The sequence below is a fragment of the Acidovorax sp. 210-6 genome (assembly GCF_010020825.1).
GTDB classification, from domain to species: domain Bacteria; phylum Pseudomonadota; class Gammaproteobacteria; order Burkholderiales; family Burkholderiaceae_C; genus Simplicispira; species Simplicispira sedimenti.
On the sequence record NZ_JAACJE010000001.1, the window covers coordinates 2991833 to 3046890 of the forward strand.

The window sequence follows — 55058 nt, forward strand, 5'->3', positions numbered from 1 at the left end:
GCGCCCAGCGATTCGACCTGCTCCTTCACGCTCGGCCTCACGTCCGACGCCTCGATCACCGCGCCCAGGCGCTTGGCCGTGGCAATGGCCTGCAGACCTGCCACGCCCACGCCGAGGATGACCACGCGCGCGGCCTTCACGGTGCCGGCGGCCGTCATCAGCATGGGGAAGAAGCGCTGGTACTTGTCAGCCGCCATCATCACGGCCTTGTAGCCGGCGATGTTGGCCTGTGAGGACAGCACGTCCATGCTCTGCGCGCGCGTGGTTCGCGGCGCGGCCTCCAGTGCGTAGGCGGTGAGGCCCGCACCTGCGAGGCGTTGCAGGCCCTCTCCGTCCACGGGGTTGAGCATCCCCACCACGGTGGTACCGGGCTTCATCAGCGCAAGCTCGACCGCCGAAGGGGCGCACACCTTGAGCACCAACTCGCAGCCAAAGGCATCGGCCGCGTCGGTGATCTCCGCACCTACCGCCTCGTAGGCGGCATCCGGTGCGTTGGCGTACGCACCGGCCCCTGATTGCACCTTCACCACGTAGCCTTGAGATTTGAGCTTCTTGGCCGTCTCGGGCGTAACAGCTACCCGGGTTTCGCCCGCCGTCGTTTCGACGGGTACTCCTATCAGCATTTGAGATTCCTTGACGAATAGCGGCGTTTGCTAAAGGTGAAGCGGCGTGACTTCCTAAGGATCTTGTGCGCGCACAAGGCACCGCCAACGCCCTTGGTTCAGCCGAATTGACGAACGACAGGGACTTGTAGCTGACAAAGCGGAGATGGATTTTGCTTTGTCGTCACGCAGTTTACCCTAAAGATTTTTCACTTACTCTAAAGTAAAATTCATGTCGGAGAATTCGGGTTTTCCCGTGCCCGCGGCACAGATTGGCCTCAAATAGGGGCTCCAGGGCTGTCCCTGCAGCGCATGGATAGGCGCGGCGGACAAGCTCCGCCATCAGCGTCGTTCGTCAAAGTGGCAGCATCGGTGAGGCTGCGTCTGCGCATGACGTTCATGCTGCGGAGATCGCCATTGACCTTAGTCAGCGGAGCGCGCTGCATCACGGTAGCTCCGCATGTACAGCATCTGAGGTGGCAATCTGTGGTGGCATTCAGCGGATTCGGACGCGGATCGTCCAGTCGTCCACAACGATCACATTGCTACCTCCTCTCCGCTATCCAACGACGAACCTCCTCTGCACGCCATGCAGTGATTCCGGGTGAGATAGGAACAGGCGCAGGAAACAGGCCTGCATTGACTTGGCGCCAAAGAGTCGACTTGGAGAACGGGATAAAGTGAAGCAACAGTTTCTGTCGCACAAAGCCGCTGGTAGGCAGCACCAGCGATTCACCATGTTGCTCGGATGTAAGGCCGGGCGGTAAAGATGACGTGTCTTGCATGATCATTCCTTTCCTGGATAGACGTCCAAGAGGCGAGGGCATGACCAGCTCTGTCGCAGCGGATGTGGTCTGAAAGAAATCCGCTGCCGAGGAACGCAGAACTTCCTTTCCCTTCAGCCGGCGTTCCAATCGGCTAGAGGATGATGTGTACACCGACGTGCAGTCGCGCATCGAAGCGCCACGTCAGAATGGCAGGGTCACGTTGCCGCAACGGCCCAAAATCTGAGACCGAGTTCTATGCTAAGTGTTTCTAAATTGAACCAGCAGGCAGGTAACGACTGCGACGCGTACGGCAAGCCGGACAGAAGATGAGCGACGATGCGATCGCACACCCTTCAATGAAACTCTACTCCGCACTTGCCTGCTGTGCGTCTTGGGCCGAACGCCTCGCGAACAATCGACGGCGCAAGCGCGTGTTTTCGCGTGGAGATGCAGTAGTACTACACGGAACGTGCTGAGACGGCGTCATCCTCGGGCATCTCTACCGTCTGAGTGCCATCGGCGAAGCCCCTGCTTGCACTATCCTCAGCGCCGGGAACTGCCTTCGCGCTACCACCATCGACTTCGTTGCCGGAAAGTTGCGCCACATCCGCGGCAATAGACACGACCGCGCTCTTTCGAGCGTCCAGAGCGTTCATCTCCCGTCGCAACCGGCCAGCAAGGTTTCGCGCGCCGTTCGCTACGTCACGCACGCGGCGCTTGAGCGCAGCCCGCTCGATGTCGACTGCCTGCGTGGTGATGACCTCATGGATTTCCAGGGTCTGCAGCAAAGGCATCAGTTGATCAAGCTTGCCCAAGATCTCCAGATATCTGCGGCTACTCGAAGACAACACACCGACCTCCAACTCCAAGGCAATCGTGTCATATGTAGCGACACTGGTAATGCCGTTGGCCTTGAAGAGCGCCTCCGCGCCATCAATAGCCTGGTTCAGTTGCTCGGCAACTTTGTCCATCTGCTCGCGAATGAGCCCTTCTACTTTCGCGACATCTTCATGATTGAGCTTGGTTCGCGAGATCACCGAGATGAAATGGATGCCCAGCTGAAAGGTATTGAAGTACCGGATGAACAGGCGCTTCCCCTCGGCGCTCGCAAAGCTGGCCTTAATTTTCAGGCTCGCAGCCTCCACTCGCCGGAAGTCGGCTTTGGTTTCCCGGGCAAGGATGCGGGCATTGACACCCCCCTGGTCGTGCTTGACGAAATCGAGGTCAGCCATAGTCATCTTCTCCTGGTACAACGAGCTTCGGAGAAATGATCGGCAAGACCTTGGCGCATCGCCACGCGAAACGGCCACGAAGTCAGGCTGCTTTCGGCATCGGGGCAGACTGATGGCGCTTCGGGCATTGACGCATAAGGGTTCGGCCTCTACCGTGGGAGGCATGCAGTAGCTGGCCCTGCACCCCTGGCAAGCCCTGGAGTTCCGTCGGCACGGTCTGAGCGCGACATGCTCTGGATCGCTGTCTCTACCCAATGCTTCCCGTCGGCGGCTTTCGAGGCCAGCCTGGGGGCAGTCACGCCCTCGGCCTGGCGCCGAAAGCTTTCTCCCTGCCGGTCGCTGGCGCACCGGCCCCATGGCACATCGATCCGTGCCCAAGCCAGCCTTGAAATCCCCGATCCGCCACACGGATCCGTTCATCCATCCACCCCCTGGGGGCTAACAGCCCCCAGACAGGCGCGTTGGCTCCTGCCGCTATCCCAAGGAGCCAACCATGCTGAGCCACAGCATCTCATCCGAGATCCGTCCTTGCCCGCCGATCGGAATCATGTCCGAAAGCGAGCACGCCGAGCGACCGGTCTTCCAGGTCCTGCTCGAACGACTGCAGACGGGGAATGCACACATCGTCCCGGCTGCAACTGCTGCGGCGATGCTCGACGCCACAGACGACAGAGCTCCCGTCGAATGGAGCGAGGAGGACATCGTGCTGCTGCACTGGCGGTTGCTCAAGGAGATCGGTCGACTGGCCGATCCCGAGACACCGCTCGAAGAGAAGTTCGACACGCTGCGCTGGGTGTTCACCGAGCGCGAGAAGGATCGCAAGCCGTTCAGCTTCGTGTCCTGCCTTCGCGTGGTGGGCTGCAGCCCTTTGTCGCCCCTGCCGTACTGCGGCTTGGTCGACGTCGAAGAAGTCCGGGACGTCATCCGCTGCGCCATGCACAGCTGGCTACGCGAAACCCTGATGCGCTACCCAAGCTGGGTGCGCGAGGCCATCGTTGACCACCCCGAATGGGTCGAGTCCCGACTTGCCCGCAACCCTCAGTGGATCAACGAAGCGATAAGGCGCACCGCACTCGAGGGCGATCTGTTCGCCTGACTGCTCCGGCCTGACACCCCCAACCGAGGGAGCGCTCCCCGCCCCACTCTGCAACCTTGAAAGGAGTCCACCAATGACCGATTGGAGGGACGTTCTCTGCCTCCTGGCGATCTTCGTGGCCTACGGCTTGACCGGCCACCTGGACTACCAGGATGCCATCGCCATGGAAGAAGCCATGCGCGAGGAAACGCTACCGCCCTGCTTTGTGCCGCCCGGTACCACGGCAGAGCACGCGCCCCTGTTTTTCGTCGATCCGATGCCGGTGCGCCGTAGCGCACCGGCATCCATCTCTGCACCAGCCTGCGTGCCGGACCACGAATGAGGAGTCGAACCATGCAACACACCGCACATCAGCCGCGTCGCGTGGAGGCCCTGCTTCCGGTGCGCGATCTCGGCGACATCGAGTTCCTCGTGAAGGAAAGCGAAATCCTGACCGGCCGCGCCGGCCGGGGCTTCGTGATCGCCGGCGCCGACCGCCTGGTCTACCGGGTGCACTGGCACCTGCTGGGCTTCAAGGTCGAGCGCCTGGACGCGCGCGGCCAAGTCCTGGACTGTCGGCACTTGTTGCCCTGGGAGTTCGAGGAACACGGCCTCGCCCAGGCGCTGGCCTGCGGCCAGCTGTTCACAGCATCGGTGCCCCGCGACACGAGCGGACGCGCCTGATACCCACCACCCCGTCAGCGGGCCGCCCTCGTGGGAGGTTCACTGGCATTCAGGAGATCTCCATGAAGATCCAGGTTCACATCAACGAAGAAGGCGCACTACGCAACCAGCGCTACGCCTTCACCGACCGCTTCACGCTGGTCAGCGAGCTGCTGCAGAACGCCCGCCGTGCGGGCGCGCTGCACATCGTCATCGACCACCAGGTCGATAAGCAGATGTTGCGCGTGCAAGACGACGGGCTCGGCATCGAAGACTTCCAGAAGCTGCTGAGCTTCCATGAGTCCGGCTGGGACGGCGACACCATCGCCCAGGAACATCCCTTCGGGATCGGATTCACGAAGTGCCTGTACGCCGCGGCGCGCGTCGTGGTCCTTTCGGGCGACCGGTGCGTGGACATCGACACGGTCGCCGCGCTGCGGCGCGAAGCGTTCGAGGTCCAGACCGCGACACAGGCGATCAGCGGGACCGTCATCGAACTGCACGGCGTCGACATCGCCGACCTGGCGCAGCGTATGGAGGAGCTGTGCGAGGGCTTCCCCGTCGACGTGGTCTTCAATGGCCAGTCGCTGGAACGGCGCTACGCCGAGGATCGCCTGCCGTTCATGGCCACGCCGATCGGCGCCGTGCACGTCGCGGGCAACCGCAGCGGCAAGGCCGCGCGGAACTCGCTGGTATTCCTCCAGGGCTTCTGCGTCAAGCGGCCCACGTACTACAGCGCGGGCGAGATCAATGTCGTCCACCTGGATCCGCAGCAGTTCATGGCTCGCCTGCCCGACAGGGACACGCTGATTGACGCAGACCAGCAGTTGCGCCGGGTCGAGGCCCAGTTCAAGCAGTCCTGGCGGACGGTGCTGGAGGTGGCCCGCACGCAGTTGCCCGCCGTGGAGTTCGTCGACACCTACTTCGACGCGATGAAGCAGTGGGGGCACGTGGACTTGCTCAACGACCTGGACGTCCTGCCCGCAGCGCTCTTCGAGCGCATCGTCGGCTATCCCATCCAGGCGCGCCATGCCGAGCGTGACTACGTCGAACCGGTGGCCTCCGCCCCCAGTCGCGAAGACATCGAGGAAGGCCGGGTGACCGTCGTGTCGCTGGGCTGGCCTGACGGCGAGAACACGGGACACTGGATGCTCGCCAGGCACAAGCAGTGGCTGGCCGCAGAGGCCTATGTGCTCGATCCGGGCCACTGGCTGCAACCTCACGTCCGCTACATCGAAGACCAGGAGGCCCAGATCGAGGTGCGGTCGGAGACGGCGCGCGCCACACTCGAAGGCCGTTGGGTCAATCCCCTGGTGATTGTCTGTGAGTCCGTTCACATCCGTGTGGGCGTGCACAAGGTGGACGTCGGAAACGAAGGCGTCTGCCTGGACGGCGACATCCTAGTCCCTGCCGGAGAAAACTCCGGCGAGCCGGTGCGCCAGCTGTCGGACTTCGTCGATGGGAACGATCGCTATCGCGAAGACGAGATGGAAGCTGACCGCGACGCCCTGGCCGACCTCATCCGCCTGCTGCGCTCCACCGACCCGGTGGACACACTCAGCTCGCTGCTGGCGGACCTGCACCTCGGGAAGTACCCGCTGCTGCATGGCCGACAGTTCGAGGTCACGGTAGGCCAAGGTAGCATGCCAGGCTGCACGGTGGAGCTTCTCGGTTCCACCGAGGCGGTCGCCATGCCCGGGGGAGACGGCCATGCAGAACGCTGAATACGCGGCCCGCGTGGAAGCGGTCAAGCAGCGTGCGCACGGGCGCTGGACCGAGATCCTCGGTGCCCTGGGGCTGGACGAGCGGCTGCTCAAGCGCAAGTCCCTGCCCTGCCCGGTCTGCAAGGATGGGGTGGACCGCTTTCAGTACACCGACAAGTACGGTGAGGGGAACTACCACTGCCGCAAGTGCGGCCCGGGTGGCGGCTTCAAGCTGCTGCAGGCCTGCAAGGCCATGGACTTCCACACCGCCCTGTGCGCGGTCGAGAAGGTGCTGGGCATGCTGCCGCCGGCCAGGCCAGATTCGGCCAACGACGCGGCCGCACCGGAGCGCATGAAGAAGCTGGTGCAGCGCATCTGGAGCGAAGCGCGGGCGGTCACGATCGGCGACGAGGTCGACCGCTACCTGCGCGGCCGTGGGCTCGCTTTGGACAGCTATCCCGCCTCGCTTCGCTTTCACCCCACTCTGGGCTACTACCAGAAGGAAGGCGCGGCAAAGGCACACAAGGTGGCCACGTATCCCGCGATGCTGGCCAGCGTGCAGGACGCGCAAGGGGCGATCACCCTGCACCGCACCTATCTGCAGGCGGGCCGCAAGCTCGATGCACCGGATGCGAAGAAGGTGCTCAGCAGCGGCTTCGCAGGCGCTTGCGTGCGACTGGCCGAGGCGACCGACGAGCTCGCCGTGTGCGAAGGCATCGAGACCGGCATCGCGGTTTTCCTGGCGACTGGCAAGCCGGTGTGGTGCGCGCTGAGCGCGGGCAACCTGGAAAAGCTCTGGGTCCCGGACACGGTGCGCAGCGTGTGCGTCTACGGCGACAACGACGCCGACGGCGACTTCACCGGACAAGCTAGCGCCTACGCGCTCGCACGCCGGCTCAAGCGCGAAGAGGCCAAGGGTGGCCCTCGTACGGTCCGCGTCTTCCTGCCACGGCAGGCGGGCTCGGACTGGGCCGACGTGTGGCGCCAGCGGCAGGAAGCCGTGCTGCTGCGCGCCGCGTGATTCTGGTTTGGGGGATGGGCATCGCGCCCTCCCCCGCTTTTTCAGCGCGGGTTCGGCCAGCCGAGCCCGCACTGCAAAGGTTTCTCCCGCTGGTCGCTGCCAGACCAGGCCGCCACGACTTCGGTCGTGCGGCGAAGGCAGCCTTGGAGTTTCACGCGCGACCTCGGTCGCGCTCACAGTGGATCGGCACCTGCCGGTCCTTCATCAGCCCTTGCGGGGATGCGCATCCCCGTGGGGGAGAGCCGTCCCCGCTTTTCGCAATCGAAGGAGATTGTCATGAGAAGCGGACGTACCCTGGTGAGCTTGGCGCATGAACTGCAACGCCAGCTCGACACCAAAAAGGATCTGGTCGTTCCCTCGCCCCTGGTGCACCACAGCACCAGCGAAGGCGGTGGAACGACCCTCGTGGTCGAGGAGGCAAGCGGACCGGCGGCATATGGCGTGACCCCGCTCGCGCGCCGACAACTCGCCGACAAGCTGAACATCCCGTATGCCTATTTCGAACGCATGCGCGAAAGCCAGCCGGCGCTGCTGGACCGCAACGTCAACACCTGGCTGCAAAGCGAGGGCGACCGGCGTCTGCTGCGCACGCTCGATGGCAATGTGCGCGCCGTGCTGTCAGACCGCTACCGCCGGCTGGACAACTACGACCTGGCCGAGCATGTCCTGCCGATCCTGCAGGGCTTGTCCGGGCTCACGTTCGAGTCCGTGGAGTTGACCGAGACGCGCATGTACCTCAAGTGCGTCACGTCGAAGCTGCAGTACGAGATGGCGCCTGGAGACATCGTGCAGGCCGGCATCGCCATCTCGAACTCCGAGGTCGGGCAGGGCACCCTGTCGGTGCAGCCCCTGCTGTTCCGGCTCGTGTGCCGCAATGGTCTGATCGTGGCGGACCGCACCTTGCGCAAGACCCATGTGGGCCGCGCACTGGCGCTGGAAGATGAAGGTGTCACGGTCTACCAGGACGACACCCTGCTCGCCGACGACAAGGCGTTCTTCCTCAAGGTGCGCGATGTGGTCCAGGCAGCCGTGTCCGACGTGACCTTCCGGCAGGCCGCCGCCAAGATGCAGCGGACCATGGGCATCCAGATCGTTGGCAATCCTGTGCAGAGCGTGGAGGTGCTGGCCCAGCGCTACACGCTCAACGATGCGGAGCGCTCGGGCGTGCTGCGTCATCTGGTGGCAGGAGGTGACCTGTCGGGCTATGGCCTAGTCAACGCGGTGACCCACTACAGCCAGGAGGTCGAGGACTACGACCGAGCCACCGAGTTCGAGGTGCTGGGCGGCAAGCTCATCGAGTTGTCGGCATCCGAGTGGAAGCCACTGGCCGAAGCCGCCTGATAAACGTGTCGCGGCTGCAGGAGGGGCAATCCCTCCTGCAATCCGCCATTGATCTGAACGACTTTCCGTCAGAACAACTGCACGCTGATCCCGCCATGAACCTTGCCAAGCAGACTGACGCCCGAACGCTTGGCCGCAGCGGCCCCTGTCCATTCATGATCCCGGTAGGCCTTGTTGTCGCATTGGAGCACGATGCTCTTGTCAATCCGCTGGTCAACGCGGCGGATAAGAACTTCGTTGTCGCGGGTGAACGCGTATATCCCATTGCCTTCGATACGGGTGATGGCCGTGTTCACAAACACGATGTCCCCAGTCCGCAAGCGTGGTGCCATCTCGTCGCCAAGCACACGGATCGGAATTCCCAGTTCACCCCGCCACACCAGAGAATCGGTGATCGCGCGAATGCAGTTGGCCATTTGGACAATTGGAGTGCCGTGATCGGAATCGCGCACCTCGCGATGAAGGACACCGATGATCTCGTCCGCGCTGCACCCCAGGCCAACGCACAGTCGTGCAAAGGATTCGAGATCCGGCAACCCGGGCTCCTGGATGTCAAACCAACGACGCACGCTCTGCGCCGCCCGCTGCGTGATGCCGGCCACAAAGGAAACCTCCTTCGCGGCGGGTATGCCCATGGCCACTAGTCTGGCATGCAGGCGGTCGCGCACACCAGGAACCAGGTCGAGATCACCCTCCTCTTCGGCATTGCGGCCTGCATGCCCAGCCCTGGCACGTTGTCCACCTACAAGCCCGTTCCTTCGAGGGGGACGCACATGCCTTGCGGGGTAGCGCGCCGGAGTTTTTGTGGATGTCACGCTTGTCTCCTTGCCTATCGGAAACCGCGTGTTGTACTGCTACTTTTGTTACCGGATGTGCGCGATTGCGAAATCAGTCGCCATAGCCGTCATTTGTCCGTGGCGAGTTCAGCCAGTCGTCCGTTAGCAGCTTTTGATGTGGGGTTTTCCATAACCCGCAGCATATGCTGTACCCCAAAAAGCCCCATCAACCCGATCCGAGGACGTCGTGAAACATCGTTGAGCCACCCAACAGGGATATGAGGAACCGATCATGCGCCACCTGCATCTGTCCGATGTGCAATCCACCAACCTGCAATTGCTCCACGTGATCCTCGTGGGGGCGCAGCGAGACTTGGTGGAGACCTGCCGCAAATTCCATCTGCACACCACCCAGGCCGAGCGCCTGCGTACGATGCAGCCCTCCGAGATCTGGTCTCTCGTGCATGCGGTCGGCGACACCTCGCTGTTCGTGCCCAGGAACGACTTTCTCGCCTTGATCGACTCGCCGCCCGCATTGGCCGGCACGCTCGCAGCAGTGCGCCCGCCCTTCCCTCCTTCGCTGCATCCCATTCAGGTGCCCCGCTGAATGCCGGGAACCAAAGTCGGCCAGCGCCTGCGGATGCTGGCGCTGGCCCGAGACTGCGGATGCTGGCGCTGGCCCGAGACTGCGCCAGCCTAGGAGCGCGCATCCGGACCATTCATCACCTCACCGGCCTGCGTCCGCAGGAGCTGTTGCACCTGCTTTTCAGCGGGCAAGTACTTCCGCCACGCGGCCGGGCACCGGACTCCCGTGAGTGGTATCACGGCGCGAACCTGCTGCACCGGATCGAAGCGTCCGTCATCGTCGCCAACTTCCGTCGGCTGCGCCAACTGGGATGCCCTGCGGCCGAAGCCCTCGTGGAGGCGTACCGCTATTACCAGTCGATGCATCGGCAGCCGTTGCGAATCAGCTTCGATCGCGCCTTCGACCTTGCTGCCCATACTGAAGGGCTATGGATAGCAAAGGCGGCGAGCTTTCAGCTGGCATCGTGCCCCCGTTGCGGCAGCGAGTTCCTCGACACGCTTGGCGGCATGGATACGGCATCACGATCCTGCCCGTTCTGCCAGTTGCTGGACCGGTATGACCGGGATCCAAGATTGATCACGTCGTATGTCGTGCCACCCCCAATTTCCGCGGACATCATCGTTCACCTCGCCCCAATTCGTGGTGCATCCCCATCTCCCGATGGCGAAATCCCCGTCACTCCGGCCCCATTGCCACCGGCCAAGCCATAGCCATCCCTGAACAATGGATCTCCATCCGCCCGCACAGGCACGGAGATTCTTCGATGGCTCCAAGCCCTTCGCCACCAAGTACCGCAGCGCATTCGTTTTCATCCTCGGATCCCGGCTTCGAGGCACTACCATTGATCCAGGTCCTCGCGCTCCACCAGGGACTGCTGGCACGCATCAAGCTGTGCTTCGGTGCGGATCGCGCGACTTTCGAACGCGATCTGCTGCCGCTGATCCAAGGATACGCAGGCTTCGTGCACCTGCTCCCCGCGACGGCAGGCAACTACTTCCACACGCCAGGTGGCCTGCTGCAGCTCGGACTGGAGACTGCCTTCTTCAGCCTGCAGGGCACCGATGCCCACATCTTCTCAGGCCGCTCGACGATTTCCGAGCGCCGCGAGTTGGAGCCGCGCTGGCGCGTCGCAACCTTCATCGGCGGCCTGTGCTGCGAACTGCATCGGGTGCTGTCGCACCTGATCGTGACCACTGCCGATGGCGAGGAATGGCCTGCATTCCTGGGAGGACTGGCACCGTGGCTCAAGTCCCAAAGTGCGGACCGCTACTTCGTACGCTGGCGCGCCAACGCACGCGAGTCGCGTGGTCTGGGGCTCTTTGCGCTGCCGCATGTCGTTCCGGCCATGGTGCTGCAGATGCTGGGCAGCGGGAACGCCGTCATCGTGCCGCAGCTCATGGCCAGCATCGGCGGTGTCCCGCAGCACCGCGAGCACAACGTACTCGACGAACTCGTGCGCCGTTCGCTGGCACTGGTGATCGACCGCAACCTGCTGGCCAGCGCCGACCGCTACGGCAAGCCCCAATACGGCTCGCACCTCGAGCGCTACCTGGTGGATGCGCTGCGCCGCCTCGCGGCCGGCCATTCGGCCTGGGCGGTCAACCGCGACAAAAGCCGCGTCTGGTTGGGGCCGGAAGGACTCTTTCTGGTCTGGCCCGGTGCGGCCGAAGACGTGCTGGCTCTTCTAGAGAATGACCAGTTGGTCGGCATCCCAAAGTCTCCGCAGACCTTGCTAGAGCTGCTACTGGAGGCTGGCGTACTGGTGGCGGCAGAAGCAGCGCGGCAAACCTGGGCGATCCAGCCGCCAGGCGCCAAGGCACCCATGGAAGCCGTCAAGCTCACCAGCGCCGCCATCCTGCTGGCGGGCCTTGAACCACCACCCTGCGCGTTGGAGGCCAGCCTTCTTCCTCCATCATCTGACTCGAAAGCGCAGCGCCCCGCACCTCCGGCGGCAACGCCCACACCTGCGGCCCCGGCCGCACCCAAGGTTGCACCATCCTCTGCACCAGGCGCTTCGGGAATCCAGTTGTTGCTGATTGATCCGCCCGCCGAAAACACGGCACATGATCCCGCCCCATTGAACGCGGCAAGTCCGAATGAAGCCGGGACATCGACAGCGCCACTCCAACCCACTCCGACACGGCCCGCTGTCAAGTTGCAGGCACCGCTCAGGCTGAACCCCGCCGTTCGCACAGCGCTGGGCGACATCGTGGCAGGTCTCGGCGATGGCACCGAAGCGTCGGACATCTCCACCGTGGCCGAGGGCATCTTCATTCCCCTGACCGAATTCGAGCGCCGCGGGATCCAGCCTGGCATCGCGATCCGCGCACTCGACGATGCCCGGATGATTCTTCGGCCTCCCTCAGGTGGACTATCCACGGTATGCCGTCAAATCCGCGATACCACGGTGCTTGGCATCGTGCTCATGTCCACGCACGTCGAAGGCATCGACCAACACACCTTCGCCCTTGCCAACGCATCGGAGTCCACGGGCCCGTCTGGCCCACGCACGGGACACGGGAGTCAATGACATGCTCGTCCGCCGCTACGAAATGCCATGGCGCCCCGCTTTCGAGGCACACGCCGGCCTATCCTGGCTGGCCACGGCCTGCTACTTCACTGGCGTGGCCGCCACGGGAGCGCTGCCACTACTTCCATCGCTGGCGCTCGCGGGTGCCTGCGCGACCATGGCGCTGCGCCGCTTCGGCCAGGCCGCGCACGTGCTGCGCCTGCGCGGTTCACTGAGCGGTCGGCGTATCCAGGTCATTAGCACGCGCCAGCTCGCGCGCCTGAACGAAGATCCTGCCCAGGTATTCCTCGGCTTCGGCTTCGAATGGCAACCGGTTCATGCGCAGCGCCTGTACGAACTCTCGAAGGTGGACTACCGTGAGTTCGCCGTCCCGCATTGGCTGCAGCGCCTGCTCGGTCAGGGGCAGGCCGCCCAGCCCGACGCCGAGATCGGTCTTCCGTACATCCACGGAGTGGAGCCCGTCGAACACCCGCTGCATCGGCCACTGCAGAACTTCGAAGGCGGGACCTTGCTGGTGGGGACCACGCAATCCGGCAAAGGCGTGGCGCTGGCCAACCTGATCACCCAGGCCGTGCGCCGGGGCGACGTCGTGATCGTGATTGACCCGAAGAACAGCCGACGGCTCAAGCGCATCGTCGAACGCGCCTGCACGGACTACCGCGAGCCGGACACCTTCATGGAATTTCACCCCGCCTTCCCCGACCGAGGCGTACGGCTGGACTTCACGTTCAACTGGCAGAAGCCGACCGAGATCGCGTCGCGCATCCAGTCGATCATGCCGCCGGACACCGCCGGCGCATTCTCGGCCTTCGGGTGGGATGCGGTGAATGTCGTAGTACAGGGTCTCGTCGAGCTCGAAGAGCGCCCCAACCTCATCAAGCTCACCAAGTACATCGAAGGCGGCATCGAGCCAGTCCTCGAAGCCTCGCTGCGGCGCTTCTACGAGCAACTGCTCGGCAACGGCTGGCGCGACCAGCCCGAGATGCGCAAGCTGCTGCACGACGCGCACAAGGGCAACATGCGCCGCCCCTCGGAGGCGGCCAGCGCCGACCTGATGGCCTTCGTCGCCTACTACGAGCACCACGTGGCCCAGAACCAGCGCAACAAGACGCTCGACGCCCAGGTCCGAACGTTTCGCCACAACAGGGAACACTACCAAAAGATCACGGCCAACCTGTTGCCGGTCCTGTCGATGCTCACCTCCGGCGATCTGGGCCGCAGCCTGTCGCCGGATCCGTTCGATGCGGACGACGAACGCCCGATCATGAACTTCGAGAAGATCGAGCGCGGCGGCCACGTCCTCTACATGTGCCTGGATTCGCTGCCGGACCCTTCGGTGGCCTCCGCCATCGGGGCGCTGGCCCTGGCCGACCAGGCCGCCCGCGCGGGCATGCGCTACAACCTCGGCACCTACCAGCGCATCTCGCTGTTCGTGGACGAAGTCTCGAACGTCATCAACCCGCCGCTGATCGAGATCCTCAACAAGGGTGCCGAGGGCGGCATCTTCACGACCTGCGCGATGCAGACCCTGGCCGACCTGGCCAAGCGCCTGGGCAGCGAGGACGCGGCGCGCATGGCGGTCGGGAACCTGAACAACCTGATCGCCCTGCGCACCAAAGACCGGCCGACGCAGGACTTCGTCACGGAGACCTTCGGCAAGACTGCCATCCATACGCTGCGCGTCGGCCTGAGCCACGGCGCCGACGCGCACCTGGGAGATTTCTCGTCGAGCTACTCGACCCAGCTCACCGAGAGCTTCGAGGAGGTGGTGCCCGCCGAAGTGCTGGGCAAGCTGCCCAACCTGCAGTATTTCGCATCGGTGTCTGGCGGACGCATCATCAAGGGCCGCTTTCCGATCATCGACCCCGATGCCGATGACCGCGTCGAAGAGGTTGCCGCATGATCAGGGCGGTCGCGGTGGTCTCCCTGGTACTGCTGCTCGTGCTGGTGCTCTACGTGCCTGCGGCGCATCCGCCCGAGCGATTCCTGGGTCAGTTGCGCAGCGAGCACGAGGCAGCCGTCGCGTTCTGGGGCCCGGAGCCTGCCTACCGCATGCTGGACCGGGCGATGCGCCTGCAGTCCGGTGCGGCCGAGGCCAGCCCGCTACCAGCGGCGAGAGACATGCCTCGAACACCCGGCATCAATGGCGCGGTGGCGATCGAGATGGCCTCTGTCAACCAGCGCCTGTTCAACAATGCGTATTTCCGCTCGGTGGACGCCCTGCTCATGCTCGCAAGCTACCGCCTGTCGAGCCTGCTCGAATGGCTGCCGTGGCTTCTTCCCCTGGTGCTGGTCGCGGGCACCGACGGCGCGCTGGTGCGCGTCATCCGGGCCAAGGAATTCCTGCAGCACGACCCCGAGATGTTCGCCGTGTGGTGCTCGCTGCTGATCATCACCGCCTGCACCACCGTCGTCGCCTTCGTCTTGCCGGTACAACTGCATCCGGCATCGCTGGCGGGGCTTCCCATCGCGATGGCCGTGCTGCTGGGCCGCGCCATCACCCACTTCCACCAGCGCGCCTGAGCGGAGCGGCGCCCGCTACAACTCCGCCTCTGCCATCAGTTCGGTGACCGTCATGTCCATCGCGCGCGCAATGCGCACGATGGAGACGAGGCCGGCATTCTGGACTCCGCGCTCGATGCTGCTCATGTAGGAACGGTCCACGGCGCTGATGTGCGCGAGATCCTCCTGGGAGATGCCTCGCGCGCGCCGACTTCGGCGAATGGCATCGCCCAGTGCGGTGAGCACAGGGTCGCGGGCGTGCCGTGGCGAGGAAATAGGCATTTCCGCATAGTGGATTTATGATGGCAATCACACCACGGACGATCACCCACAGGATTTTTGGCAAATCTTCCTGGCGCATGGGTTTCATCCCCGAATCACACCACCCTTGCGAAGGCCCAAGCATGAACACTGCCGGCATCGGCCGCCTGCGGGAACTGGCCGAGACCATTGCCGTCCTCTCGTTGTCGCATCTGCAGCCTGACACGCGCGCGAAGCTGCAGGCCAATGCCCTGTCCGTGAATGCCTATCCCACCGAATTCGGCGGACTGGTCCATGTGGGAACGACGCCGCACCGCGTGCCGGTCGAGCACGACCTGGCAGTGATCGGCGAGCTGGCGGCGCAGGCTGGAATCGAATGGCTGCTCTTCGACGCGGAGGCCCCGACCCTCGACGAGCTGCCGCTGTTCGGGTCGCAACCGCCCGAAGCCTGACCCGCGCGACGCTGCACGCGCCAAGAGGGCCCTCCGTCTTCACGCACCGGCCAGTCCGGGTGTCGTGGAACGCTGATCGCGAAACACCCCTCAGAAGAGCGGCATTGCGAGGCGACGTCCGCGCCATCCGCTCCTACCCTACGTCCATGCGCCCATGAGCGTGTTCATTGCACTCCGGGACACAAGGACCGACGCCATGCTGAATGCCATGCCGAACATTCACCTTCCAGACCTGCCATCCGCGGGCGGGATTGACGCCACCGACGTGGTCGAAACCCGCCTGTGGACGGAAGAACACAACTGGCTGTATGCGCTGCTGCGCAGCGGCGACAACGTATCGCCCACTTTCCGCATCCCGGATCTGCTCAGTGCCTGCGTGGCCATCGTCTTCACCCGCGACGACGCCGTCGAACGCATTTTCGGCTTTCTCGGAACGGATCTGGTCATGCGCTCGCCGACCACACCGCGCCGGCGCGAATCGCTATGGCGGCCCCAGTACGAGTTGCTGCACGACCTGCAGTGTTCGCCGGTGAACAAGCATCCGAACCCCAAGTTCGGACTCGACCAGATCACCACCGCCTGCGTGGCCCTGTGTCAGCAGGATGATCCATCCGGCGCAGCAGTACTTGGCCAGGCGCGCCGCAACATGGTGGAGCGCCATCTGGTTCAACGCGCGCCGCAACACCGGCGCTGACCCTGCGGCGCCACGCCGCCCACCCGCACCGACCCCGCCGGGCTGAGGCTCCCGCCAGCCGCCTCCCCCGCCCCACCCGCACATGACCCTGACCGGCCCCGCCGGTCCTCACCCCGTGCCCGCCCTGCGCTCGTCCAGTGGTGGGTTGGTCCTGAACACCCAGGGGGTCTTCGATGCGTCAGGTTCTCGTTTTCGTGGGGGCGATCGCGTGTGCCATGCCGGTACTGGCGACACCGTGCTGGGACACCGCGGCCCAGCGCTACGGCGTGGCGCCGGAGTTGCTCTACGCCGTTGCCCGTACCGAGTCGAACCTTAACCCGAAGGCGGTGAACCGCGGCCACGAGCAGCGCACTGGCAGCTACGACATCGGCCTGATGCAGATCAACAGCCGGCATCTGCCCAAGCTGGCCGGCTTCGGTATCCGCGAGGCCGATCTCTACGACCCCTGCATCAACCTGCAGGTGGGCGCATGGCTGATGGCCGACAGCTTCGCCCGCCACGGCGTCACCTGGAATGCCGTGGGCGCCTACAACGCAGCTTGCAGCCAGCTCAAGGGCGACGCCTGCACCAAGGCGCGCGCCACGTACGCCTGGAAGGTGTATCGGCACCTGCCAGCGGCGCGTCAGAGCGGCACGCCGCTGCCTGTCCGGTCGGCTACGGCCCCGTCGCAGCACCGCGGCCTGCATGTGAGGGTCGCGCCATGAAGCGCAGGACGCACATGCCATGGTGGCGCCCGAGCGGGGCCGCATCGTGCCTGGCCATCGCGGCGTGCGCGGCGACACCGCCCGCGTCAATCGACCCGCCCGCGCCGACAACGACCATCGCACAGGCACGGCTGGCGCAGCGCGGGCATGGCGTCGAGGCGGCATTCGCACTGTGCCATGGCGACGCCTGTCCGCAACGCACGCCCAAGACCCTGGCGTCGGTCGCTGCGCAGCCCACGGCCGTGGCCGCGCCGACAGTGCCTCCCTTGCCGGGGAACGCCGTCGTAGAGCTCGACGCCCCGCCGCTCATCGCATCGGCATCCTCAAGGGCACCAGAAGCGCCGGTCTTCGAGCAGGTCTCCGTGCACTTCCCGTTCGCCAGCGCGCAGCTGGGACCGAGCGCCCGCGCGGCGTTGCGCGAGGTAGCGCCGCAGCTGGCCCTGGCGAGCGAGATCACGCTCAGCGGCCGCACCGACAGCACCGGCCCGGCAGCAGCGAACGACGGGCTCGCCAAAGCCCGCGCCCAGGCGGTGCTGCGCGAACTCGCGGCCCTGTCGCCGGCCATCGCACCGCGCGTGAGCGTCGACGCGCAGGGCGCGTGCTGCTACGCCGAACCCAACAACAGCCCGGCAGGCCGGGCAAACAACCGCCGCGTCGAGATCCGCTACCGCATCGACGGCGACGACCCGCCCTGAGCGGCCGACAGCCTTTACCAGCAGTGGACCCCGGTCCACCACCCCGCCCACGCGCCGACCCGTACCGACACCCGATCCCACCCGTCGTCTCGTCCTTTTTGCTGGAGCCCTTTCCATGAGCACTGCCATCCTGTCCACTCCCTCCCCGGCCGTCCTGCGCTCGCCCGCAAGAAAACTCGCCGGCTTCTTCTGCCTGATGGTCATCGCCCTCGTCGGCCTGGCCATCGCATTCCCGAGCCACGCGCTGGATCTCGTGGCCTTCACGGGCATCACTGGTCCGTTGACCAGCGCACTGACGCAGATCGCCGAACTCGGTCCGGGCATCAAGGCGCTCGTCGGGTTCGTCGGCTTCGTCGTCGCGCTGATCTCGCTCTCCGCGCTGCGCAATTTCGGGCCCGTGCTTTTTTATGTCGGCCTGGCCATTTTTGCGGCGGTGGGCTTGGTGATCGCCGGCGCGATCATGGGCGCGGTCGTCTGAGCCCCGGCACGTCGATATCCCGGAGGCCCACATGCAAGCGGACACCTATATCCCGCGGCGCCTGGACGATCAATGGAAGATCGGCTTCTGGGATGTCGACGTCGCCGCGCCCATCGTCCTGGCGTTCTTCATCGGCTACCTGTCGTCGAGCAAGACGGCGTTCGCCGCCTGCATGGCCGCAGGCATCGCCGTCTCGCGCTGGATCTCGCGCCTGAAAGCGGACAAGCACCCCGCCTTCGCGCTGCACTGGCTCTACTGGCATTTGCCGACGAATCCCGCGACGTCGATGCGCGCGACGCCGCCGTCGCACATCCGCCGCATGGTCGGCTGAGCCGGAGTACCACCATGGACTTCGACCGACTCTCCGGTGATCTCAAGGATCTGCGCCGTCGCAACCGGGGCCTCGCCTTGGCCGTCGGGGCACTGGCCACGGGCGTGGTGCTCGCGCTCGTCGTCATCATCAACCTGTTGGGCACGGTGCGCACGGTGGTCGTGCCGCCATCGCTCAACAAAACCTTCTGGGTCAGCGGCGACAAGGCATCGAGCGAGTACCTGGACCAGATGGGCAGCTTTGTCGCCTGGCTGATCCTGGATGTCACTCCCAGCACCATCGATTGGAAGAAGGACATCCTGCTCGGCTACGTCGATCCCGCGCAATACGGCGCGCTCAAGACGCGGCAGGAGGTGGAGGCAGAGCGCCTCAAGCGGATCAACGCCTCCACGGCCTTCGCGCCACAACAACTCGTGTCCAGCGAGGACACCCAGTCGCTGGTCGTGCGCGGACGCCTGCGCACCCTCGTCAACGGCTACGAGACCGCGAACGACCTCAAGGCCTACCGCATCGACTTCGGCCACGCCGGAGCACGCATGCACGTCATCGGATTCAAGGAGGTGCCCTATGCGGTCAAGTGACATCGCATTCACGCCGCCGCGCCTGGTCGGCCCCGCGCCCGCCGGACTCCGGCCCGCCCAGTCCAGGCTCGCCGCCGCAAAACCATCGCCCCTGCGCGGCGCGCCGCCGCGTCGGCACTGGGATGGTCTGTCCCCGGCGGCGCGGCGCATCCTCGCCGTCACGGCCCTGTCCTTCGGACTGCAGGCGCATGCGCTGCAGGTCGTGGAGGCCAGTGACGGCGTGGCCGTCGAGGCTATTGTTTCCCTGAAGGAACCCACACGCATCCGCATCGAGGGCACGCCGATCACGGACGTGTTCGGCAACATCCATTCGAGCCATTGCGGCGGCTCGCCCTTGCCGACCGCCACGGCTTCCCCTGGGGTGCCCTCCACCACGCCCGGCCTGGCCGCGCCGACCGCCCTGATGCCCTCCACGGTCAACCCGTCCGGCGACGTCATCGTCGAATGCGACCGCGACAAGGGCGAGGTCTACATCCGCCCGGTCGGCGATGCGACGCGGCCGATCAACCTCTTCGTGTCCTCGGCCGCGGCCACCTACACGCTGCTGCTGCGGCGTTCGGACACGCCCGCCGACACCATCGTCATCCGCGACAAGACGCCCCGAGCCCTGCGCCCGGCCACGCCCGACGCGGCGCCGTCCGGCCCGGCCCCCAGCCACGTGCGCGCGATGAAGGCGCTGCTGGTGGCTATGGCTTCGGACCGCGTGCCGCCGGACGTCCGGGTCGAGGAGACCTACCGCCCCATCCAGCTCTGGGCCGACGCGCGCTTCACGCTGCTGCGCCAGTACGAGGGCCGCGGCCTGACCGGCGAGAAGTACACGCTGCAGAACACCAGCACGGTGCCGATGGTGCTGGCCGAGCAGGAGTTCGACCGCCCGGACAGCCGCGCCGGCGGCGAGATCGTCGGCATCGGCATCGAGTACCACAACCTGCGGCCGGGCGAGACCACCAGCGTCTACGTGATCCGGCGGGGAGGCACGCGATGAGCACGCCTTCCATGCCACCGGGCGGGCGCCCGCCCGGCTATGCCGTGCGCGGGCTGCTGGATCACCTCTCACCGCGCCAGCGGCAGTACGCCCTGCTGGCCGCCATCCTGGGCGGCGGCATCGGCCTGCTGTGGCTGATCTTCAGTTTCTCAGCAACGAACCACCAGCCGCACGGCCGCGCCGCCCAAACGCAGCCCAGCGACGTCACCAACATCGGCGTGCTGCCGCCCGGCGGCCAGGTGAATCCGGTGGACCAGTGGGTCGGCACTGCGGGCCGCAAGCTGGCCCAGTACGAAACCGAGCGCGAAGAACAAAGCCGCCTCAACAAGGAGCGGCAGGCCTTCGAAGGCCGGACGATGCAGCGCTTCGCCGAATTAGAGCAGCGCCTGACCGCGAGCCAGCAGGCAGCCGCGCCGAAGCCCGCCGCACTATCGCCACCGACGCCCGCGGCTCCGGAACCCAGCCCCACGGCCATGCCGCCCGCGGCCAGCCTGCCGCCCGCGCCGCCTCCTGGTGCCGCCAGCGTGGGCGCAATGCCGGCCGGACCGCCCAGCCTGCAGCCCCCTTCGCCGCCCGCGCCACCCGTGCCCGTGATCTCGCGGGTGACGCTGGCGGACCGATCCCCCCCGGCAGGCACCGGAGGTAGCGGCAGAGATGGCACGCCCGCCGCGTCGTCCAGCGCGCCCAGGACCGTCGCCACCTTCCTGCCTGTCAGCTTCACGCGAGGCATCCTGCTCGGCGGCCTGGACGCCCCCACGGGCGGGCAGTCGCAATCGAATCCGCACCCGGTGCTGATCCGGCTCTCCGACAACAGCGTGCTGCCCAACCAATTCCGCGGCGAGTACCGCGAGTGCTTCGTCATCGCGGCCGGCTACGGCGACATCAGCTCGGAACGCGCCTACCTGCGCACCGAGAACCTGTCGTGCGTGCGCGCGGACGGCGCGACGCTCGAAGTGCGCATCCAGGGCAGCGTCTACGGCGAGGACGGCAAGGTCGGGATGCGCGGCAGACTGGTGACCAAACAGGGGCAGATGCTGGCGAATGCGCTCCTGGCCGGGGTGGTCAGCGGCATCGGCCAGGGCCTATCCACCGCCAACACCACCTACAGCACCTCGGCACTCGGGACCATCGCGAGCGCGGACGGCAATGCCGATGCGTACCGCGCGGGCCTCGGGCAAGGCGTGGGCAAGGCCTTGGACCGCCTTGCCCAGTACTACATCAAGCTGGCCGAGAACACCTTCCCCGTCATCGAAGTGGACGCCGGCCGCCAGATCGACGTCGTGATCACCAAGGGCGTGCGCATCGACGTGCCGATGACCGCCATGGCCGAACAGGCCACCCGCCGAACCACTTCTCCCGAAACCCGCTACCTGGAGGTCACCGATGATGGCAACTACTGAACCGGTGCGCGCGCAGCACTCCCGTTTCGCCGCAAGGCATCTCCCGGCGGCGCTGTGCGCGGTGTTGCTGGCCGTCGGCATCCCCGGCCAAGCCGCGACGTCCGACGAATCCCGGCTGCTCTCCGTGCTACGCAAGGCCCATCCCGGTACCCAGTTCACGGAAGTGGCGCGCACGGAGGTCGAGGGCCTCTACGAGGTCTGGATGAACGGCAACGTGGCCTACGTCACGGCCGCCAACCCGCGCTTCTTCGTGTTCGGCCGCCTCTTCGACACGGCCAGCATGCGCGACATCACGGGCCCCAGGATCGCACAGCGCAGCGCTGCCCAAGGTGCTCAACTCCAGTCGGAGTCGACGTCGGCAGCACCCGTCTCGATCGACCAGTTGCCGCTGAACGACGCGATCAAGACCGTGCGCGGCAATGGCCAGCGCAAGGTCGCGGTCTTCAGCGATCCGAACTGCATCTACTGCAAGCAGCTCGAACCAGAGCTCGCCGGCATCGACAACGTCACCGTCTATACCTTCCTCGTGCCCTTCCAGGGAGAGGCCCGTCCGGTTGCGATCTGGTGCGCCGCCGACCGCGAGCGCGCCTGGCGGTATTGGATGCTGCAGGCGGACGCAAGCATGCTGCAGTCGGCAGCGAACTGCGAGCATCCGATCGCGCGCAACCTCGAGTTGGCCCGCAGGCTCGGCGTGCAAGGAACACCCACGTTGATCTGGGCCGACGGCGCGCGCACCAATGGCTACGTCGGCCGCCAGGTTCTGGAAGCCAGGCTCGCGGAAGCCGCCAAGGTCGCATCGCAATCGGCCGCCTCGGGGAAACGGCCATGAGCACAACAACACTGCGCCTCTGCGCCATGGCCCTGCTCTTGCCGCTGGCCGCCTGCGTCAACATGTCCGGGCTCAGCGGCGGGTCCAAATACGCCTGCACGGCACCCGAGGGCGTGGCCTGCGACTCGGTGTCGGGCACCTACGCCAACGCGCTGCACGAGAACCTGCCCAGTCAGCGGACGTTGGGCACCGCCGCGGCCAATTCGGCAGCGCCCCCGTCGAGGGGCGCTGCGCCGGCCGCATCGGCTCCGGGTCGGATGCCGTTCGCGGCTCCCGCGACAGGGAGCGCGCTGGTCGGCATCGGGGACGCGCCCGCCCTGGAACTGCGCTCCCAGGCACGTGTCCTGCGGCTGTGGACCAAGCCCTGGGAGGACGCCGACGGCGACCTGTGGGACCAGGGCTACGTCTACGTCCAGGTGGACACCGGGCGCTGGCAGATCGACCACGTCCGCCAGCGCATCCGCGACCAGTACGCGCCGCTGCGCCCACCGCCCGCGGCCCCCTCCCCCGCCCCATCCTCGTCCGGCCAGGTACCCACCGAGACCGACGCGCCCGCCCCCTCCGAGGGCGCGGTGCAGCGGCCCACGTCCCTCAATCCCTTCCCTTCGCTCAGTCGGCCCCCGGCGGGCCTGGGCACCCATCCGCAGTGAGGCCACCATGCGCATACCCTCCACCGAAGCCCCGTCCGGCGAGTTCCGCGCGGCGCCGCTGTTCCCCTTCGCACTGCCAGCGGACACACCGGCAGAACAGTTCGCCGGCTGGCTGCCCTACTCGGCCTACCTCGCCGAAGAGAAGCTCTTCGTGAACCGCGAAGGCATGGGCTTCCTTCTGGAAGTGATGCCGCAGTCGGGCGCCGACGAGCGCATGGCCGAAGTGCTGGTCTCGCTCTACGCCAACTGCCCGCCGGACACGGGCCTGCAGTTCCACCTGTTCGCCTCGCCGCACATCCGCCACCAGCTGCGCCAGTACACCAACCTGCGCGTGGAGGACGAGGACCAGGCCGAGAAGGCCCGCCCCTTCGGGCGGCCCGTGCCCAACGAGAACCTGTTCCGGAAGCTCGCGCGCCAGCGCGTGCAGCATCTGCTGCGCGGCACGCAGACCTCGCTCACCGCAGGCTTCCACTACACCTTGCGGGACTTCCGGCTGATGCTGAGCGTGTCCTTCCCCGGCGATGCAGGGGACCTGAACAGCCGCGAGGCGCTGCTGACGCTGCGCGACTCGATGGCCGCCACGCTGCGCGCAGCCATGCTACCCAGCCGCGTGTGCGACGCGGCCGACCTCATCAACTGGTGCGCCCTCTTCACGAACCCCGACCGCATCGCGCATTCGGACGCCGAAGACCTGCAGTTCGATGACGATCGGTGGCTGCACTACGACGACGGCCGGGAGATCCGCGACCAGATCGTGGACTTCGACACCATCCAAGACCCGCATCCTTCGGGCATCACGCTCTGGAAGGAAACCAGCGCCGAGGTGCTGGAAGCACGCTTCTATTCGATCAAGAGCTTCCCGGAGCGATTCGCGCTATGGCAGATGGGCTCGCTGATCGGCGACCTCATGCAGCCGGCGCTGCAGTACAGCGCGCCCTTCCTCATCACGCTGGGCGTGCACATCCTGGACCCCAACGCCACCAAGTCCATCGTCACCGCGAACCACGTGCGCGCGACGCAGAACGCCAAAAGCAAGATGGCGGACGTGATGCCGGATGTGAGGAAAAAGCTCGACGACTGGTCCGCTGCGGCCAACGCCATCGACACCGGAGGCAGCCTCGTGAGCCTGTACCACCAGCTCGCGATCTTCACCCACCCGGACAAGTCCGCCTCGGCGCACGAGGCTGCCAACGCGATCTGGCGCGCGCGGGGTTTTCAACTCAATTCCGACGCCTACATGCACAGGCAGGCCTTGCTCGCGAGCCTGCCCATGACGCTGACGCCTAGGATGCACAAGGACCTCGGCAAGATGCGCCGCGTCACGCGCAAGACCATGTCGAACGCGATCCACATGGCGCCGCTCATCGCGGAATGGCGCGGCACGCGCACACCGGCGCTGGTCTTCGGCGGCCGCCGCGGCCAGGTCATGACGCTCGACCTCTACGACAACGATCTCGGGAACTACAACTTCGCCATCATCGGCGCCCCCGGCAGCGGCAAGTCGGTGCTGATGAACGAGCTGGCCTGGTCCTACCGCGCGATCGGCGCGAAGGTCTGGATGCTGGACCTGGGCCGCAGTTTCGAGAAGCTCTGCAGAAAGGCGCAGGGCACCTACATCGAGTTCCGCGCGGATTCCAACATCTGCCTGAACCCGTTCACGATCGTGCACGACATAAACGAGGACATCGACATGCTCGTGCCGGGCATCGCCAAGATGTGCTCGATGCAGCACACGCTGGAGGAGGTGCAGTACAAGGCGATCTCCGCGATGGTTCTCAAGCTCTGGCGCGAACACGGCCAGGACCTCACGATCACCGGCCTGCGCGACGCCTTCAAGACCGGGACCATCGAGGAGCTCGGCGTCAACGGCGACCAGCGCATCCGGGACCTGGCGATCATGCTCAACCCCTACGCCAAGGGCGGGCAGTACGAGCGCTTCTTCGAGGGCCGTTCCAACGTCGATTTCAGCAACGATTTCATCGTCATCGAGAATGAGGAACTCAAGCGCCGCCCCGATCTTCATGCGGTAGTCAACATCCTCCTGCTGCACCAGATCACCGGGGAGATGTACCTCACGCGCAACCGGCGCAAGGTGCTTTTCATCGACGAGCTGAAACAGCAGTTGGGGGACATCGGCGCCGACGATCCCGTCAAGGCGGCCGTGGTGGAGGAGGCAGCACGCCGTGCGCGCAAGTACGGGGGCGCGCTCGGCACTGCAACCCAAAGCGCCGACGACTACTACGGCAGCGCCCAGATGGAAGCGGCGTTCAACTGTTCCGACTGGGTGTTCCTGCTGCGGCAGAAGCCCGAATCCATCGAGATGCTCGATCGCAAGGGGCGCCTGTCGATGGACGAGCCCAAGAAGCGCTTGCTGAATTCCCTGCGCACGGAAGCCGGGGCATATTCCGAGCTGTACATTTCCTCGCCCGTCGGCGAAGGCGTCGCCCGCAACATCCTCGACCCGGCAACCCATCTGCTGTTCTCCAACAAGCTGGAGGACAACGCCCCGATTGACGAACTGCGCGCCCAGGGCCTGTCGATCGACGAGGCCATCACCGAACTGCTGCGGCAGCGGGGGTACGCGCTATGAGGGCGCTCCTGCTGCATGCGCTCGTCGCCGCGCTACTCGCCGCTGCCGGCATCGCCGCCTACGACCGCTGGGTGCTGCGGCCCACACTCGTCGTCGGCGTGGTGGACCTGTCGGAGGTCTACCGCGCCAAGGAAGCCGAGTTCACGCAGATGCTCACGAGCACCGGCACCGAGGCCGAACGCGAACAGGCGCTCGCACTGGCTCGCCGCTTCTCGCAGCGCCTGCCCGCAGCGCTGGAGGAATTGCCGCGCGAGTGCGGCTGCCTGGTGGTGATCAAGAGCGCGATCGCCGGTGCGCCCAACAGCCGCGACCTCACGCCGGTGCTACGCAGAAAGGTAGACCAGCCATGACCGAACCCGTCTCCACCAATGCGGCCATCCAGACGTCTGGCTGGTGGCATCTCCACGTCCGATCCTTCGCCGAGTTCCTGCGCCACATACGGCGGCGCTGGTATCTCTACCTGCCGGTATTCGCGATCTGGGGCTTCGCCTACGTGCGCCTGTTCGTCGACCCAACGCCGCGCGTGCCGCTGCTCGTGAACTGGACACCAAGCCTGCCGTACCACGTGGCGCTGATGCAGTTCCAGCAGCGGCCCGTGCGACGCGGCGACCTGATCGTCTTCGCCTTTGCTGGCGAGGCACAGGCGCACTACCGCGGCCTGCGTGGCCAGCCTTTCTTCAAGCGGGTGCGCGGCGTGCCTGGCGACGTGGTCACGGTTTCGGATCGCACCGTCTTCGTCAACGGCGAGGCCGTGGGCCGGGCCAAGACCCACGCCTACGACGGCCATCCGCTCGCGCCCATCGCCCCGGTGGTGATCCCGCCGGGCCACTACTACGTCCAGGGCATCGGGCTCCACAGCTTCGATTCGCGCTATGCCGAGAGCGGACTGGTACGCGATGGGCAGGTGCTGGGCATCGTCCAGCCGATCTTCTGAGGAGTCGGACATGCCCCGCAAATCCAGCATCGCCCCCCGTGTCGGCGCCAGCCTCGGCCTCCTGCTGGCTATTCTGGCGGCGGCCTCGAATCCCGGGCGGGCCCAGACCAGCCCGGCCTTCGGTCCGGTGAGCACGCCTTCCACGGCCGCGCCTGCCGATGACATGCCGCTGGCCGACTACCTCGGCCTGCTGCGGCAGATCGCCCCGGCCGCCGAGCAGGGAGCCCGCACCTACCTCGCCGCCGCGCAACTGCGCTGCGGCCGCGCGCCGACCACGGCCGAGCTGCGGCAGGCCCTGTCCGAGGGTGACGGCCACCCGGCGCTGATGGGGCTGATTCGCGCCGCCCACCAGCAGGACAAGGCGGCGCGGGACCGGTGGATCGCACAGATCCCGTGCCCGCGGGGAGCTGCGCGATGAAGCGCACCGCCTCTTTCGCCATCGCCCTGCTGGCCGGAACCGGCCTGCCCACGCTCGCCACCGACCTCGGCACCCTGGGGCCGACCTACGAGATCGCCGAGTCCCACCTTCTTCGCATGATCGAGGAGCGCCTTCGGGACAAGGAACGCTCGGGCGAACTGGCCCGCATCGAGCAGGAGGCGCGCGCCCGCGGCACCGACATCGTCAGGAATCCCGTGCCGGTAGCCGGCGTGCGAACCACCGCCGCGCCGCGCACCTTCTACTTCAATCCCACGTACACGCTCGACCGCAACCTCCTGGGCGCCCAGGGCGAGCTGCTGTTCGCCGCTGGCACGAAGGCCAATCCGCTGGACATCGTGTCCCTCTCGCGCCACCTGCTGTTCTTCGACGCACGCGACAGCCGCCAAGTCCGCCGCGCACGCGAGCTGATGGCGCACTACCAGGGCAAGGTGAAGCCAATCCTGACCGGCGGCTCCTACCTGGATCTCATGAAGTCCTGGCGCGTCCCCGTCTACTACGACCAGCAGGGGATGCTCACGCGGCGCCTGGGCATCACACAGGTGCCCGCCCTCGTCTCGCAGGAGGGCAAGCGGCTGCGCATCGACGAAATGGAGGTAACGCAATGAAGCACCCCTGGTTCACCTCCTTGCTCCGATGGCTCGCCGGGCTGGCCCTGGCTGCAGGCGGCGCTGCCGCAGGCGCGACCACCTGCACCGGCAAGTTCCCCAACCCCATCACGGACATCTGCTGGAGCTGCATCCTGCCGCTGAGCATCGGCAGCGCCCGCATCGGCGACTTCGGTTCACAGGAAGACATCGAAAACCCCGGCAGCCCGCTTTGCACCTGCGGCGTCAACCCAGTGATCGGCCTGTCGGTCGGCTTCTGGGAGCCGGCCCGGCATGTAGAGGCGGTGCGCAAGCCCTTCTGCCTGACCTCGCTCGGCGGCATCGACCTCAATCCCGGCATCCCGGCACCGGAGGCCGCGCGGTTCACACGATCCGAGGGCGATGGCGACGGTGGCAGTTTCTACCAGGCCCATTTCTACGTAAACCCCGTCCTCTACTACCTGGAGGTGGTTACCGATTTCCCCTGCCTGGAAAAGGGCAGCTTCGACCTGGCCTACCTCACGGAGGTCGACCCGCTCTGGGCCGACGACGAACTCACGCTGATCATCAACCCGGACGCCGTGCTGTTCGCCAACCCGGTGGCCATCGCGGCCTGCGCCGCGGACTGCGTGGCGGCCTCGCTGGGCTTCGGGATCCGGGAGATGTTCTGGTGCGCCGGCTGCCAGGGCGGCCTTTATCCCATGAACGGCCATGTTCCGTACCACTTGGGCGGCGTGCGCACCGCCGCGCTGATGGCACAGCGGCTGACGGCCAAGATGCACCGCGAGCTGATCGCCTGGGGCTGGCACGGCACGCCGGGCCTGTGCGGCCCGTACTTCCTACCCGTCATGGACAAGGCCGCCTACAAGACCCAGCTCACCCACCCGATCCCGTCCACGTCGAAGGAAGCCGGCAAGTGCTGCCAGCCCTTCGGCCGCCAGACCGTCACCTGGGGCGCCGGCAAGGAGTACCCGGTACGAGGCGAGGACTTCAGCTTCATCTTGTTCAGAAAGAGGAACTGCTGTGTGGGCTACTGACCTTCTCTCGCGACACCCGACCGCCCCGGCCTTGGCGCTGGCGCTGGCGCTGGCGCTGGCGCTGCACGCGACGGCGGCAACGGCCGCCGGACCCGACATCACCGAGGCCGACCTCGAGCGCGTGCGCCGCGAGCAGCCCACCGTCACCGAGCAGGACATCGAGCAGGCGCGGCGCAGGCATCGCGCGCCGGGCGAGGCCGAGCTGAAAGCGGCACCCGTGCCGTCGGTGCCGGCCATCGAGGCCCTGCCCCAGCCGGCGATGCGCACGCCGATAGACCTCGAAGCGCTGGCGCGGGGCTACGCCTCGCAGGTCGACGCGATGCAGGCCGCCGAAGGGCTGGCGCGCGGGCCGGGCCTGTTCGTCTTCGTGAGCCTGTCGATGCCACGGCCCGCCCTGCAGCGCCTGATCGACCAGGCCGCGCGTGCCCGCGCCTCGGTCATCCTGCGCGGCCTCGTCAAGGGATCGCTGCGCGAGACCGTGGCGCAACTGCAGCCGCTCATCGGTACGCGCCAGGTGGCGGTGCAGATCGACCCCCCGGCATTCGACCGTTTTTCCATCGTGCGCGTGCCCAGCTTCGTGCTCGTGCGCGACGGCACGCGGCCGGTGTCCTGCGCCAGCGGCACCTGCGCGCCACCCGAGGCCTTCCTGCGCACGGCGGGCGACGTGAGCCTAGACTACGCGCTGGAGCACATGGTGCGCACTGCCCCGGCGTTCCAGGGCGATGCCGCGGGTTTCCTGCAACGGCTGAAGGAGTAGGAGCCCGCCATGCGCCCCGCCCTCGTCCTCCTCCTGCGCCGTGCCGTGGTCTGGCTCACGCTGGCCTGCTTCGTCACGACGCAGACGGTCGCGCAAACCGGTCCGCATGCCGAGGGCACAGCCGCGGGCCAGGCCGCCAACCCGGTGATCCGCGGCACGATCAACGCCCCCGACGCATCGGCGGTGGTGCCGGGCTACACCACGACGCCGCCCGAGCGCGGCTACTACGGCCAGCCCAACCTCTCGGGCCAGACCAGCGCCCGGCTCGCGGCCTGCGCGATCACCCCGAACGATCCTGTGTGCCAGGCGCTGCTGGGCGCGCGGGCCTCGGCCAACACACCGCGCGAGCCCGTCTCGCCCTACGACCCGGCTGTCCTCGACGCGCGCCGCGTGGCGGCCAACCCCTCGACGGCCCTGGAGGACATCGCGAGCTACTACAGTGGTTGCCAAGTGGACACCGTGGCCACGCCCGCGACGGAGACCCGCGTGTGCCGGCAGTACAGCGGCGCGACCACCCAGTCGTGCGCCCGCACGCTGTCTGTGTCGATCTCGCGCACCAGCAGTTGTCCGCCGGGCGAGTGGTTCGCCCAGGCTGCCTCCGGCAGCGTCGCACTGGCCGTGCAGTGCAAGCCGGACCAGCCGGCCTCGGGGCAGCGCTTCCGGGTGACCAGTGCCGGTGTGCCGGTGGCCTTCTTCGACGTCGATGTGGGCTCGGGACTGGTGTTCCCTCAGATGGTGGCCCCCCTGCCCAACCCCGCGTGGCCGCCGGGCGGTCAGAACGGGGTCTGGGTCGTCAACAACCGCTGTGAAGGCGATGCCTGCCGACTGACCGGCTTCATCGCGCAGGAGTACCGCCAGGTATGCACGGGCGGCGGCGGCGATGCGGGCGACATGAGCTGCACCAACGAACGCCCGTTCCTGGAGGTGTATGGCACCTGCCCAGCGAGCACACAGAGCGGCGATCGGATCGCCCACACGACCGGCTCGGGCGGTGATGCCGGGGACATCCAGACCACCTACCTCGACGAGGGCCGCTGCTATGCCCCCAGCACCGATCCGAACGACGCGCCGGGCCAGGACGTCACGGACACCTACTCAGCCTCTTACTGGCGGTTTAGCAGCAACCGCCCCATCGTGGGCTTCCGGCTGAACACGTTGTACGGCCCGATCCCGCAGATGACGCTGAGCTTCGAGCGGCCCCGCACCACGGTGACCGAGTCGGACCAATGGGATGACCAGTGCCCCGCACTCGACAGCGACGGCCGCTGCGCCGTCACCAGCGCGGCGCGCTGCGTCGACGGGCCGGCCACCAAGGTGATCGACGGGGCTTCGGTCACGCGCGCGTGCTGGCGCTACGAGACCTCGCTCTCCTGCCAGAACGGGACGCCCACCGACGAGTGCGCGCCACTGGCCGCGGCAGGCTGCACGCCATCGGGAACCGTCTGCCGCCAGATGAACCCGGCCACGGGCACCTGCGAAATCGCGGAGAACACCTACAGCTGCCCGGTGGCCCCGGGCTCGGCGGTGACGGCGCGCAACTGCCCGACCGACGTCTTCTGCATCGCGGGCAGCTGCTTCAACACCACGTACACCAACGACGCCGACTTCGCGAGGGCCATGTCCTTCCTGGAAGCGGGACGCGAGGCGGGGGTCTACCTCGATACGGACAACCTCCAGGTGTTCCGGGGCGAAGCCAACCGCTGTCGCGACCGCCTGCTCAACAACTGCTGCATGTCGGACGCCTCGGGCCGGGGCATGAGCAACCAGAGCCTGTTCGGGGTGGGTTCGCGACTGGTTTTCGATGTGTTGATGAATTCCGGCAACCGCGACTTCCTCTACCACGGAATGCAGGCGCTGCTGATGAGCGGCGGATTCTCAGGCAGCTTTACCACCTATGGCGTCACGGTGGCTATCAATGGCACGGCCCTGCCTGCCGGCTCGTCGGTGCTCTATGCCGGAGAGAGCGTGGTGGTGGCCTTCGACCCATGGAGCCTGGTCATCGCGATCGTCATCTACGTGGTGATGTCTGCGATCTCCTGCGACGAAGAGGAAGGCAAGCTGGCGATGAAGGAAGGCGCACGGCTGTGCCATACGGTCGGCACCTACTGCTCATCCTGCATCCGCATCCTAGGCAAATGCGTCTCCTGCATCACGCACACCACGACCAAGTGCTGCTTCAACTCGGTCCTGGCCAGGATCATCAATGAGCAGGGTCGGCTGCAGGTCGCGAAGTGGTGGGGCACGGCCGAAGCGCCGGACTGTTCGGGCTTCACGATCGCGCAGCTGCAGAGCCTGAACTTCGCGCAGATGGATCTCACCGAGTTCTACGCGTCGATCGTGCCAAACCTGCCTAGCGCAGGAGCGATGCAAGGCGGCGCCGTCGGTCGCGCGAGCAACTGCTACTACGGCGAAGGAAGATGCCAATGAAGAATACCGCCACCCGCGCCAGATCCCGCTTCGCAGGTATCGTCCTGGTCCTCCTTCTCGCCACACGAGCGCATGCCGAGCCGATCCGCACGCCCGTGACCGATGCACGGCCCGTCCTGCTGGCGGCCTTGCAGTCCACGGACGGGACAGCCCACGGCGTACTCATCGGCAAAGTGGCGGATGCGATCACCCGGCATTTCCAGGCCACCTCACCGATCTACATCGATGTGTCCACCGCGAAGCGCTACCGGGAGACGGGCTGCAGCCGGCTCAAGGTGCTCTTCTGGCAGGAGGACGTAAAGCTGCCCGACGTTGCGGTGCCGCGCAAGCAGACCATCGAATTCGGTATCAACTACTGCCTCGACGGCCTGCCGCCGAAGTCGCTGCTGTGAGGACGCCATGATGAGCTGCCCCACTTACGCGCACCTGCGGTTGTTGCCGATCCTGGCACTGGCAATGGCGCTGGTCACGGCCGCGGCCCAGGAAGCCGCCCCTGCCGCTGGGCAGGTCGAGCCCCGCCCCTACTGGTCCGACCGCTGGCGCGGCTGGCACTTCTACGAAGCCCCTCCGCTGGAGGAGCCCGCGCCGCCACGCGCGCAGGCCGTCCCGGCAAGGCCAACCAAACCGGCAGATCCGCCCCGCCCGCCCGAGCTGGTGGAATTCGAGCGGCTGCAAAAGTCCCTCGAAGACCTGCGCAACATCGCGATCATGCGACCGACCGAGTCCAACGTGCGGCGCTACATGGAGCTGGAGATGCAGGTGGTGAACCGCGCCTCCTACTTCGCCGACGTGGCGCAGCGCGTGGCCTGGGCCACGCCCGAGCTCGATCCGACATTGCAGGGTCGGCCCGTCAACGCCCAAGCGCTGGAGGTCTTCGAGCGCCAGCAGCGGACCGACCGCTCCGCCTCGGTCGCCGCGCTGGGCCGCGACCACGTGCTCATCTTCTTCTACCGCAGCGACTGCCCCTACTGCCACGCCTTCGCGCCCACCCTGCAGGCATTCGAGGCGCGCCACGGCATCCAGGTCATACCCGTGAGCGTGGACGGCGGCCCGATGCCGGGCTTCCCGCGCGCCCGCCCCAACAACGGCATCGCCACGGCTCTGCAGGTGACCCAGGTGCCGGCCGTGTTCCTGGCCCAGCCTGCCACCGGAAAGATCACCCCGATCGGATCCGGCGTGCTCTCCGAGTCGCAGTTGCTCGAGCGCATCGCCATCGTCTCCTCGCCCACCGGCGAGGCCATGCTGCCCGGCGCGACCCAGCACCTGGCCCTGCCCTAGGAGGTTTCCATGTCCCGTCCCTCCCGCCCTGTCCGTGCTCGCAAGGCCGTCGCGCTGGCCGCGGCCCTGGTCGTGCTATCCGCCACGCTGCCCGCCCGCGCCGACCTCAACAGCGAGGTCAATGACATGTTCAACAACCTGGGCGCCATCGGCAACTACACCGCACCGGGAGCATTTCGCGGGCAGACCTACAACACCTACACCGGCGGCTCGCTCATGATGCGATCGCCCAACAAGGTCTATCAGCTCGCGGCGATCCAGTTTCCGAGCGTGAAGGCGGGCTGCGGCGGGATCGACGTGTTCGGCGGCTCGTTCTCGCACATCTCCGCACAGGAGTTCAAAAACCTCTTGCGCAACATCACGGCCGCGCTGCCCGGCATTGCGTTCCAGCTCGCGCTTGAGGCCGTGTCCCCACTCCTCGGGGGCCTGACCAAGTGGGCGAAGGGGCTGGAGACCTGGATCAACAATGCCCGCATCAATTCTTGCGAGACCGCGAAGGCGATCGTCAGCAGCGCTGCCGAGGCTGTGGGCTACAGCTCGCAGGAAACCTGCTCGGACCTGGCGATGGAGATGGGCCTGGAGAGCGACCGGGACGCTGCCCGCCGCCGCTGCTCGACCGACCGGCCCAGCATCCTGTCTTCCGCCCGCTCCTCGGGCGATGCCAATGTGCGCAACAAGGCGCCTTTCGTGGGCAACCTGACCTGGAAGGCGCTGCAGTACACCGGCTCCTCCCTCGACGACGCGGGGCGTGAATTGATCATGAGCATGGTCGGCACCGTCATCTATTACCCCGAGGAATCGGGACGCGACCCGGAGCCGATCGCCCCGACCCTGACGTCGATCAGCCAGTTGCTCTACGGCCAGGCCGCCGGATCGGGCAACAACGTCATCCAGCACCTGCTGCGCTGCAATGACTATTCGGCCTGCGACGTCGTCTCGACCAACACCGCCTACGACCACGTGCCCTTCACGGCGCGCGTGGAGACCATGATGCGCTCGATCGCCGACCGCATCGCCACCCGCACGGCCATCCCCAACAACTCCGCCGAGGTCGGTTTCGTCAACCAGACCACCGAGCCGGTCTACAAGATGCTCTCGGTGGGCACCAGCATCCCGGGCTCGGGCCTGGCCGATAGTCTGATCGGCCAGTACCGCGACGTGATCGCGGCGGACTATGCCTATGTCTTTCTCGAAAGGAACCTGCGCCTGGGCATGGCGGCCCTGGCGAAGGACTACACGCTGCAGCAGACGCAGCGCGACCAAGCCAACCAGATCCGCCAGCGGGCCCAGGCCATCCTGCTGCTGATCTCCCAGGAAAAAAACCTCTTGTACGCGAAGGTCGGCTCCTACCGCGCTGTCGCCAGCCATCTGGAGCAGTTGGAGCGCCAATTGCGCTCGAGCATGCCCCAGCATGTGATGGACATGCTGGGCCAGCAGGCGGCCCACCTGTCGCGTTGACGCCGATGGTAGGGCACGGCCATGTGGGAGATCTACGCCTACCAGAACGCGGACAGCCTGTTCGGGGTATTCAACGCGTCCGCCGCGATTCACGCCTCCGGCGACTACGCCTCAGCCGTCGCGGCGGTGGCCTTCTGCGGCTTCGTCGCCGCGCTCATCGCCTACGCGTTTGCCCCTGAAAAGCTCCAAGGCTGGAAGTGGCTCGCCTCCGTGGTGCTGGTCTTCGGCATCCTGATCGTGCCCAAGGTCACCGTGGGCATCGTCGACAAGACCGGCGGCTCGCCGGTCAAGGTCGTGGACAACGTGCCCTTCGGGGTGGCGCTGCTGGGCAGCCTGACCAGCACCATCGGACACACCCTCACCGGGCTATTCGAGACCGCCTTCCAGGTGATCCCTGGAGCGGGGGCCTTGCCGTCGGAGCTCTCATACCAGCAGAACGGTTTGATGTTCGGCAACCGCCTCGTCAGGGAGACCGGCAACGTGGTGTTCCAGGATCCCGCCTTCCGCACGGACCTCGTGAACTTCATTCACAACTGCGCGATGTACGACCTGATCGACGGCTCGCTCGATCCGGCCACCTTCTCCGCCTCCGACGATGTCTGGCCGCTGATGGCCTCACCCAACCCTGCGCGGTTCAGCACGCTCACGGGCGCAGACGGAGCCGTGGGCGTGGACACCTGCCCGAACGTGTACCAGAGCCTCAATGGCCGGCTGCCGGCACAGTTGCAGCGCATCCAGGGGCGCCTGGCCTTCCAGCTCAACCCGACGCTGCCCGGCACCGCGGCGGCGGCCGCGATCGCAGGCCAGATCCAGCAGGCCTACCTCAAGAACAGCATCGCCAACGCATCGGCCACCGCCGCGGACATCATCCGGCAAAACGCCATGCTCAACGCGCTGGAGGACACCGGCAAGATCGTCGGGCAGAAGGTCAACGACCCGGCCTCCATGGTGCTGGCCGTGGGGCGGGCCCAGGCCGTAGCCCAGATGAACGCTTCATGGCTGAACTACGGCAAGGTGGCCGAGCAGGCGCTGCCCGTCTTCCGCAACGTGATCGAAGCGGTGACCTACGCAATGTTCCCGCTGTTCGTGCTCCTGCTGCTGCTCACCAGCGGCCGCGAGACGATGATGGCGTTCAAGGGATATGCGTCGATCCTGATCTGGATCCAGCTCTGGCCGCCGCTGTATGCCATCCTCAACTACATGGCCTCGATCTACGCGGCCTACGACCTGGCAGCCGCGGCGGACCTGGGTACCGGCGCGAAAGCGCTGGCGCTGCAGACGGCCTCGGTGATTTACTCACGTGCGCTGTCGGGAGAGGCCATCGTCGGGTACCTGGCGATCAGCATCCCGTTCGTGGCCTGGGCCGCCTTGAAGAGGATGGAGAACTTCGGCACGGCGCTGGTGGGCGGGCTGTCGGGGCTGCAGGCCACGCTGTCGGGTTCGACCTCGGCAGCTACGGTGGGCAACACGTCGCTCGGCAACGTCTCCATGGACCAGATGCAGCTCGCGCCCAACCGCACCTCGGCCTTCATGGGCAGTTGGCAACACGACCTGAGCGGCAACACCTTCTCGTCGAACGCTCTCACGGGCAAAACGGCAGTTAGCCTGCTGCGCAACCAGGGCTACGCCTCGCGGGTCGTGTCGATGCGGGTGTCCGAACAGGACGTGCAGGACGCCAGCCGGCAGGTGGATGCCGCTCGCAGCGAGGCTGTGGCAGCCAGCAGCGAGCGCTCGTCCGTGCTGGCGGAGGCATTCACGAAAGGCGTGGCCAAACTGCGGTCGTCGCGCAATAGCAGCGGCTCCACGACGAGCAGCTTCGAGCAGTTCGGCGAGACGCTCAACCGGCTCGACCAGATCAGCAAGAGCGTGGCGGATACCACCGGCCTCACGCAATCGCAGGTTGCGCGGATTGCTCTTGGCGCATCGGGCCGCCTGGGCGTCAACACCCCCATTGCCAGCCTCAACGGCACAGCCTCAGCCGACAAGAACTACGTCTCGGGTCTATCAGCAGCCGAACAAAAAGTCCTCTCGTCAATGAACAGCGAGCAACTCGCCGAGTTCAAGCAGTTCGGCGACCGAGCCTCCCAGGACAGGAGCTTCATGAACGTCATCGCCAGCGATGCACGCGAAGCGCATGATCTTTCCGCCCGCCTTTCCTCGACCGCAGCACGGTCGGAGCGTGCAGACGCCAGCTTCGCGGAGCGAAGCGCTTTCGCGGAGCGCGTTTCGACCGCCTACGAGCGGGGCGAGACTATCGCCATCGACATCGCCCAGGATCCGCACAACCTCGCTATGTTCACCCGCTACGCCGAGCAGTACGGCGGCAACAGCGCCTCGGCGCGCGTGCTTATGGAAGCGGAACTGGCCCGGCAGTCCCTGCGCCCCCATAGCGTGTTCTCGGACGGCACTGCGGTGCCCACGGCCTTTGGGGACCTCCAGGCCCAGCACTTGCGGAACTCCGGCGATCCGGCATTGGCACCCGACCTCGCAGGGCGCCACCAATCGAATCAGGGTGACGTGCGCCGGTTCGGTGGCGGTGCCACGCCACCCGCGCCGACGGCGGGTTCGCCTTCATCGATGCGCAGCACGGTTCGGGAGGAAGGCGAACGTATCCGGGCAACCACTTCGGCCGATCAGGGAGCATTCGACCGCAAGGCACAGATCACGAGGACGCCCGACGGCACCCTGGCGTCCGAGCGCTCCCTGATGATGCAAACGGGTAAGCAGGTCAAGGAGGATGCCGCGCCGCTGATCGACGACGCGAAGGAAGCTGTCAAGAATGCCCTCAGAAAGTAGTTGGTCAGAGGTTCTTGTCCGCGTCGAGCATGTGGTTCCCATACTCGGGCCGAGGCGGCTTCATGAATTGTGGATGGCCTTCATCGCGCCAGTAGTTGGCTGCGAGATCTCGACCTGACATGCCCACGCCCGGAATCGACTCAATTTCCTCCTCGGTGTCGAGCAAGTGACGAGGCTGCTGCTTGCCAATCCGCGACAGACCGCCACCGATCGCCCCACCGAACAGTGCGCCCACGGCCATCATGACGATGCGCAGGCCCCAGTCGTCGTTGCGTGCAGGCAAGTACCCGGCACCGACGCCCAGCAGCAGGAAGAAGACAAAGATGGCTTTTCGCATAGCGCCTCCACGACTACACCCTACCAGCGATACCTCCGCCGTCAAGTCCGTCTGAAGGCCGTCATCGTCGTCGACATTCATTGCTGATGACACACGTTCTAGCATGCGCCCTCTGCGAGGATGCAATTGAGCCCAGAACCCTAGCGAGCAGTACGTCCTTCATGCGACGCAAAGGACTCCATGACTGCCCAACCTCAGGCGAGTCGATAGAGCACTGCGCCGTCTTCGTCCTCTGTCGACACGATTTCCCCACGTTGGTTGAGATAGTTCAGGTGGGCGAGCGTCTCTCCGGTCGCAAGGTTGAGGTGCATCTGCTCTGCAACAACGGACGAGCGGTACAGGGCGCGAACCAGGTCGATGACCCTCGTAGGCTGTACGAGTTGCTGCCTGACGCGGTCGGTGCCTCTCACGGTGCTCGCGCGCAGTTGCTCCAACCGTGTGTGCAGACCAGTGAAAGGTTCGTTGTGGGCAGGCAGGACCAGAGCACTCTCCGGCACGCGCTGCATCAGCCGGTCGATGGAATCGAGCCAGCCCTGCAGAGGATTCGCGTGTGGCTCGGTGGGGTACACGGAGGTATTGGAGCTGATCCTGGGAAGCACCTGATCCCCTGATATCAGCAAATTCAGTTCGTGCGAATAGAAGCACGCGTGCTCGGGAGAATGTCCCGTGCCAACGATGACTTCCCATTCCTGGTCCCCGATCCGCAGCATCTGGCCATCCGTGAGCCGAACGAAGCTGTCAGGCAGAGGATGGATCATCTTGCCGAAGTCACCGAACCGTGTGCGGTACTCATCCACCTCGATATCGCTCCATCCGGCCCTGCGATAGAAGCGAACACCATCGACCGGTGCTTCCCGCCCCGTATCGGCAAGCATCACCCGGCAGCTCAAATACTCGTCCCGTGTCATCCACAGCGCGCATTCGAAGCGACGCGTCAACCAGCCCGCCATGCCCACATGGTCGGGATGCATATGCGTCACCATCACGCGGGAGATGGGACAGCCGGCAAGTGGCCCCTGCGGCGCGAGCAACGCGAGCCAAGCGTTCCTGATATCCACACTGCGCATGCCCGTGTCCACGATCGTCCAGGCAGAACCATCTCTCAATGCCCAGAGGTTGATGTGATCCAGGGAAAACGGCAGCGGCATGCGAAGCCACAGCACACCTGGCTTGATTTCCGTGGCCTGGCCGGGGAGCGGAAGATCTGGGAACGGATACGACAGTGCTGGGGCTGCGTCAGTCATGATGCTCAATTTACACCGCGTTGGTTGTCCTTCCGGTATTTTCCTTCACGAGCCTTCGCAGCACCTTGCCGACATACGACAGGGGCATTTCCTGCACGATGGCCCCAGTCTTCGGCGCCTTGTAGCCCAGGTTCTGTTTGCTGAAGGTCATGAACCATCTTGTCAATGCCCTTCCATGAGTCCCCGCCGCTTTGACGGGAGTGTCAGCTCCAACGGCAATAGTCAACGAGAGTTGCCTACGGCTACGACCTGGCCCCCACCGCAGATCTGAGGAGTGGCGCGAAGGCACCGGCACCGCATACGGCCTCGGTGATCTATTCCTGCGCACTATCGAGTGAGACGATAGTGAGGTACCTCGCAATCAGCATTCCCTCCGTGGCCTGGGCCGCCTTGAATAGGATGGAGAACTTCGGCACGGCGCTGGTGGGCAGGCTGTCGGGCTCGACAGCAGGCTCCACCAGCGGTGATCATGATGTCCTTTTCACGCGTTGAGCAGAGTTGCCTGGCCCAGACACTCACAGAACTGGCCCCAGACGCACGAAAGCTCTCTCTACGCCGAACAACGCACCACCGACACCTGCTACCCATACATGTTTTCAGTAAAATCGATGCGCTTGATCTAGCCACAGATGGGATGACGCTCCACCCAGCTTCAACCGAGCGCAATCAATCGCATGCTTGGTGATGGGTTCATAGGTGGGTTCGCGTCGGGGCCACGTCCATGAGATCGTTGAGAATCAACCATTTAGATGCTCTTGTCGAGCTTCAGGTTCAGAACATCGAATAACGCTTTTAATTTGATAGCGCCTGGCGCTTGTCTGTTATGGAATATCCGGGAAATCTATTTGTTGTTGCTGCCCCCAGCGGGGCTGGAAAATCCAGCCTCGTGAAGGCCTTGATGGAACTCGATTCCCAGGTACGCGCCTCGGTTTCACACACCACGCGCCCCCCCCGAGGGCAGGAAAAGCACGGCCGCGAGTACTACTTCGCCTCCGACGCCGAATTCGACGCCATGGTTGCCTCCGACGCCTTTGTGGAATGGGCCCATGTGCACGGTCGGCGCTATGGCACGTCCAAAAAGGCCATCGAAGAGCGCATTGCCCAGGGCAACGACGTGATCCTGGAAATCGACTACCAGGGCGCACTCCAGGTCAAGCAGACCTTTGCCAATGCCGTGCTGATCTTCATCCTGCCGCCCAGTTGGGAAGAACTGCGCTCGCGCCTGGAGCGCCGCGGAGAGGACTCTGCCGAAGTCATCGAACTGCGCCTCAAGAATGCCGCCGAGGAAATGGCCCAGGTGCACAAATTCGACTTCGTTATAATCAACGAGCTATTTGAGCGCGCGCTTTTCGACATGAAAGCCATCGTCCACGCACAACGCCTCAAGTACGCGGCCCAGCGCCGCGCCCGTGCCCAGACCTTCGAATCGCTCAACATTTCCTGATTTTCCGGAGTACCCCATGGCCCGCATCACCGTCGAAGACTGCCTGGAGCAGATTCCCAACCGTTTTCAGCTCGTTCTGGCTGCGACCTACCGCGCCCGCATGCTGAGCCATGGCCACGCACCGCGTATCGAGAGCCGCAACAAGCCTGGCGTGACCGCACTGCGCGAAATCGCGGCAGGCAAGGTCGGGCTGGAAATGCTCAAAAAAGTGCCGGGCTGATCTCCCCCTGGCACCTGCCAAGCACCGCAATGCGGTGCTTTTTTTTATGGATCAGGGCCATAGAAGCATTTGCGCGCAGGGTTGCAAGCAACCGCGCTACATTAAAGGAATGGAAATGCAGGCCAGTCCCTCTGTCAATGCCATGCCAGCCGGCGCCCCGCCCAGGGCCGCAGCGAATGCCGCAGCGGCCAGCTTTGCTGCGCTCACGGACAGCCTGGACTACCTGGACAACGCCAGCATCGAGCAGGTGCGCCAGGCCTACCGCTTCGCTGACGAGGCCCACCTGGGCCAACTGCGCAAGAACGGCGAGCCTTACATCACCCATCCCATCGCCGTGGCTGCGCAGTGTGCCACCTGGAAACTCGATGCCCAGGCCCTGATGGCCGCCTTGCTGCACGACGCCATGGAAGACTGTGGCGTCACCAAGATGGATCTGATCGAGCGCTTTGGCGCCCCGGTGGCAGAACTGGTCGATGGCCTCACCAAGCTCGACAAGCTGGAATTCGACACACGCGAGGAAAACCAGGCCGAATCCTTCCGCAAGATGCTCCTGGCCATGGCGCGCGATGTGCGTGTCATCCTCATCAAACTGGCCGACCGCTCGCACAACATGCGAACGCTGTCGGACATGCCGCGCAGCAAATGGCGACGCATTTCCTCGGAAACCCTGGAGATCTACGCCCCGATTGCCCACCGCCTGGGCCTGAACCAAACCTACCGTGAGCTGCAGGACCTGTCCTTCCGCCACCTGCACCCCTGGCGCTACGCCACCCTGGCCAAGGCCGTGGGCAAGGCGCGCAACCGCAGGCGTGACCTGGTGCAGAAAGTGCAGACCGATGTCGATGCTGCCTTCTCACGCCTGGGCATGCCGGTGCGCCTGGCCGGGCGCGAAAAGACCCTTTACGCCATCTACCAGAAGATGGTGCTCAAGCACCTGAGCTTTGCCCAGGTGACCGACATCTACGGCTTCCGGGTGATCGTACCCTCGGTGACCGACTGCTACACCGCCCTGGGCGTGCTGCACCAGATGTACAAGCCGGTGCCCGGCAAGTTCAAGGACCACATTGCCATCCCCAAACTCAACGGCTACCAGTCGCTGCACACCACGCTGGTGGGCCCCTCGGGAGTGAACGTCGAGTTCCAGATGCGCACCGAGGAAATGCACCTCGTGGCCGAAGCGGGCGTGGCCGCCCACTGGCTCTACAAGGCCCAGGATGCCGACGGCGCTGCTGCAGAGCGCCTGGGCACCAAGTGGTTGCAGTCCCTGCTGGACATTCAGAACGAAACCCGCGACGCAGCCGAGTTCTGGGACCACGTCAAGGTGGACCTGTTTCCCGATGCGGTGTACGTCTTCACCCCCAAGAGCCAGATCATGGCCTTGCCCCGGGGCGCCACGGCGGTGGACTTTGCCTTTGCCATCCACAGCAATGTGGGCAGCCACACAGCAGGTGCCCGCATCAACAACGAGCAGGTGCCGCTGCGCACCGAGCTCAAGAACGGCGATGTGGTGGAGATCATCACCGACCCCGCCGCCACGCCCAACCCCGCCTGGCTGGGCTTTGTGCGCACGGGCCGTGCCCGATCCAAGATCCGGCACCACCTCAAGACACTGGCCCAGACCGAATCTGAAAACCTGGGCGAAAAGTTGCTGACCCAGGCCCTGCGCTCTGAAGGCATGCAGCAACTGCCGTCCCAGGACGACGGCCACCAGCAGATCTGGGAACGGTTGCTGCGTTTTACCGGCAACCGCACCCGCAGCGAGTTGCTGACCGATATCGGCCTGGGCAAACGCATTGCCAGCATCGTCGCCAAACGACTGGTGGTGCTGATGACCGAACACGGCCACAAACCCGATGCGCTGCTGATGACCCGGGAGCGCTACACCTCGCACGAAACCGTCTCGCAAGGCGGCGTCACGCTGGACGGTAGCGAAGGCGCATCGGTGCAATACGCTGCCTGCTGCCGTCCGGTGCCTGGTGAACCGATCATGGGCTACCTGGGGCGCGGCGAAGGGCTGGTGGTGCACTCCAGCCAATGCGCCGTGGCCCAGCGCCTGCAGCACAAGGACAGCGAGCGTTTCATCGCCGTGGATTGGTCCGAAGAACCCACCCGACCCTTTGAAGCACGCATCGTCGTCACGGCACGCAACGGCAAAGGCACCCTGGCACGCATTGCCGCCAATCTGGCACGCTCGGAGGCGGACATCACCCATGTGGACATGGACGAACAAACGGCCATGGACACCATAGACCTGCGCTTCAGCATTGCCGTGCACGACCTCCAGCATCTGGAAACCGCGCTGCGCAACCTGCGCCGCACCGCAGACGTGCTGCGTGCGGTGCGCGCCATGCCCCAGCAATGATGCGCCGCTGACCGCGCCTCAGCCAGGCTGCGGGTAGCGCACTTCCACCACCTCCAACTGACGCACGCCCGAGGGCGTGGGCAAGGCCACCTCATCACCCACACGCGCCTTGAGCAGAGCGCGCGCCACCGGCGCCACCCAGCTCACCTGCCCCTGGCTGCTGTCGGCTTCGTCGATGCCCATGATAGTGATGCAGCGCTCCTCGCCCAGGTCATCCACATAGCGCACCGTGGCGCCAAAAAAGACCTGGTCGCTGCCAGAATGCAGCGACGGATCGACCACCTCAGCAATCTCCAGCCGCTTGGTCAGAAAACGGATGCGGCGATCAATCTCGCGCAACCGCTTCTTGCCGTACAGATAGTCGCCGTTCTCTGACCGGTCCCCATTGCTGGCCGCCCAATGCACCACCTCGACCACACGGGGGCGCTCCTCGTCCATCAACTGCAGCAGCTCGGCGCGCAGACGGGCATAGCCCTGGGGCGTGATGTAGTTCTTGCCCCCGGCCGGGATCGGCGGCAATGCCGGGCCGTCGTCCTCGTCGTGGTCGGTTTCCTTGGTGAAAGCCTTGATCATGGTGATGACAATAGTGGCTTGGGGAGGTCCCAAAGGAAAAAGCCCTGAGTCTTTTCAGACTCAGGGCTTACCTGTTGGTGCGGCTGGCAGGAATCGAACCCACGACCCCTTGGTTCGTAGCCAAGTACTCTATCCAGCTGAGCTACAGCCGCTAAGCCTCGCATTGTAGCACGAATTTTCAGTGTTTCTGCAAATTTGTGCTGGCGGAGAGGGAGGGATTCGAACCCTCGGTAGTGTTACCACTACGCCTGATTTCGAGTCAGGTACATTCGACCACTCTGCCACCTCTCCTGGCGGGCAAGCTTTAGATTGTAGCAGGATTTTTACGGCAACAAGCGTTCAACCCCGCCCAAGTACGGACGCAGCACTTCGGGCACCGTCACGCTGCCGTCGGCCTGCTGGTAGTTCTCCAGCACGGCCACCAATGTGCGGCCCACGGCCAGGCCAGAACCGTTGAGCGTGTGCACGAGTTCGTTCTTGCCTTGTGCATTCTTGAAGCGGGCCTGCAGGCGGCGCGCCTGGAAGGCTTCGCAGTTGCTCACCGAGCTGATCTCGCGGAAGGTGTTCTGCGCAGGCAGCCAGACCTCCAGGTCGTAGGTCTTGGCCGAGCCAAAGCCCATGTCGCCGGTGCACAGGGCCATCACGCGGTAAGGCAGGCCCAGTTGCTGCAGCACGGTCTCGGCGTGGCGGGTCATTTCCTCCAGCGCCTCGTAGCTCTTGTCAGGGTGCGTGATCTGCACCATTTCGACCTTGTCGAACTGGTGCTGACGGATCATGCCGCGCGTGTCGCGGCCGTAGCTGCCGGCCTCGGAGCGGAAACACGGCGTGTGCGCCGTCAGCTTGAGGGGCAGGTCGGACTCTTGCAGCACCACGTCGCGCACGAAGTTGGTCAGCGGTACCTCACTGGTGGGAATGAGGTAGAGCGCGGCGTTGTCGGGCACCGGCTCGCCGTCCTGGCCGCCCTTCTTGGCGGCGAACAGATCGCCCTCGAACTTGGGCAACTGGCCCGTGCCCTTGAGCGAGTCGGCGTTGACGGCGTAGGGCACGTAGCACTCGGTGTAGCCGTGCTGCTGGGTCTGCAGGTCCAGCATGAACTGGGCGAGGGCGCGGTGCAGGCGCGCGATCGGGCCCTTCATCACGGTGAAGCGCGAGCCCGAGAGCTTGACGCCCATGTCGAAGTCCAGCCCCAGTGGGGTGCCCACGTCCACATGGTCCTTCACCTCGAAGTCGAAGGCGCGCGGCTGACCCCAGCGGCGCACTTCCACGTTGCCGTGCTCGTCGCCGCCCACGGGAACGCTTTCGTGCGGCAGGTTGGGCACGGCCAGGAGCAGGGTTTGCAGCTCGGCCTGGATCTGGTCCAGGCGGGCGGCGGACTGCTCCAGTTCGACCTTGGAGGCGGCCACCTGGGCCTTGGCGGCCTCTGCGCCCTCCTTGTCGCCCTTGCCCATGAGCATACCGATCTGCTTGGAGAGCTGGTTGCGCTGGGCCTGCAGCTCCTCGGTGCGGGTCTGCAGGGACTTGCGCTCGGCTTCCAGGGCCTGGAAGGCCTCGACGTTGAGGAAGGGCTGGGGATTTTTGCGGGTTTGCAGGCGCTCGACGGTGGTGCCGAGGTCTTTGCGCAGGAGAAGAATATCTAGCATGGTGTGATTTTAGATGGCCCCACTGCGGAAGCTGCGGGCCTTGCCGATAACATGTGCAGGCCCATCCCGCATCCAGGGGTGGCAGGAGGCTGCCATGTTTTTTGTGTTTGGCCCGTCGGGACAGATGTACCGGGGAGGCCCCGAGAACCTTGCGCGCATCACATCGGCACGGCGGGTCAACCGCCCACAGGCGCTGCGCACGCGCGGTACCGACGAGGCGCCACCCTTCTCATTGGAATCCCTGCTGCCTGGCGGCGCGCACCCAAGCGGCGCCGCCGAAACCGCGGGCGCCACAGCGCCCACCGGCAGCGCCAACCTGCGCGCACACGACGCAGTGAGTGCCTATGCACAGACCGGCCACCCCACACCGGCCACGCGCCAGCCCCTCTCGCGCGTGCGCGACGTGATGACGCCGCGCAGCCTGACGGTGCAGCCCGATACCATCGTCAACCACGCTTGGCAGCAACTCGCCGAACATGGTGTGGCACAGGCGCCCGTCGTGGATGCGCTGGGCCGAGTGATCGGTCTGCTGGTGCGTGCCGACATGGCGCCGCTGGACCTGCTGCCCGAGCCGGGCCACATCCAGGCCACCATCGCGCTGGCCCGGCGGCCCGTGTCTGCCGTGATGGTGAGCCCCGTGCCCACCGTTGCGCCCGACACCGATGTGCGCCGTCTGGCCTCGGTGCTGCTGGACACCGGGCTGCCCGGCCTGCCCGTGACAGACGAGGCGGGCATACCGGTGGGCTTTGTCTCGCGCACCGACATCCTGCGCGCCGTGGCGGCAGATCCACCACTCGATCTGTGGAGTTGATGAGGGGGTGCCCCCTCAACCAGTGCGAGCAGATCGCCTGCAAATTCAATAAAAAAACGGGCTCCAAGGCCCGTTTTGCTTGCGCAAACAGCTATCAAATTGATAGCGAATTATTCGCCGTCGTCCGCCGCCTGCCCGGTACCATCGAGCTTGAGCCCCTTGGGCAGCGGGAACTTGAGCGTTTCCTCAATACCGCTGAGCTTGCGCACCGACACGGCACCCAGGGCCTTGATGCGCTCGATCACCTGCTGCACCAGCACCTCCGGCGCAGAAGCCCCCGCCGTCAGACCCACACGGGCGATGCCGCTGAACCACTCGGCACGCAGCTCGTCCGCTGAATCCACCATGTAGCTGGTGGTGCCCATGCGCTGCGCCAACTCGCGCAGGCGGTTGCTGTTGGAGCTGGTGGGGCTGCCCACCACGATGACCAGGTCCACCTGCGGGCTCAGCAGCTTGACGGCGTCCTGCCGGTTCTGCGTGGCGTAGCAGATGTCCTGCTGCTTGGGCTCGCGCACCTTGGGGAAGCGCGCACGCACGGCGGCCGTGATCTCTGCGGCGTCGTCCACGCTCAAGGTGGTCTGTGTGACCACGGCCAGCTTCTCGGTTTGTGCGGGCTGCACGCGTGCCACGTCTTCCACGTCTTCCACCAGGTGGATACCGCCGTCGAGCTGGCCCAGCGTGCCCTCCACCTCGGGGTGGCCCTTGTGGCCGATCATGATGAACTCGTAGCCCTCCTGGGCGAGCTTGGCCACCTCCACATGCACCTTGGTCACCAGCGGGCAGGTGGCGTCAAAAATGTGGAAGCCGCGCGCGCGGGCTTCCTCCTGCACCGCCTTGCTCACACCGTGCGCGCTGAAGATCAGCGTGGCGCCGGGGGGCACATCGGACAGCTCCTCGATGAAGATCGCGCCCTTGGCCTTGAGGTCGTTCACCACATAGGTGTTGTGCACGATTTCGTGGCGCACGTAGATGGGCGCGCCGAACTTGGCCAGCGCACGCTCGACGATCTCGATGGCCCGGTCCACCCCCGCGCAGAAACCGCGCGGTTCGGCCAGCAGCACCTCCTGGGGATGGTTCATAGCACCCCTATGACATGCACTTCGAAGGTCACGGGCTGGCCCGCCAGCGGGTGGTTGAAGTCGATGAGCAGCGCATCCTGGCTGTCGGCGTTGCCCACCTGCACCACCACGCCTGCGTAGGAGCCCGAGCCGTCGGGCGTGGCAAATTCCACCGCCTCGCCGACGTGGTATTGCTCGTCGGGGTCGCCCAGGGTGTCCAGCAGCTTGCGCGATACCCACTGCTGCATGGCCGGGTTGCGCTCGCCAAAGGCCTCGCCCTGCGCCAGCTCGAAGCTGGTGCGCGTGCCCTCTTCCAGGCCCAGCAGGCGCTCCTCCAGCACGGGTGAAAGCTCGCTGTTGCCCAGCGTGAGCGTGGCGGGCTTGTCTTCGAAAGTGTTGATGACGTCGCCCTCAGGGCCCGCCAGACGGTAATGCAGGGTCAGGAAAGAACCCGGTTGAACAGTTGCCATGGATGCCTCGATAAACTGGCGCCATTTTACGTTTCGCCCTTTGCACCCCACTTGCGATGCCGCTGAAAGACCTTCCTGCCGATGCGCAGCCGCGCGAAAAGCTCCTGGCACGCGGGCCCGCCGCGCTGGCCGATGCGGAGTTGCTGGCTATCCTGCTGCGCACCGGCATCGTGGGCAAAGGCGTGCTGCAACTGGCGCAAGAGCTGCTGGAGCCCCCCACACAAGACCCCACCAGTGGCCAGCCCACGGGCGGCTTTGGCGGCATCGCCGGGCTGCTGCACGCCAGCGCCGCCGACCTGGAGCGCATCAAGGGCCTGGGTCCGGCCAAGCGCGCTGAACTCGTGGCCGTGCTGGAGCTGGCGCGCCGCGCGCTGGCCCAGCAACTGCGCGAGCGCGAGGTGTTCGACTCGCCCCAGGCCGTCAAGCACTACCTGCAACTGCACCTGGCCGCCAAGGGGCACGAGGTGTTTGCCGTGCTGTTTCTCGACAGCCAGCACCGCCTGCTGGCCATGGAAGAGCTGTTCCGCGGCACGCTCACGCAGACCAGCGTGTACCCGCGCGAGGTGGTGCTGCGCGCCCTGCACCACCAGGCCGCCGCCGTGGTGCTGGCGCACAACCACCCCAGTGGCAGCGTGCAGCCCAGCCGTGCCGACGAAGCACTCACCCAGACCCTCAAGGCTGCGCTGGCCCTGGTGGACGTGCGCGTGCTCGACCATGTGATCGTGGCGCCAGGCCAGGCCTTGTCGATGGCCGAGAAAGGCCTGGTGTAACGTGAGCCTGCCTGGCCACACCGCCTTGCGCCTGGCGCTGGAGCGCGCCCGTGCGCCCAAGGACGCCCCGGCACCCGCCGCCCCCCCGGCTGCGGCAACCGCCAGTGCGCCGGTGGCACCACCCCGGCCGGCGCCCACGCCGCGCCCTCCCCCACCCGCCCCCGAGGCGCAGGCCAACCCGGCGCCCCGTCAGGCCCGCCGCAGCAGCGCCCCCAAGCCCCGCCGCGCGAGCGTGCGCATCACCGACCTGCAGGACCTGGCCGCCGTGGCCCGCCACCTGCACGAGGAAAAGAGCCGCAGGGAGGCCGAAGAAAAGGCCCAGCGCGAAGCCGCCGCCCGGCGCGAGGCCGAGCGCCACCTCTTCAGCCATGCGGTGGGGCCCATCACCCGGCTGCGCGAGCGCAACCTCGCCCTGCGGCGCCGCCCTCTGCCGCCTCCCCTGCCGGTGCAGCGCCAGCTGGACGAGCAGCGCGCGCTGCAGGAGTCGATCAGCGACGACTTCGATGTGAGCACCCTGCTCGACACCGACGACCAGCTCAGCTTTCGCCGCCCCGGCATCGGCGTGGAAGTGACGCAGCGCTTGCGCGCCGGGCACTGGAGCATCCAGCGCCAGCTCGACCTGCACGGCCTGCGCGTGGACGAGGCGCGCCTGGCCCTGGGCGAATTCATCCGCACCGCCCACAAGAATGGCGTGCGCTGCGTGCGCGTGGTGCATGGCAAGGGCCTGGGCTCGCCCGGCAAGAGCCCCGTGCTCAAGAGCCGCGTGCAGCGCTGGCTGGTGCAGAAGCACGAGGTGCTGGCCTTCGTGCAGGCGCGGCCGGTGGATGGCGGCGCGGGGGCGATGCTGGTGTTGTTGCAGCCGGTGGGGGGCGGCAGGCGGGATCAGCGCAGCAACTGAAAAATACAGGCAAAAAATGCCTCTGCGGCTTATTCAGCCAGCGCTTCCAGCTATCTATTTCGTAGCCTTCAACGCCTCTTTCGAGCCCGGGGCGCAAGAAACATCGGCGAATTTTCCCCGATTCGGTGGACTCAACGGGGAGCCGAAGACAGTGCTGTCGCACCGCAAGGCGCCCCAACGACGTGAACCGTTTGAAGGCAAAACCGGTTCAGAGATACGGCGCCGCCAACGCATGGTGTCGCTGTCCATCGATGCCGCGCCGCTGCTCCAGCGCCAGCGCATGGCGCGAGGCGGGAAGCAGGTACACCAGCGGCCGGTGTTCATCCGAGAGTTCGATGCGCACCGGCAGGCCCGCCGTCTTGCGGTAGGCCTTGAGGTCATTGGCCAGGACGCCGTGCTGGGGCGGCACGGCGGCAGCGCCCTCGGTGTCGAAAATCTGGACGCACAGGTCGTGCGTGGCGCGGTCCACCTCCACCCACACGCCCCAGCCAAAGTAGTCGTCGCGGTGGGTGAAAGGCACGGGCAGCACGCAGCGGATGAAATGGCGCGTTTCGTCCAGGGTACAGAAGTCCGGGTTGAATCGGGCGCGGCGGTAGCGCTCCAGGTAGCCCAGCGCAAACACCGCGTCGGGCAGACCGCAGGCGATGTCGGTGAGCAGTTCGTCGTGCCATTGCCCGCACTGGGCGCACTGGAAACCGCTGCGTTCAGGGGGTGTGCGGGGTTTGGCCATGGCGCCCTCAGGTATGGCGGGCAAACGGGTCCACCAGCGAGGCCAGCGACACCGCACCGGGCTCCACCACGCCTGCCGCGCGGGGGGCGCTCTCGGGGGCGTCATTGACGGGGGTCAGCGGCAAGGGCTGCATGCGGCGGCCATAGATGCGCTGCACACGCTCGTCCAGCGTGGGGTGGCTGTCGAGCCAGCGCTCCAGCCCGCGCACGCCACCGGCATCGACCAGCAGCATGTGCTGCACGGCCGGGTGGGCCAGGCCGGTGTGGCCGCGCGCCTCGTACCCGGCGGGGGTGGCGCGGCGCTGCGCCATCACCTTGCGCAGCACGCCGCCCAGGCCATCCTTGCTGCGCGTCCATTGCACGGCGCGCGCATCGGCCAGGTGTTCTCGCTGGCGCGAGACGGCGGCCTTGAGCATGCGGCCGGTGAGCCAGCCGGCCAACCCGGCCAGCATGATGGCGCTGCCAAACCACCACGACAGGCCGGGGCGATCGCGCATTTCTTCGCCAAAGTTGTGCACCAGTTCCAGGCCGAACACCATGCCCGCCAGGCGCATCTTGAGGCGCGTGTCGCCCTCGTGCAGGTGGCTCAGTTCGTGCGCCACCATGCCTTGCAGTTCTTCGCGCGTGAGGTGGTCGAGCGCGCCCTGGGTGACGGCCACCACGGCGTCCGCTTCATCCCAGCCGGCGGCAAAGGCGTTGATGGCGTCGGTGCGCGGCAGCACCATGACCTGGGGGCGCGGCATGTGGGCGGCGATGCACAGCTCATCGACCACGTTGGCCAGGCGCTGTTCGGCGTGCGAGAGCGAGGCGCGCAGTTCGCGCGCGCCCACGCGCTGCGCCAGCTTGACGCCTCCGGCGCGCAGGTTCGACGTTTCCACCCACCAGCCGCCCAGCACCAGCAGCAGCGACACACCCACGTTGGCCGCCAGAAACCCTGCGGGGAACGGCAGGTGCACCGGCAGCAGCGCCGCCATCAGCCACCAGGCCAGCACCAGGGCCCCGTGCACGGCCAGCACCAGCACCGCCACGGCCAGCGCAAAGGCCAGCAGCAGGCGGCGCGTCTCGGCGCGGGCGTTTTGCTGGTGGTCCCAGAACTTCATGGCCGAAGCAGAAGGGTCGCTTCAAAACTTCACCTGGGGCGCCGCGCGCTCTTCGTCGCTGCGCGTTGCTTCGAGCATGGGCGCAGGCGTGAAGCCAAACAGCCGCGCCACGATGAGCGCAGGAAACTGCTGGGCCGCGTTGTTGAAGTCCAGCGCCTGATCGTTGAAGGCCTGGCGGGCAAAACCCAGGCGGTTTTCGGTGCTGGCCAGTTCTTCGCTGAGCGACTGCATGGTGGCGTCGGCCTTGAGCTCGGGGTAGGCCTCGGCCACCACCATCAGGCGCCCCAGGCTGCTGCCCAGCACGCCTTCGGCCACGGCCAGCGCACCCACGGCGCCGACGTTGGTGGGCGCGGCGCGCGCCGTGGCGGCGGCGCCCTGCGCCTGGCCGCGGGCCTGGATGACGGCCTCCAGCGTCGCGGCCTCGTGCTGCAGGTAGCCGCGCGCCACTTCCACCAGGTTGGGAATGAGGTCGTAGCGGCGCTTGAGCTGCACGTCGATCTGGCCAAAGGCGTTGGCGATGCGGTTGCGCAGTTCCACCAGCCGGTTATAGACAGCCACCGCCCACAGCCCGGCACCGGCCAGCAGCGCGAGCACCACCCAGCTTGTCATCGACATGTCCCACCTCCTTGTGTATTTGGAGGCATATCTTAGAACGTGTTCCTGGCGGACCGGACGATTCCGGATTTCAAGGTGCTTTTTGGCCTCTAGCGCCTGTCCATCAAGCGCTAGTAGCTATTGATTCAATAGCAATCAGGACAGACCCTTGTTGCGCATCCAGTCGGCGGTGTTGAAGAAGCTGGCCTTCAGGCGCGTGCGCAGCGCCTCGGGGGTGGCGCATTCGGCCATGGCCTGGTCCATGCAGGCGACCCACTGGTCGCGCTCTTTCACACCGATGGCAAACGGCATGTGGCGCGCGCGCAGGCGCGGGTGGCCAAAGCGGCTCTGGTAATGGTCCGGCCCGCCGAGCCAGCCGCAGAGAAACCAGAACAGCTTGTCACGTGATTCATCCAGCGTGCTGCCATGCGTGGCGCGCAGCGCGGCGTAGCCGGGCTCCAGGTCCATGAGGTCGTAAAAGCGGTCCACCAGGGCGCGCACGGCGGGCTCGCCGCCGATGCGTTCGAAGGGGGTGGGTTCGCTCGGGGTGTCTTCAGGATTCATGGCAAAAACAGGCTGCATGGCAATACCAAAAAGCGCCAGCAGCTATCAAAACAATAGTATTTCTACTCCGCCGCACGGCGCAGCGTGTCCACCACCGGGCGGCGCAGCACCTCGCGCAGCCCCCACCAGCCCGCCAGCAGGGCCAGCACGGCGCCCACCAGGCCACCGGCCAGGGGCACCAGGGGGGACGCCGTCCAGGTGAACTCAAAGGCGTAGCGCGCCAGCGCCCAGCCCACGGCCACGGCCACGGAGCTGGCCAGCACCCCGGCCAGCAGACCCACGCCCGCCAGTTCGGCCCGCTGCACCTGGCCCAACAGGCTGGCGCGGGCGCCCAGCGCGCGCATGATGGCGTATTCGCGGGCGCGTTCTTCGCGCGTGGCGGTCACGGCGGCAAACAGCACCACCAGCCCAGCGGCCAGGGTGAAACCGAACAAAAATTCCACCGCACGCACCACCTGGTCGAGCACGGTCTGCACCTGCGTGAGCGTGGCCCCCATGTCCACGTTGGTGATGTTGGGGAATTGGCGCACCAGGGCGTTGTCAAAGCCCGCCTGCTCAGGGGCGCGGTAGGCCGCCAGGTAGGTAAGCGGCGCATCGGGCACCTGCGCCACAGGGAACATGACGAAGAAGTTGGCGCGCATGGAGGCCCAGTCCACCTTGCGCAGCGAGGTGATGCGCACCTCGTGCTGCACACCCGCCATGTCAAAACGCAGGGAGTCGCCCAGCTTCAGGCCCAGCGTCTTGGCCAGGCCCTCTTCGACGCTGGCGCCGTCCTGTTCGCCGGGCGTCCAGCGGCCAGCCACCACCTGGTTGTGCGGGGGCTGCTCCTGGGCGTTGGAGAGGTTGAATTCACGCTCTACCAGGCGCTGGGCGCGGTCTTCGGTGTAGCTCTCGGGGGTGATGGCCCGGCCATTCACGGCGACCAGGCGGCCACGGATCATGGGGTACCAGTCGTAGCGGCGCACGCCCGCATCGTCCAGCGTCTGGCGGAAGGGTTCTGCCTGGTCGGGCTGGATGTTGATGACGAAGCGGTTGGGCGCGTCGGGCGGCGTGGCCTGGCGCCAGCTGGCGATGAGGTCGGTGCGCAGCAGCACCAGCAGCACCAGCGCCAGCAGCCCCACGGCCAGGCTGCTGACCTGCACCACGGCATAGGCCGGGCGCGCGGCGATCTGGCGCGTGGCCAGCACCAGCCAGCGCGGTGCGGTGGCCTCATTCACACTGCGGCGCAGCGCATGCACGGCCAGCCAGCTCAGCAGGGCAAACAGGCCCGCCGCCACACCAAAGCCCCCCACAGCGATGAGCCCCAGCCGGAGGTCGCTGCTGACCACCAGCAGCAGGGCCGCAAAACCCGCCACACCCAAGCCCAGCACGGCCAGCGAGGCCGGGCGCAGCGCGCCCATGTCGCGCCGGATGACGCGCAGCGGCGGCACCTGGGCCAGTTGCAGCACGGGCGGCAGGCCAAAGGCGGCCAGCAGGGTCAGGCCCACGCCCAAGCCCAGGCCCAGCGGCCACAGGCTGGGCGCGGGCAGCCCACTTTCCACCAGCCCGGCCAGCAGCAGCACGAACACATGGTGCACGCCATAGCCCAGCAGCAAGCCGGCCAGGCTGGCAGCCAGGCCCACCAGCAAGAATTCGACCGCGTAGCTGCCCGCAATGGCGCGCTGGCTCAGGCCCAGCACGCGCAGCATGGCCGATGCATCCAGGTGCCCGGCCGCAAAGCCGCGCGCCGCCAGAGCCACCGCCACGGCGGACAGCAGCGCGGCCAGCAGCGCCACGAGGCTGAGGAATTTCTGCGCACGCTCCAGCGTTTGCGTCATCTCGGGGCGGCCCGACTCGATGGATTCGAGCCGCACACCGCGCACGCCAGGGCGCTGCACCTCCTGCTCGGCCCAGGTGGTGAACTGGCGCACGGCCGCAGCTTCGCCGGCGACGGCAAAGCGGTAGGTCAGGCGGCTGGCCGGCTGCACCAGGCCGGTGGCGGCCACGTCGGCGGCGTTGACCATGACGCGCGGCGCAAAGGCCATGAAGCCTGCACCCCGGTCGGGCTCGATGACGATGATGCGCGCGATGCGCAGGCTCGCGTCACCCAGCAACAGCGGGTCACCCATGCGCAGGCCCAGCGCGTCGAGCAGTGGCGCATCGACCCAGACCTCCCCAGGCGCGGGAATATCGCGGGTGTTGGCGGAAGCGCCGCCGGGCGCTGCGGCCACCTTCAGGCTGCCACGCAGCGGGTAGCCCGGCTCCACGCTCTTGAAGGCCACCAGGCGGGCAGCGCCGCCAAACTCATCCCCGGCGCGCCCCATGGTGGGAAAGCCCACCGTGGTCACGGTCTGCAGGCCCAGGGCGCGGGCGCGTTCGACAAAGGCCGCGGGCGTGGCGTTGTCGCTGGCCACCACGGCGTCGCCGCCCAGGATCTGCAGTGCATCGCGCTGCAGCCCACCGTTCAGCCGGTCGGCAAAAAAGGCCACCGAGGTGAGCGCGGCGACCGCCAGCGTCACAGCCACGGCCAGCAGGCGCAGCTCGCCGGCGCGCCAGTCACGCCACAGGGTGCGCCAGCCCAGAGAGAAAAGGGAAACGTTCATCCGCGCTACCTTAGCGCAAGTGGGGGAAGTCACTCCCAGCGCATGGCCGCAATGTCGTGCACCACGATGGGGTAATTCATCCACACCCCGCGCAAGCCTTTGCGCGCCACCGTGGCGACCTGGGGCGCGAAGATCCACGCGTTGACGGCGTCGTCGGCCAGATGGCGCTGCATTTGCGCAAACAGGCGGCTGCGCTCGCGGGGGTTGCCCGCCAGCGCATGGCGCCCTGCCAGGTGGCGAAAGGCTGGGCTGTCGTAGCCGAAGTAGTAGTCGGGGTCGGTGTAGATGAGGTAGTCCAGAGATTCGACGTGGGTGATCAGCGTCAGATCGAACTGCCCCTTGAACACCCCGCCCAACCATTGCGACCATTCCACCATTTCTGTGCGCGCCTCAATGCCGACCTTGGCCAGATCGGCTGCGATGAGGGGGCCGCCCTCACGGGCATAGGGCGTGGGCGGGAGCGTCAGCGTCAGTCGCAGGGGCAAGGCCACGCCCGCCTCTTTC

The 55058-nt window shown here is 66.2% G+C and carries 58 protein-coding genes and 2 tRNA genes (2 of these 60 running past the window's edge); 40 read left to right on the forward strand and 20 right to left on the reverse strand.

Annotation, left to right across the window (positions count from 1 at the left end):
- From GWK50_RS13865 to GWK50_RS13875, 3 genes are all read right to left on the reverse strand, one after another.
- Nucleotides 1-623: the 5' portion of a Re/Si-specific NAD(P)(+) transhydrogenase subunit alpha gene (locus tag GWK50_RS13865; RefSeq protein WP_162016974.1), read on the reverse strand. It extends 493 nt beyond the left edge of the window; the window shows 623 of its 1116 coding nt (coding positions 1-623); its start codon is at nucleotides 621-623; its stop codon lies off the left edge, out of view.
- A gap of 524 nt (nucleotides 624-1147) precedes the next feature.
- Nucleotides 1148-1558, reverse strand: a complete 411-nt coding sequence (locus tag GWK50_RS20095; RefSeq protein ID WP_347339528.1) for an AlpA family phage regulatory protein — start codon at nucleotides 1556-1558, stop codon at nucleotides 1148-1150.
- A 269-nt stretch (nucleotides 1559-1827) separates the two neighbouring features.
- A complete protein-coding gene (locus tag GWK50_RS13875) occupies nucleotides 1828-2601 on the reverse strand; it encodes a DUF1845 domain-containing protein (RefSeq protein WP_242455378.1) in 774 nt (257 codons plus the stop codon).
- Between the two features lie 493 nt (nucleotides 2602-3094).
- Between GWK50_RS13875 and GWK50_RS13880 the strand changes: the two genes are divergently transcribed.
- The 6 genes from GWK50_RS13880 (at nucleotide 3095) to GWK50_RS13905 (ending at nucleotide 8404) form a co-directional block, all read left to right on the forward strand.
- Entirely contained in the window at nucleotides 3095-3697 is a 603-nt protein-coding gene (locus tag GWK50_RS13880; protein ID WP_162016975.1) for a hypothetical protein, read from the forward strand.
- A 73-nt stretch (nucleotides 3698-3770) separates the two neighbouring features.
- A complete protein-coding gene (locus GWK50_RS13885) occupies nucleotides 3771-4019 on the forward strand; it encodes a hypothetical protein (RefSeq protein ID WP_162016976.1) in 249 nt (82 codons plus the stop codon).
- A gap of 11 nt (nucleotides 4020-4030) precedes the next feature.
- Nucleotides 4031-4360: a hypothetical protein gene (locus GWK50_RS13890; protein ID WP_162016977.1), complete on the forward strand. Its 330-nt coding sequence runs from the start codon at nucleotides 4031-4033 to the stop codon at nucleotides 4358-4360.
- A 62-nt stretch (nucleotides 4361-4422) separates the two neighbouring features.
- Nucleotides 4423-6063: an ATP-binding protein gene (locus GWK50_RS13895; protein WP_162016978.1), complete on the forward strand. Its 1641-nt coding sequence runs from the start codon at nucleotides 4423-4425 to the stop codon at nucleotides 6061-6063.
- A complete protein-coding gene (locus GWK50_RS13900) occupies nucleotides 6050-7063 on the forward strand; it encodes a toprim domain-containing protein (protein WP_162016979.1) in 1014 nt (337 codons plus the stop codon). The genes GWK50_RS13895 and GWK50_RS13900 overlap by 14 nt, the downstream gene beginning before the upstream one ends.
- Nucleotides 7064-7339: 276 nt before the next feature.
- Nucleotides 7340-8404: a DUF932 domain-containing protein gene (locus GWK50_RS13905; protein WP_162016980.1), complete on the forward strand. Its 1065-nt coding sequence runs from the start codon at nucleotides 7340-7342 to the stop codon at nucleotides 8402-8404.
- Between the two features lie 68 nt (nucleotides 8405-8472).
- On the opposite strand, the gene GWK50_RS13910 is transcribed toward GWK50_RS13905, so the two are convergent.
- Nucleotides 8473-9219, reverse strand: coding sequence for a S24 family peptidase (locus tag GWK50_RS13910; RefSeq protein ID WP_242455379.1), 747 nt, complete (start codon nucleotides 9217-9219; stop codon nucleotides 8473-8475).
- Between the two features lie 253 nt (nucleotides 9220-9472).
- Here GWK50_RS13910 and GWK50_RS13915 point away from each other — a divergent pair, with 253 nt between their 5' ends.
- From GWK50_RS13915 to GWK50_RS13935, 5 genes are read left to right on the forward strand one after another with little or no spacing between them, the layout of a single operon-like run.
- Nucleotides 9473-9787, forward strand: a complete 315-nt coding sequence (locus GWK50_RS13915) for a hypothetical protein (RefSeq protein ID WP_162016981.1) — start codon at nucleotides 9473-9475, stop codon at nucleotides 9785-9787.
- A 59-nt stretch (nucleotides 9788-9846) separates the two neighbouring features.
- Nucleotides 9847-10476 carry a FlhC family transcriptional regulator gene (locus GWK50_RS13920; RefSeq protein WP_242455380.1) on the forward strand — a complete coding sequence of 210 codons (630 nt, stop codon included), beginning with the start codon at nucleotides 9847-9849 and terminating at the stop codon, nucleotides 10474-10476.
- A gap of 53 nt (nucleotides 10477-10529) precedes the next feature.
- Entirely contained in the window at nucleotides 10530-12296 is a 1767-nt protein-coding gene (gene mobH, locus GWK50_RS13925; RefSeq protein ID WP_162016982.1) for a MobH family relaxase, read from the forward strand.
- A 1-nt stretch (nucleotide 12297) separates the two neighbouring features.
- Complete coding sequence (gene traD, locus GWK50_RS13930) at nucleotides 12298-14199, forward strand: conjugative transfer system coupling protein TraD (protein WP_162016983.1); 1902 nt, start codon at nucleotides 12298-12300, stop codon at nucleotides 14197-14199.
- Nucleotides 14196-14819, forward strand: coding sequence for a DUF4400 domain-containing protein (locus tag GWK50_RS13935; RefSeq protein ID WP_162016984.1), 624 nt, complete (start codon nucleotides 14196-14198; stop codon nucleotides 14817-14819). Before traD ends, GWK50_RS13935 begins: the two co-directional genes overlap by 4 nt.
- Before the next feature lie 15 nt (nucleotides 14820-14834).
- Here the strand turns inward: GWK50_RS13935 and GWK50_RS13940 are convergent, their stop codons facing one another.
- Nucleotides 14835-15080, reverse strand: a complete 246-nt coding sequence (locus tag GWK50_RS13940) for a helix-turn-helix transcriptional regulator (RefSeq protein ID WP_162016985.1) — start codon at nucleotides 15078-15080, stop codon at nucleotides 14835-14837.
- Between the two features lie 122 nt (nucleotides 15081-15202).
- On the opposite strand from GWK50_RS13940, the gene GWK50_RS13945 reads away from it, so the two are divergent.
- The 23 genes from GWK50_RS13945 to GWK50_RS14055 all read left to right on the forward strand — a co-directional run bounded on the left by GWK50_RS13945 (nucleotide 15203) and on the right by GWK50_RS14055 (nucleotide 37158).
- Nucleotides 15203-15511, forward strand: coding sequence for a hypothetical protein (locus GWK50_RS13945; RefSeq protein WP_162016986.1), 309 nt, complete (start codon nucleotides 15203-15205; stop codon nucleotides 15509-15511).
- A 154-nt stretch (nucleotides 15512-15665) separates the two neighbouring features.
- Nucleotides 15666-16205: a hypothetical protein gene (locus GWK50_RS13950; protein ID WP_242455382.1), complete on the forward strand. Its 540-nt coding sequence runs from the start codon at nucleotides 15666-15668 to the stop codon at nucleotides 16203-16205.
- 173 nt (nucleotides 16206-16378) lie between these two features.
- Complete coding sequence (locus GWK50_RS13955) at nucleotides 16379-16909, forward strand: lytic transglycosylase domain-containing protein (RefSeq protein ID WP_162016987.1); 531 nt, start codon at nucleotides 16379-16381, stop codon at nucleotides 16907-16909.
- Nucleotides 16906-17604 carry an OmpA family protein gene (locus GWK50_RS13960; RefSeq protein ID WP_162016988.1) on the forward strand — a complete coding sequence of 233 codons (699 nt, stop codon included), beginning with the start codon at nucleotides 16906-16908 and terminating at the stop codon, nucleotides 17602-17604. The genes GWK50_RS13955 and GWK50_RS13960 overlap by 4 nt, the downstream gene beginning before the upstream one ends.
- A 115-nt stretch (nucleotides 17605-17719) precedes the next feature.
- A complete protein-coding gene (locus GWK50_RS13965; RefSeq protein WP_162016989.1) occupies nucleotides 17720-18082 on the forward strand; it encodes a hypothetical protein in 363 nt (120 codons plus the stop codon).
- A 31-nt stretch (nucleotides 18083-18113) separates the two neighbouring features.
- On the forward strand, nucleotides 18114-18413 hold the full coding sequence (traL, locus tag GWK50_RS13970; protein WP_162016990.1) for a type IV conjugative transfer system protein TraL: 300 nt from the start codon (nucleotides 18114-18116) through the stop codon (nucleotides 18411-18413).
- A gap of 14 nt (nucleotides 18414-18427) precedes the next feature.
- Nucleotides 18428-18994, forward strand: coding sequence for a type IV conjugative transfer system protein TraE (gene traE / locus GWK50_RS13975; RefSeq protein WP_162016991.1), 567 nt, complete (start codon nucleotides 18428-18430; stop codon nucleotides 18992-18994).
- Nucleotides 18981-19979: a type-F conjugative transfer system secretin TraK gene (locus tag GWK50_RS13980; protein WP_162016992.1), complete on the forward strand. Its 999-nt coding sequence runs from the start codon at nucleotides 18981-18983 to the stop codon at nucleotides 19977-19979. Before traE ends, GWK50_RS13980 begins: the two co-directional genes overlap by 14 nt.
- Nucleotides 19976-21379 (forward strand): TraB/VirB10 family protein, encoded by a 1404-nt coding sequence (locus tag GWK50_RS13985; RefSeq protein ID WP_162016993.1) that lies wholly within the window; start codon nucleotides 19976-19978, stop codon nucleotides 21377-21379. The genes GWK50_RS13980 and GWK50_RS13985 overlap by 4 nt, the downstream gene beginning before the upstream one ends.
- Nucleotides 21363-22208, forward strand: a complete 846-nt coding sequence (locus GWK50_RS13990; protein ID WP_162016994.1) for a DsbC family protein — start codon at nucleotides 21363-21365, stop codon at nucleotides 22206-22208. Before GWK50_RS13985 ends, GWK50_RS13990 begins: the two co-directional genes overlap by 17 nt.
- The gene (locus tag GWK50_RS13995; protein ID WP_162016995.1) at nucleotides 22205-22858 is read left to right on the forward strand and encodes a TraV family lipoprotein; all 654 of its coding nucleotides are present in this window, start codon (nucleotides 22205-22207) and stop codon (nucleotides 22856-22858) included. The genes GWK50_RS13990 and GWK50_RS13995 overlap by 4 nt, the downstream gene beginning before the upstream one ends.
- 7 nt (nucleotides 22859-22865) lie before the next feature.
- A complete protein-coding gene (gene traC / locus GWK50_RS14000; RefSeq protein WP_162016996.1) occupies nucleotides 22866-25448 on the forward strand; it encodes a type IV secretion system protein TraC in 2583 nt (860 codons plus the stop codon).
- Complete coding sequence (locus GWK50_RS14005) at nucleotides 25445-25798, forward strand: hypothetical protein (RefSeq protein ID WP_063460689.1); 354 nt, start codon at nucleotides 25445-25447, stop codon at nucleotides 25796-25798. Before traC ends, GWK50_RS14005 begins: the two co-directional genes overlap by 4 nt.
- Complete coding sequence (gene traF / locus GWK50_RS14010; RefSeq protein WP_162016997.1) at nucleotides 25795-26382, forward strand: conjugative transfer signal peptidase TraF; 588 nt, start codon at nucleotides 25795-25797, stop codon at nucleotides 26380-26382. The genes GWK50_RS14005 and traF (GWK50_RS14010) overlap by 4 nt, the downstream gene beginning before the upstream one ends.
- Before the next feature lie 10 nt (nucleotides 26383-26392).
- A complete protein-coding gene (locus GWK50_RS14015) occupies nucleotides 26393-26800 on the forward strand; it encodes a hypothetical protein (RefSeq protein ID WP_162016998.1) in 408 nt (135 codons plus the stop codon).
- Nucleotides 26797-27426: a type-F conjugative transfer system protein TraW gene (gene traW / locus GWK50_RS14020; RefSeq protein WP_162016999.1), complete on the forward strand. Its 630-nt coding sequence runs from the start codon at nucleotides 26797-26799 to the stop codon at nucleotides 27424-27426. Before GWK50_RS14015 ends, traW begins: the two co-directional genes overlap by 4 nt.
- Nucleotides 27423-28442, forward strand: coding sequence for a TraU family protein (locus tag GWK50_RS14025; RefSeq protein ID WP_162017000.1), 1020 nt, complete (start codon nucleotides 27423-27425; stop codon nucleotides 28440-28442). Before traW ends, GWK50_RS14025 begins: the two co-directional genes overlap by 4 nt.
- A complete protein-coding gene (gene trbC, locus GWK50_RS14030; protein ID WP_162017001.1) occupies nucleotides 28429-29199 on the forward strand; it encodes a type-F conjugative transfer system pilin assembly protein TrbC in 771 nt (256 codons plus the stop codon). The genes GWK50_RS14025 and trbC overlap by 14 nt, the downstream gene beginning before the upstream one ends.
- 9 nt (nucleotides 29200-29208) lie before the next feature.
- The gene (gene traN, locus GWK50_RS14035) at nucleotides 29209-31626 is read left to right on the forward strand and encodes a type-F conjugative transfer system mating-pair stabilization protein TraN (protein WP_162017002.1); all 2418 of its coding nucleotides are present in this window, start codon (nucleotides 29209-29211) and stop codon (nucleotides 31624-31626) included.
- Nucleotides 31623-32018, forward strand: coding sequence for a hypothetical protein (locus GWK50_RS14040; RefSeq protein ID WP_162017003.1), 396 nt, complete (start codon nucleotides 31623-31625; stop codon nucleotides 32016-32018). The genes traN and GWK50_RS14040 overlap by 4 nt, the downstream gene beginning before the upstream one ends.
- Before the next feature lie 7 nt (nucleotides 32019-32025).
- Nucleotides 32026-32904: a conjugal transfer protein TraF gene (traF, locus tag GWK50_RS14045; RefSeq protein ID WP_162017004.1), complete on the forward strand. Its 879-nt coding sequence runs from the start codon at nucleotides 32026-32028 to the stop codon at nucleotides 32902-32904.
- Nucleotides 32905-32913: 9 nt separating this feature from the next.
- A complete protein-coding gene (locus GWK50_RS14050) occupies nucleotides 32914-34362 on the forward strand; it encodes a conjugal transfer protein TraH (protein ID WP_162017005.1) in 1449 nt (482 codons plus the stop codon).
- Between the two features lie 21 nt (nucleotides 34363-34383).
- Complete coding sequence (locus tag GWK50_RS14055; RefSeq protein WP_162017006.1) at nucleotides 34384-37158, forward strand: conjugal transfer protein TraG N-terminal domain-containing protein; 2775 nt, start codon at nucleotides 34384-34386, stop codon at nucleotides 37156-37158.
- Nucleotides 37159-37162: 4 nt separating this feature from the next.
- On the opposite strand, the gene GWK50_RS14060 is transcribed toward GWK50_RS14055, so the two are convergent.
- From GWK50_RS14060 to GWK50_RS14070, 3 genes are all read right to left on the reverse strand, one after another.
- Nucleotides 37163-37495, reverse strand: a complete 333-nt coding sequence (locus GWK50_RS14060; protein ID WP_162017007.1) for a hypothetical protein — start codon at nucleotides 37493-37495, stop codon at nucleotides 37163-37165.
- Nucleotides 37496-37689: 194 nt separating this feature from the next.
- The gene (locus GWK50_RS14065; RefSeq protein ID WP_197905019.1) at nucleotides 37690-38739 is read right to left on the reverse strand and encodes an MBL fold metallo-hydrolase; all 1050 of its coding nucleotides are present in this window, start codon (nucleotides 38737-38739) and stop codon (nucleotides 37690-37692) included.
- A 10-nt stretch (nucleotides 38740-38749) separates the two neighbouring features.
- Nucleotides 38750-38890, reverse strand: a complete 141-nt coding sequence (locus GWK50_RS14070; RefSeq protein WP_162014697.1) for a hypothetical protein — start codon at nucleotides 38888-38890, stop codon at nucleotides 38750-38752.
- A gap of 672 nt (nucleotides 38891-39562) precedes the next feature.
- Between GWK50_RS14070 and gmk the strand changes: the two genes are divergently transcribed.
- From gmk to GWK50_RS14085, 3 genes are all read left to right on the forward strand, one after another.
- Nucleotides 39563-40183: a guanylate kinase gene (gmk, locus tag GWK50_RS14075; RefSeq protein WP_162017008.1), complete on the forward strand. Its 621-nt coding sequence runs from the start codon at nucleotides 39563-39565 to the stop codon at nucleotides 40181-40183.
- A 16-nt stretch (nucleotides 40184-40199) separates the two neighbouring features.
- Complete coding sequence (rpoZ, locus tag GWK50_RS14080) at nucleotides 40200-40403, forward strand: DNA-directed RNA polymerase subunit omega (RefSeq protein ID WP_162017009.1); 204 nt, start codon at nucleotides 40200-40202, stop codon at nucleotides 40401-40403.
- 142 nt (nucleotides 40404-40545) lie between these two features.
- Entirely contained in the window at nucleotides 40546-42765 is a 2220-nt protein-coding gene (locus tag GWK50_RS14085; protein WP_242455384.1) for a bifunctional (p)ppGpp synthetase/guanosine-3',5'-bis(diphosphate) 3'-pyrophosphohydrolase, read from the forward strand.
- An 18-nt stretch (nucleotides 42766-42783) separates the two neighbouring features.
- Here the strand turns inward: GWK50_RS14085 and greB are convergent, their stop codons facing one another.
- From greB to serS, 4 genes are all read right to left on the reverse strand, one after another.
- On the reverse strand, nucleotides 42784-43338 hold the full coding sequence (gene greB, locus GWK50_RS14090; RefSeq protein WP_162017011.1) for a transcription elongation factor GreB: 555 nt from the start codon (nucleotides 43336-43338) through the stop codon (nucleotides 42784-42786).
- A 75-nt stretch (nucleotides 43339-43413) separates the two neighbouring features.
- Nucleotides 43414-43490: transfer RNA gene (locus GWK50_RS14095), tRNA-Arg, on the reverse strand.
- 49 nt (nucleotides 43491-43539) lie between these two features.
- A tRNA-Ser gene (locus GWK50_RS14100) sits at nucleotides 43540-43629 on the reverse strand.
- A 32-nt stretch (nucleotides 43630-43661) separates the two neighbouring features.
- Nucleotides 43662-44978 carry a serine--tRNA ligase gene (gene serS, locus GWK50_RS14105; RefSeq protein WP_162017012.1) on the reverse strand — a complete coding sequence of 439 codons (1317 nt, stop codon included), beginning with the start codon at nucleotides 44976-44978 and terminating at the stop codon, nucleotides 43662-43664.
- 94 nt (nucleotides 44979-45072) lie between these two features.
- Here serS and GWK50_RS14110 point away from each other — a divergent pair, with 94 nt between their 5' ends.
- Entirely contained in the window at nucleotides 45073-45789 is a 717-nt protein-coding gene (locus tag GWK50_RS14110) for a CBS domain-containing protein (protein WP_162017013.1), read from the forward strand.
- A 110-nt stretch (nucleotides 45790-45899) separates the two neighbouring features.
- Here GWK50_RS14110 and ispH read toward each other — a convergent pair whose 3' ends face one another.
- Both ispH and GWK50_RS14120 read right to left on the reverse strand, forming a co-directional pair.
- Nucleotides 45900-46868 (reverse strand): 4-hydroxy-3-methylbut-2-enyl diphosphate reductase, encoded by a 969-nt coding sequence (gene ispH / locus GWK50_RS14115; protein WP_162017014.1) that lies wholly within the window; start codon nucleotides 46866-46868, stop codon nucleotides 45900-45902.
- Nucleotides 46865-47317 (reverse strand): FKBP-type peptidyl-prolyl cis-trans isomerase, encoded by a 453-nt coding sequence (locus tag GWK50_RS14120; protein WP_162017015.1) that lies wholly within the window; start codon nucleotides 47315-47317, stop codon nucleotides 46865-46867. The genes ispH and GWK50_RS14120 overlap by 4 nt, the downstream gene beginning before the upstream one ends.
- 56 nt (nucleotides 47318-47373) lie before the next feature.
- On the opposite strand from GWK50_RS14120, the gene radC reads away from it, so the two are divergent.
- Entirely contained in the window at nucleotides 47374-48087 is a 714-nt protein-coding gene (radC, locus tag GWK50_RS14125) for a DNA repair protein RadC (protein WP_162017016.1), read from the forward strand.
- Nucleotides 48088-48343: 256 nt separating this feature from the next.
- On the forward strand, nucleotides 48344-48985 hold the full coding sequence (locus GWK50_RS14130; protein ID WP_242455485.1) for a Smr/MutS family protein: 642 nt from the start codon (nucleotides 48344-48346) through the stop codon (nucleotides 48983-48985).
- Nucleotides 48986-49193: 208 nt separating this feature from the next.
- On the opposite strand, the gene GWK50_RS14135 is transcribed toward GWK50_RS14130, so the two are convergent.
- The 6 genes from GWK50_RS14135 to GWK50_RS14160 all read right to left on the reverse strand — a co-directional run.
- Entirely contained in the window at nucleotides 49194-49715 is a 522-nt protein-coding gene (locus GWK50_RS14135) for a DUF2199 domain-containing protein (RefSeq protein ID WP_162017017.1), read from the reverse strand.
- A 7-nt stretch (nucleotides 49716-49722) separates the two neighbouring features.
- Nucleotides 49723-50814, reverse strand: a complete 1092-nt coding sequence (locus tag GWK50_RS14140) for a M48 family metalloprotease (protein ID WP_162017018.1) — start codon at nucleotides 50812-50814, stop codon at nucleotides 49723-49725.
- A gap of 21 nt (nucleotides 50815-50835) precedes the next feature.
- Entirely contained in the window at nucleotides 50836-51429 is a 594-nt protein-coding gene (locus tag GWK50_RS14145) for a LemA family protein (RefSeq protein WP_162017019.1), read from the reverse strand.
- 135 nt (nucleotides 51430-51564) lie between these two features.
- Nucleotides 51565-51972, reverse strand: a complete 408-nt coding sequence (locus GWK50_RS14150; protein ID WP_162017020.1) for a group II truncated hemoglobin — start codon at nucleotides 51970-51972, stop codon at nucleotides 51565-51567.
- A 62-nt stretch (nucleotides 51973-52034) separates the two neighbouring features.
- Nucleotides 52035-54554, reverse strand: a complete 2520-nt coding sequence (locus GWK50_RS14155; protein WP_162017021.1) for an FtsX-like permease family protein — start codon at nucleotides 54552-54554, stop codon at nucleotides 52035-52037.
- 29 nt (nucleotides 54555-54583) lie between these two features.
- Nucleotides 54584-55058, reverse strand: the final stretch of a protein-coding gene (locus tag GWK50_RS14160; RefSeq protein WP_242455385.1) for an ABC transporter substrate-binding protein. Its footprint extends 1034 nt past the window's final position; 475 of the gene's 1509 nt are visible here — the last part of the coding sequence; its start codon lies off the right edge, out of view; the stop codon is at nucleotides 54584-54586.

Bases quoted from the DNA above. Each gene is read 5' to 3' on its own strand.
- GWK50_RS20095 (WP_347339528.1), bottom strand. From the start codon at position 1,558: ATGCGCGACTGCACGTCGGTGTACACATCATCCTCTAGCCGATTGGAA.
- GWK50_RS13875 (WP_242455378.1), bottom strand. From the start codon at position 2,601: ATGGCTGACCTCGATTTCGTCAAGCACGACCAGGGGGGTGTCAATGCC.
- GWK50_RS13880 (WP_162016975.1), top strand. From the start codon at position 3,095: ATGCTGAGCCACAGCATCTCATCCGAGATCCGTCCTTGCCCGCCGATC.
- GWK50_RS13885 (WP_162016976.1), top strand. From the start codon at position 3,771: ATGACCGATTGGAGGGACGTTCTCTGCCTCCTGGCGATCTTCGTGGCC.
- GWK50_RS13890 (WP_162016977.1), top strand. From the start codon at position 4,031: ATGCAACACACCGCACATCAGCCGCGTCGCGTGGAGGCCCTGCTTCCG.
- GWK50_RS13895 (WP_162016978.1), top strand. From the start codon at position 4,423: ATGAAGATCCAGGTTCACATCAACGAAGAAGGCGCACTACGCAACCAG.
- GWK50_RS13900 (WP_162016979.1), top strand. From the start codon at position 6,050: ATGCAGAACGCTGAATACGCGGCCCGCGTGGAAGCGGTCAAGCAGCGT.
- GWK50_RS13905 (WP_162016980.1), top strand. From the start codon at position 7,340: ATGAGAAGCGGACGTACCCTGGTGAGCTTGGCGCATGAACTGCAACGC.
- GWK50_RS13915 (WP_162016981.1), top strand. From the start codon at position 9,473: ATGCGCCACCTGCATCTGTCCGATGTGCAATCCACCAACCTGCAATTG.
- GWK50_RS13920 (WP_242455380.1), top strand. From the start codon at position 9,847: ATGCTGGCGCTGGCCCGAGACTGCGCCAGCCTAGGAGCGCGCATCCGG.
- mobH (WP_162016982.1), top strand. From the start codon at position 10,530: ATGGCTCCAAGCCCTTCGCCACCAAGTACCGCAGCGCATTCGTTTTCA.
- traD (WP_162016983.1), top strand. From the start codon at position 12,298: ATGCTCGTCCGCCGCTACGAAATGCCATGGCGCCCCGCTTTCGAGGCA.
- GWK50_RS13935 (WP_162016984.1), top strand. From the start codon at position 14,196: ATGATCAGGGCGGTCGCGGTGGTCTCCCTGGTACTGCTGCTCGTGCTG.
- GWK50_RS13940 (WP_162016985.1), bottom strand. From the start codon at position 15,080: ATGCCTATTTCCTCGCCACGGCACGCCCGCGACCCTGTGCTCACCGCA.
- GWK50_RS13945 (WP_162016986.1), top strand. From the start codon at position 15,203: ATGAACACTGCCGGCATCGGCCGCCTGCGGGAACTGGCCGAGACCATT.
- GWK50_RS13950 (WP_242455382.1), top strand. From the start codon at position 15,666: ATGAGCGTGTTCATTGCACTCCGGGACACAAGGACCGACGCCATGCTG.
- GWK50_RS13955 (WP_162016987.1), top strand. From the start codon at position 16,379: ATGCGTCAGGTTCTCGTTTTCGTGGGGGCGATCGCGTGTGCCATGCCG.
- GWK50_RS13960 (WP_162016988.1), top strand. From the start codon at position 16,906: ATGAAGCGCAGGACGCACATGCCATGGTGGCGCCCGAGCGGGGCCGCA.
- GWK50_RS13965 (WP_162016989.1), top strand. From the start codon at position 17,720: ATGAGCACTGCCATCCTGTCCACTCCCTCCCCGGCCGTCCTGCGCTCG.
- traL (WP_162016990.1), top strand. From the start codon at position 18,114: ATGCAAGCGGACACCTATATCCCGCGGCGCCTGGACGATCAATGGAAG.
- traE (WP_162016991.1), top strand. From the start codon at position 18,428: ATGGACTTCGACCGACTCTCCGGTGATCTCAAGGATCTGCGCCGTCGC.
- GWK50_RS13980 (WP_162016992.1), top strand. From the start codon at position 18,981: ATGCGGTCAAGTGACATCGCATTCACGCCGCCGCGCCTGGTCGGCCCC.
- GWK50_RS13985 (WP_162016993.1), top strand. From the start codon at position 19,976: ATGAGCACGCCTTCCATGCCACCGGGCGGGCGCCCGCCCGGCTATGCC.
- GWK50_RS13990 (WP_162016994.1), top strand. From the start codon at position 21,363: ATGATGGCAACTACTGAACCGGTGCGCGCGCAGCACTCCCGTTTCGCC.
- GWK50_RS13995 (WP_162016995.1), top strand. From the start codon at position 22,205: ATGAGCACAACAACACTGCGCCTCTGCGCCATGGCCCTGCTCTTGCCG.
- traC (WP_162016996.1), top strand. From the start codon at position 22,866: ATGCGCATACCCTCCACCGAAGCCCCGTCCGGCGAGTTCCGCGCGGCG.
- GWK50_RS14005 (WP_063460689.1), top strand. From the start codon at position 25,445: ATGAGGGCGCTCCTGCTGCATGCGCTCGTCGCCGCGCTACTCGCCGCT.
- traF (WP_162016997.1), top strand. From the start codon at position 25,795: ATGACCGAACCCGTCTCCACCAATGCGGCCATCCAGACGTCTGGCTGG.
- GWK50_RS14015 (WP_162016998.1), top strand. From the start codon at position 26,393: ATGCCCCGCAAATCCAGCATCGCCCCCCGTGTCGGCGCCAGCCTCGGC.
- traW (WP_162016999.1), top strand. From the start codon at position 26,797: ATGAAGCGCACCGCCTCTTTCGCCATCGCCCTGCTGGCCGGAACCGGC.
- GWK50_RS14025 (WP_162017000.1), top strand. From the start codon at position 27,423: ATGAAGCACCCCTGGTTCACCTCCTTGCTCCGATGGCTCGCCGGGCTG.
- traN (WP_162017002.1), top strand. From the start codon at position 29,209: ATGCGCCCCGCCCTCGTCCTCCTCCTGCGCCGTGCCGTGGTCTGGCTC.
- GWK50_RS14040 (WP_162017003.1), top strand. From the start codon at position 31,623: ATGAAGAATACCGCCACCCGCGCCAGATCCCGCTTCGCAGGTATCGTC.
- traF (WP_162017004.1), top strand. From the start codon at position 32,026: ATGATGAGCTGCCCCACTTACGCGCACCTGCGGTTGTTGCCGATCCTG.
- GWK50_RS14050 (WP_162017005.1), top strand. From the start codon at position 32,914: ATGTCCCGTCCCTCCCGCCCTGTCCGTGCTCGCAAGGCCGTCGCGCTG.
- GWK50_RS14055 (WP_162017006.1), top strand. From the start codon at position 34,384: ATGTGGGAGATCTACGCCTACCAGAACGCGGACAGCCTGTTCGGGGTA.
- GWK50_RS14060 (WP_162017007.1), bottom strand. From the start codon at position 37,495: ATGCGAAAAGCCATCTTTGTCTTCTTCCTGCTGCTGGGCGTCGGTGCC.
- GWK50_RS14065 (WP_197905019.1), bottom strand. From the start codon at position 38,739: ATGACTGACGCAGCCCCAGCACTGTCGTATCCGTTCCCAGATCTTCCG.
- GWK50_RS14070 (WP_162014697.1), bottom strand. From the start codon at position 38,890: ATGACCTTCAGCAAACAGAACCTGGGCTACAAGGCGCCGAAGACTGGG.
- gmk (WP_162017008.1), top strand. From the start codon at position 39,563: ATGGAATATCCGGGAAATCTATTTGTTGTTGCTGCCCCCAGCGGGGCT.
- rpoZ (WP_162017009.1), top strand. From the start codon at position 40,200: ATGGCCCGCATCACCGTCGAAGACTGCCTGGAGCAGATTCCCAACCGT.
- GWK50_RS14085 (WP_242455384.1), top strand. From the start codon at position 40,546: ATGCCAGCCGGCGCCCCGCCCAGGGCCGCAGCGAATGCCGCAGCGGCC.
- greB (WP_162017011.1), bottom strand. From the start codon at position 43,338: ATGATCAAGGCTTTCACCAAGGAAACCGACCACGACGAGGACGACGGC.
- serS (WP_162017012.1), bottom strand. From the start codon at position 44,978: ATGCTAGATATTCTTCTCCTGCGCAAAGACCTCGGCACCACCGTCGAG.
- GWK50_RS14110 (WP_162017013.1), top strand. From the start codon at position 45,073: ATGTTTTTTGTGTTTGGCCCGTCGGGACAGATGTACCGGGGAGGCCCC.
- ispH (WP_162017014.1), bottom strand. From the start codon at position 46,868: ATGAACCATCCCCAGGAGGTGCTGCTGGCCGAACCGCGCGGTTTCTGC.
- GWK50_RS14120 (WP_162017015.1), bottom strand. From the start codon at position 47,317: ATGGCAACTGTTCAACCGGGTTCTTTCCTGACCCTGCATTACCGTCTG.
- radC (WP_162017016.1), top strand. From the start codon at position 47,374: ATGCCGCTGAAAGACCTTCCTGCCGATGCGCAGCCGCGCGAAAAGCTC.
- GWK50_RS14135 (WP_162017017.1), bottom strand. From the start codon at position 49,715: ATGGCCAAACCCCGCACACCCCCTGAACGCAGCGGTTTCCAGTGCGCC.
- GWK50_RS14140 (WP_162017018.1), bottom strand. From the start codon at position 50,814: ATGAAGTTCTGGGACCACCAGCAAAACGCCCGCGCCGAGACGCGCCGC.
- GWK50_RS14145 (WP_162017019.1), bottom strand. From the start codon at position 51,429: ATGTCGATGACAAGCTGGGTGGTGCTCGCGCTGCTGGCCGGTGCCGGG.
- GWK50_RS14150 (WP_162017020.1), bottom strand. From the start codon at position 51,972: ATGAATCCTGAAGACACCCCGAGCGAACCCACCCCCTTCGAACGCATC.
- GWK50_RS14155 (WP_162017021.1), bottom strand. From the start codon at position 54,554: ATGAACGTTTCCCTTTTCTCTCTGGGCTGGCGCACCCTGTGGCGTGAC.